Below are 55,513 nucleotides of genomic sequence, written 5' to 3'. Positions count from 1 at the left end.
CAGCCTCCAGGGATTGCGCCGCGTCAAGCAGGCTGTAGCGATTCGGCTCGCGCCCGGCACGCTGCAGGTACGCCTGACGAACGGCTTCGAAGAAGGCCTGGCCTTCCTGCTCGAAACGGTCGAGGCGACCGCGGGCGGCGGCGCGGGCAAGGCCTACTTCGACTGGCAGGTCGAACACAAGGGTCAGGTCCGGGCGCAGGTCGCCCTGGACAAATTGCTCCAGGGTAGCGATGCGCTCGACAGACAAACCACGGCCGCCACCTTGGTAGGCATAGGTGGCGTCCGTGAAGCGATCACACAACACGACGGCCCCACGGGCCAATGCCGGACGAATGACCTGCGCCAGGTGCTGGGCGCGCGCAGCGAATACCAGCAGCAGTTCGGTGTCGGCTGCCATGCGTTCATCGCTGGGTGCAAGCAGCAGTTCGCGCACCTTCTCGGCCAGCGGTGTACCACCCGGTTCGCGGGTCAATACCACATCCAGGCCCTGCTCGCGCAGGCGTGCAGCCAGGTAGTCGCGGTTGGTGCTCTTGCCCGCGCCTTCGGGGCCTTCCAAAGTAATAAACAAGCCGCTCACAGGCAGTCCTTAATGTTGTTCGTCAGGCGCCGGCCGCTCGGCCGCTTGCGCGCCGCCGGCAGGGGCGTCCTGTACAGGTGGCTCATCGGGTGCTGGCTGCGCAGTTGGCCCATCTACCGCTGGCGCCGCTTGCTCAGGCGCGTCGTCGACGCTCGGCGGCGGCTCGTCCGGCTGTGCCTCTTGCTGCGGCGCAGGGCTGGAGCGGTAGTCCGCCCGGCGCTTGAGCTGGAACTCGCGTACCGCCGTGTTGTGGTCGTCAAGGTCATCGGAAAACACATGACTGCCATCGCCACGCGCGACGAAGTACAGGCTGCTGCCATCGGACGGGTTGAGCGCCGCGTGAATCGCCTCGCGACCGACCATGGCGATCGGGGTCGGCGGCAAGCCGGTCATGGTGTAGGTGTTGTAAGGCGTAGGTTCGCGCAGGTCGGCGCGGGTAATCTTGCCGTTGTAACGCTCCCCCATGCCGTAGATCACCGTCGGGTCAGTCTGCAGCATCATGCCCAGACGCATGCGCCGCACGAACACGCCTGCAATCTGCCCGCGCTCTTGCGGTATGCCAGTTTCCTTTTCCACCAGCGAGGCCATGATCAACGCTTGGTACGGATCGCGGTACGGCAGGTCGGTGGTGCGCTCCGCCCATTCCTTGGCCAGCACTTCGTCCAGGCGCATGTAGGCCTGCTGAAGCAACTCGACATCGCTCATGCCACGCACAAAACGGTAGGTGTCCGGGAAGAAGCGCCCTTCGGGAAACACACCGGTATGGCCGAGCTTGTCCATGACTTCGGCGTCCGACAGGCCGTCCAGGGTGTGCTTGATCTTTTCATGCCTGGCCACGGCCGACCGTACCTGACGGAACGTCCAACCTTCGACCAGAGTGAGGTTGTACTGCACCACGTCGGCACGGCGCCAGGCGTCGAACAGCTGCTCGACGGTCATGCCGGGTGTGAGTCGGTACTCACCGGTGTGCAGGGCGGTACCGGCCATATTGAAGCGCCAGTACACGCGCAACCAGACGGCGTCGTCGAGCAACCCTTCGCTCTGCATGCGATAGAACATGCGGTTTGGGGTGGTGCCATTGGGCACATCGAGCAGGCGTTCCTGCGTGACATGCAAGGGCTGCTCCAGGACCGAGTTGACCTTCCAGGCCGACCAGCCAAGCGCCAGGCCGGCAAGGATCAAGCCCATTTCCAGCAGCAGCAGGAATTTACGTCTCACGAATTCAGGTTTCCAGTAACGTACGGGCAACGGCCTGCAGTTTACGGGTGAGCGGGCCCGGCGACCAGTTTAGCGCGGCTACGCCACGCACGGGCCAAATGCCGTAAACGCTATTGCAGACAAATACTTCATCTGCCTGCTCCAGCGCCTCGAACGGCAGGTCACAGACCTGCACCGGGATACCCAGCACTACGGCCTGCTCCAGCAACGCAGCGCGCATCACCCCAGCCACACCACAGCGGTTGAGGTCGGCGGTAAGCAGCACGCCATCGCGCACCAGGAACAGATTGCTGTATACCCCTTCGATTACCCTACCCTGCCCGTCACGCATCAGGCCTTCGGCGTGTTCGCTGTCCTGCCATTCGGCACGGGCCAGCACCTGCTCCAGGCGGTTGAGGTGTTTGAGCCCGGCCAGCAGCGGTTGTTCCCCAAGCCGGGTCTGGCAAGGGTACAAACGCACACCGTGCTCGGCATGTTCGACAGGATAGCTGGGTAACGGACTGCCCTGCAGGATGCGCCTTGGCGCTGCACCGGCTACCTGCGCATAGCCACGCTGGCTGTCGCCACGCGTGAGGATAAGTTTGGCTACGCCCTCACCGAGCTGGCTGGCATAGCGAAGCAGTTCGTCGCGCACCAGCGCCATGTCGGCGCTGATCGCCAGGCGCTGGCAGCCCAGCGCCAGGCGTGCGAGGTGGCCGTCCAGCAAGCTGGGGCGACCGCCGCGCACGGCAATGGTCTCGAACAGGCCATCGCCGTAGGCCAGACCACGGTTCTGCAGGTTGAGTGCAGTCGCCGGCTGGCCATCGATCCAGCTGTGCATCAACCGGCGAACCGGCGGAACACCAGAGAGCCGTTGGTGCCGCCAAAGCCGAACGAGTTGGACAACACCACATCGATCGGCATGCTGCGCGCCTGGTGCGGCACGAAGTCGAGGTCGCAGCCTTCGTCCGGCTCGTCCAGGTTGATGGTCGGTGGCGCCATCTGGCTGTTGATCGCCAGCACGCTGAAAATCGCTTCCACCGCACCGGCGGCGCCCAGCAGGTGACCGGTCATCGACTTGGTCGAGCTGACCGCCAGCTTGTAGGCATGCTCGCCGAATACGCGCTTGATCGCAGCCACTTCAGCCACATCGCCCGCCGGGGTCGACGTGCCGTGGGCGTTGATGTAGCTGACCTCTTCCGGCTGGATGCCAGCATCGCGCAGGGCGTTGGCCATGCAGCGGGCTGCGCCCTCGCCAGTGTCGGGCGGCGAAGTCATGTGGTAAGCGTCACCGCTCATGCCAAAGCCAACCAGCTCGGCATAGATGGTCGCACCACGCGCCTTGGCGTGCTCCAGCTCTTCGAGCACCAAGGCACCGGCACCGTCGGACAACACGAAGCCGTCACGGCCTTTGTCCCACGGACGACTGGCCCGGCTTGGCTCATCGTTGCGGGTGGACAGCGCGCGCGAAGCACCGAAACCGCCCATGCCCAGGCCGCAAGCGGCCATTTCGGCACCACCTGCAATCATCACATCAGCTTCACCGTAAGCGATATTGCGTGCGGCCATGCCGATGCAATGGGTGCCAGTGGTGCAAGCTGTGGCGATGGCATAGTTCGGCCCTTGCAGGCCCAGGTGGATCGACAGGAACCCGGAGATCATGTTGATGATCGAGCCCGGCACGAAGAACGGCGAAATACGGCGCGGCCCCGAATCGTGCAAGGTGCGGCTGGTTTCTTCGATGTTGGTCAGGCCGCCGATACCCGAACCCATGGCCACGCCAATGCGCTCGCGGTTGGCGTCCGTCACCTCCAGGCCAGCATTACGCACCGCCTGGAAACCGGCCGCCAGGCCGTACTGGATGAACAGATCGAGCTTACGGGCCTCTTTGGCCGACAGGTATTGCTCAACCTCGAAGCCTTTCACCGAGCCGCCAAAACGGGTGGAGTAGGCAGACAGGTCCGTGTGTTCGATCGGACCAATGCCACTGCGGCCAGCCAGAATGCCCTGCCAGGTGCTCGGTACATCGGTACCCAGTGGCGACAGCATACCCATACCGGTGACCACGACGCGTCTACGCGACACAGTACTCTCCTTTTCTAATAACAGAGTCTCTTGGCATTGCATTCATACGATGGAATGAAATGACAACAGGCTCTCGGTGCGCGGTGAACAAAGCAGGCCCGCCGGAATGCAGGGCGCTCGCAAAGAAAAAACCGCACGCCGGCGAAGGCAGTGCGGTTTTCCCCGACAAGAAGCGTCGACTAAAACGTCTTAGGCCTGGTGGTTTTTGACGTAGTCTACGGCAGCTTGAACGGTAGTGATCTTCTCGGCTTCTTCGTCAGGGATTTCGGTCTCGAATTCCTCTTCCAGAGCCATCACCAGCTCAACGGTGTCAAGCGAATCGGCACCCAGGTCATCAACGAAGGACTTCTCGAGAGTCACTTCTTCTTCCTTGACGCCCAGTTGCTCGGCGACGATTTTCTTGACGCGTTCTTCGATGTTGCTCATACCTAGGTTTACTCCTAATGGATATATGTCAGGCAGCTGGCCGGTGGCTAATTTTATAGAAAGACGTTCGCTTTTCAAGCGAAACGCGCTTTCACGCCAGTCACCCCACCCGCTGCCTGGAATCTGGTTGCAGCTTTATAACGGATTTTAGGCTCGCAGTATGACTCTTTTTTTACGAAATCCGTCACATTGAGTTGCAGTGTTACATGTACATCCCGCCGTTGACCGGCACGGTAGCACCGGTCACATAGCCAGCGCCGTCGGATGCCAGGAACGAAACCACCTTGGCGATTTCGTCGGCCTGACCCAGGCGGCCCAGCGGAATCTGGGTCTGCAGGGCTTCGCGCTGCGCTTCTGGCAGCTCGCGGGTCATGTCGGTGTCGATGAAGCCCGGGGTCACGGAGTTGACGGTGATGCCACGCGAACCCACTTCACGCGCCAGAGCGCGACTGAAGCCTTCCAGGCCGGCCTTGGCGGCCGCGTAGTTGGCCTGGCCAGCGTTACCCATGGCACCGACGACCGAGCCGATGCTGATGATACGGCCCCAGCGCGCCTTGGTCATGCCACGCAGCACGCCCTTGGACAGACGGTAGAGGCTGTTCAGGTTGGTGTCGATCACGTCGAACCACTCGTCATCCTTCATGCGCAGCATGAGGTTGTCACGGGTGATGCCGGCGTTGTTGACCAGGATGGCCGGTGCACCGAACTGTTCGCCGATGGCGGCCAGTACAGCTTCAACGGACTCGGCGCTGGTGACGTTCAGCTCCATGCCGGTGCCGGTGATGCCGTGCTCTTTCAGGGTGGCAGCGATGCGCTCGGCGCCGGATGCCGAAGTGGCGGTGCCGATCACGGTCGCGCCCTGGCGGCCCAGCTCAAGGGCGATGGCCTGGCCAATGCCACGGCTGGCGCCGGTGACCAGTGCAACTTTACCTTGCAGGCTCATGCAAGCTTCTCCAAATCAGGCCAGTGCCGCACGGGTGGCGGCGACGGCGTCAGGGGTATTGAGGTTGTAGGTGGTCACGCCATCGGCGCAACGCTTGTTCAGGCCAGCCAGGACCTTGCCTGGGCCACACTCGACCAGGTTGACCGCACCATTGGCGGCCAGGGTCTGCACGCATTCGACCCAGCGCACTGGCTGGTAGAGCTGCGCCAGCAGGTCGTGCTTGAGCGCATCGAGGTCGGCAGCAATGGCGGCAGTGACGTTCTGCACCACCGGGATCTGCGGGGCCTTCCATTCAATGGCATTGACCGAATCGGCAAAGCGCTCGGCAGCCGGCTTCATCAGGGCACAGTGCGAGGGCACGCTGACCGCCAGCGGCAGGGCGCGCTTGGCACCCTTGGCCTTGCACAGCTCCATGGCGCGGTCCACGGCAGCCTTGTTGCCGGCGATGACCACCTGACCTGGCGAGTTGAAGTTGACAGCGCTGACCACTTGGTCCTCTGCGGCTTCGGCGCAGATTTCAACGACCACCGCATCATCCAGGCCGAGGATGGCGGCCATGGCACCCTGGCCGGCTGGCACGGCTTCCTGCATCAACTGACCACGGCGTTCGACCAGGCGAACGGCGTCCGCCAGGCTGATGCTGCCAGCAGCGACCAGGGCGCTGTACTCGCCCAGGCTGTGACCGGAAACGAAGGCTGGCTGCGCGCCCCCCTCTTCCAGCCACAGGCGCCACAGCGCGATGGACGCAGTGAGGATGGCTGGCTGGGTCTTGTCGGTCTGGTTGAGTTGCTCTTCCGGGCCTTCCTGGACCAGCTTCCACAGGTCGTAACCGAGGGCAGCGGACGCTTCCTTGAAGGTTTCGACGATCACTGGCTTCTCGGCGCCGAGTTCGGCGAGCATGCCCAGCGACTGGGAACCTTGACCGGGAAAGACGAATGCGAGAGATGCAGACATAGAACAAGCCCTTATGATCTTGTCGTCGGATAGGGTGCGCCAGGCCCTGGGCCTGGCGCGGAATCTGAAAACTTGGATGGATACACAGACCAAGCGGTCACATTTAAGCACTTCATGGGCAAAATGCCTAAGGCAACAGGTCTTCGAGGCGCCCATGCAGGCGCTGCGGCAGGTTTTCCTGAATCTCGATCAACGCCCGCTGGATGGCACTCTGGAAGCCCTGCACCCCCGCCGAGCCATGGCTCTTGATGACGATGCCCTGCAACCCCAGGAAGCTGGCGCCATTGTGCCGCGCCGGCGCCAGGTCGGCCTGCAGGCGCTTGAGCAGCGGCATGGCCACCGCCCCGGCTGCCCGCGACAATACGCCACCCTTGAACAACTGCTCGATGCGCCCAGCGATCATCGTCGCCAGCCCTTCGCTGGACTTGAGCAGGATATTGCCGACAAACCCGTCACACACCACCACATCAGCTTCGCCACGGTACAACCCGTCACCTTCAACGAAGCCCACATAGTTGAGCCCTCGGGCGCCCTGCAACAAACTGGCGGCCAGCTTGACCTGCTGATTACCCTTGATGTCCTCGGTGCCGATGTTCAACAGCGCCACACGCGGCCGGTGCACGCCCAGGGCCTGGGCGGCCACCGAGCCCATCACGGCGAACTGGTAGAGGTTCTCGGCACTGCAATCGACATTGGCACCCAGGTCGAGCAACTGGCAGTACCCGGCCTGTGTGGGGATCGCTGCCACCATGGCTGGCCGATCGATACCCGGCAGGGTCTTGAGCACAAAACGCGATAGCGCCATCAGCGCCCCGGTATTACCCGCACTGACACAGGCCTGGGCCTTGCCGTCACGCACCAGTTCGAGGGCGATGCGCATCGACGAATCCGGCTTGCCGCGCAACGCCTGGGAGGGCCGCTCGTCCATGCCGACCACCTCACTGGCGGCGACAATCTGCAGGCGCGCGCGATCCGCAGCCGCTAGGCCACTGACAAGATCTTCCAGGAGGGAGGGTTGACCGACGAGGGTCAGGTGCAGCGAGGGGGTAGCAGAAAGGCAGGCAATGCTAGCCTGGACAATGCTGCGGGGACCGAAGTCCCCGCCCATTGCGTCGATCGCGATGATCTGAGCGGACAAGGATTACTCGTCAGCGCCCTTGTCGACCACTTTGCGACCACGGTATACGCCTTCTGGCGAAACATGGTGGCGCAGGTGAACTTCACCGGTGGTTTTCTCTACCGACAGCGCGTTTTCCGACAGGGCGTCGTGCGAACGGCGCATGTCACGGGCAGAGCGGGATTTTTTGTTCTGCTGAACAGCCATAATTGATTAACTCCTAAACGTTTGGGTCACGCTTTAACTGCGCCAAAACACTGAACGGGTTGGACCGCGATACCTCGTCCTTGCTCGAATCGGGCTCGTCTGCGCCCGCCGGCTGCTGGCATTCTTCCGGATGATGAGCAGGCACGATTGGCAAGGCAAGCAGAAGCTCCTCCTCGACCAATGCCTGCAGATCCAAAGGATCTTCGCCCAGTTCCAGCACGTCATAGCCTTTCGGCAACGACTGGGTATTCGCACCCTCCTTCACCACAGCGTATGTACATTCGCTCTGGATCGGCAGGGTGACCAGCTCAAGACAACGCTGGCAAACCATCTTGACTTCGACGCTCAGCTCGGTGTGGACAACCACCACATGCTGTTCATCTCGTTCAAAATCGAACTTCGCCTGCACCGTACCGACATTGTCGGAAAGCGGGTCGCAGAGTCTTTCCAAATCAGCGAGTTGCAGCGAACCGTTAAGGGTTACGCCACGATCGGCTAATTTGCGCGGGTCAACGTGAGGTGGAATCGGGTCATTCAACATAGGCGCAGCATTCTAGGGATGCCCCCCGCCCCTGTCAAAGGAAATTAGGCGGCATCGTGCGTGATAGAATTTGTTCAACTGATTCAGGAGTCTACCATGCTTCCTCTGTTACTGGCTTCCAGCTCTGCCTATCGCCGCGAACTGCTCGCACGCCTGCGCCTGCCCTTCACCTGGGCAAGCCCCGATATAGACGAACAGCGACAGGATGGCGAGCCCGCCGTCGAACTGGTGCGCCGACTGGCCAGGCAAAAGGCTGAAGCCTTGGCGGACAGCCACCCCGGCCACCTGATCATCGGCTCGGATCAGGTGGCAGTGCTAGGCGAACAGGTGTTGGGCAAGCCGCACACGTTCGAACGCGCCTGCGAGCAGTTGCTCGAATGCAGTGGCCAGCAGGTGAGCTTCCTGACCGGCCTGGCCCTGCTGAACAGCACCACCGGGCAATGTCAGGTGGATTGCGTGCCGTTTACCGTGACCATGCGCGAACTGAGCCGGGAGCGAGTAGAGCGCTATGTAGCGGCGGAACAGCCACTGGATTGCGCAGGGAGCTTCAAGGCAGAGGGGTTGGGGGTGAGCTTGTTTCAGAGCACGCACGGGTGCGATGCGACCAGCCTGATCGGGCTGCCGTTGATTCGACTGGTGGACATGCTGACCAAGGAGGGGATTGTCATCCCTTGATACCTGGGGGCCGCGTTGCGACCCCAGCGCTTTCAGCGCAACTGCGGCCCCTGGAACCCCATCCACATCGCCAGGTGCTCAGCCACGCTGGCACCTACACGCTTGGAGAAGCGGTCGAACGGCGATTCCTGAACGGTGAAGTCCACCAGTTCCTTTTCGCCAACGATCTCGCGCGCCACATAGCTGGCACTGCCCAACCCATCTACCAGGCCCAACGCCTTGGCCTGCTCACCCGACCAGACCAGGCCGCTGAACAGCTCCGGGTGCTCCTTGTCTTTCAGGCGCTCGCCCCGCCCCTGCTTGACCATGGCGATGAACTGCTGGTGCGTGGTATCCAGCACACCCTGCCAGAACCGGGTTTCTTCGGGCTTTTCAGGCGAGAACGGATCGAGGAAGGCCTTGTGCTCACCTGAGGTGTAGGAGCGCCGCTCAACGCCCAGCTTCTCCATGGTGCCGACAAAGCCATAACCGGCCGCCGTCACACCAATGGAACCCACCAGGCTGGCTTTATCGGCGTAGATCTCATCCGCCGCACTGGCAATGTAATAGGCACCGGAAGCGCCAAGATCCGCAATGACCGCATACAGCTTGATCGCCGGGTATTCAGCACGCAGGCGGCGGATTTCGTCGTACACATAACCCGCCTGCACCGGACTGCCGCCCGGACTGTTAATGCGCATCACCACGGCCTTGGTCTTGCTGTCCTTGAATGCATCACGCAGACTCTTGACGATGTTGTCGGCGCTGGCGGCCTCCTGGTCGGCAATCACCCCGCGCACCTCGACCAGCGCGGTATGGCTGGCACTGCGCGACGCGGCCTTGTCCATGTCCATCAGCGGCGTGAACAGCGCCAGAAAGCCGAACAGGTAGATGAAAGTCAGCAGCTTGAAGAAGATTCCCCAACGCCGCGACCGACGCTGCTCCTGCACGCTGGCTAGCAAGGTCTTTTCCAGCAGCTTCCAGCTCTTGCGCTCTTCGCGCTCATCGGGTTCGGCCTCGGGGGCTTTCCATTCGTCTGCCATGCTTACCTACCTTGGAAGTGGAATTGCGGAACCAGCCAGCCACTCGCGCAGCTGGGAAAAGTGATCGATACACACCTGCGGGCCAAATTCGGCCAGCGCCTTCAGCGACATGGCACCATAGCCCACCGCCACCGAATGCATGCCGGCATTGCTAGCCATCTGCAGGTCGAATGCCGAATCTCCGACCATCAGTGCACGCCCCGGTTCGACACCGCAATGACCGAGGATTTCCTCGAGCATCAGCGGGTGCGGTTTGCCACGCGTTTCGTCGGCAGCGCGGGTAATGTCGAAGTACTGCTCCCAGCCATTGGCTTTGAGCACCCGGTCCAGCCCGCGACGCGCCTTGCCGGTGGCCACCGCCAGGCGGTAACCCTCGGCACGGAAGGCATCCAGCGACTCGATCACGCCGTCGAACAGCGGCGAAGGCTGCTGATCCAGCGCCATGTAGATATCGGCATAGTGCTGACGGAAGCTTTCGACCTCAGCAGGCACCAGGTGCGGGTACAGGGTATGGATCGCCTCACCCAGGGCCAGACCGATGATGCCCTTGACCGCGTCATCGCTGCATTGTGCCTCGCCGGCACGCTCGGCGGCGGCATTCATGGCCTCGACAATGCGCCCGATGGAATCGGCCAGGGTACCGTCCCAGTCGAAGATCAGTAGCTCATAGCCTTTCTTCATAGGTCAGGACGCACTCAGACGTTCAATGGTTTTCGCCCAGACTTCATCCACCGGCGCTTCGAGCTTCAGCTCACCACCGTCCGGCAGCGGCACGGTCAGCGCGTAAGCATGCAGGAACAGGCGCTTGCCCCCCAGCTCACGAATTTCGCGAGTGAAGTCTTCGTCACCGTACTTGCTGTCACCGGCAATCATGTGCCCGGCATGCAGGGTGTGCACGCGAATCTGGTGGGTACGCCCGGTGATCGGACGGGCCTCGACAATGGTGGCGAACTCGCCAAAGCGGCGCAGCACGCGGAACAGGGTCAACGCCTCCTTGCCCTCCTCGTTCACTTCGACCATGCGCTCACCGGAGCGCAGGTTGCTCTTGAGCAACGGGGCGTTCACCTGTTTCTTCGCAGTCGGCCAGTGACCACGCACCAGCGCCATGTAGCGCTTGTCGACGCCGTCGCCGCGCAGCGCAGCATGCAGGTGGCGCAGCATGCTGCGCTTCTTGGCGATCATCAGCAGGCCGGAGGTGTCGCGGTCCAGACGATGCACCAGCTCCAGCTCCTTCGCGTCCGGGCGCAGTTGGCGCAGCGCTTCGATCACGCCAAAGCTCAGGCCACTACCACCGTGCACGGCGATGCCCGCCGGTTTGTTCATCACGATCAGCGCTTTGTCTTCGTAGACAATGGCGGCTTCCAGGCGCTGCAGCAGGCCCTGGGCCACCGGCGCCGGCGCGTCACGCTCCGGCAGGCGCACGGGCGGCACCCGCACGATGTCGCCGGCCTGGATTTTATACTCCGGCTTTACCCGCCCCTTGTTCACCCGCACTTCACCCTTGCGCAGGATGCGGTAGACCAAGGTTTTAGGCACGCCCTTGAGGGCCGTGATGAGGAAGTTGTCGATGCGTTGGCCGGCAAGCTCCGGCGCGACTTCGATCAGCTGAACGCCGGAAGTCGGAGGGGTATTGGTCGTCATTGGCGGGATCATAACAATTTTTTATGGAATTGAAGCACTTAATCATTGCTGCTATAGTCGCGAACGCCGCCAAAAGCGGCAGGCCAGCGGCATCAGGCTCCAAGCCGACCCCTGACCAACGTAATTCTCCAGGACGCGAGGCCGTCCTACGGGGTTTTCGCCAGTTTACCGAATTGCCTGGAATCGCCACCAGCGCTGTGTAGAGAAGACCGAAAAAAAACGACAAGTGCGGTGTTTCACCTGCTTACCCGATTCTTTTCGCTGCACCTCTGCCCGCCCCGTCGCTTCCACGCAACGCCCGGCGAATGCTTCGGAAATACCTGCCTTGGACATGAATGGCGCCAGTGCAGTACCTGCACTGGCGAAAAATGCAACCCGTTGCGGATTCAGCGCGCGGCAGCACCCGAATTATCAGGGATACGTGCAGGGTGGAGATGCACAGCCCTCGGACCGTGTAGCACCGCGTCCGGCCACCAGCCCACTGACGGCTGGCGAGCGGATAAGGTCCTGATACAGATGCCCCCGGGCGTCCACGGCTGACGGTTGATTCCTCCTCCTGACTGAGTGCACAAGGCCCGCTTGGTTGATTCGGATACCTATTCGAAGCCACCGGGGCCTTGTTGGCACCGCAGCAAACAGGACGCGTCGTCGCGACAACGGCAGGCTGGGCAACCGGCTGGTGCCGAACGTTGCTCGACACGGGGGTGGCCCCGCCACCCTTTGCGCACCTTGGCACCGACCATGAGACGTCGTGTGTGCCGAACGCCGTTTCCGGCAGCCCGGAAACCGACGGTACAACATGAAAAGAATGCTGATTAACGCAACTCAACCCGAAGAGTTGCGTGTAGCCCTGGTGGACGGCCAACGTCTCTACGACCTGGACATCGAGTCTGGCGCGCGTGAGCAGAAAAAGGCCAACATCTACAAAGGCAAGATCACCCGCATCGAACCCAGCCTCGAAGCCGCCTTCGTCGACTTCGGCTCCGAACGTCACGGCTTCCTGCCGCTGAAAGAAATCTCCCGCGAATACTTCAAGAAAGCCCCTGAAGGCCGGGTCAACATCAAGGAAGTGCTCAGCGAAGGCCAGGAAGTCATCGTCCAGGTCGAGAAGGAAGAGCGCGGCAACAAAGGCGCCGCCCTCACCACCTTCATCAGCCTGGCTGGCCGCTACCTGGTGCTGATGCCCAACAACCCGCGTGCAGGTGGCATTTCCCGCCGCATCGAAGGCGAAGAGCGCAACGAACTGCGTGAAGCCCTGAACGGCCTGACCGTACCGGGCGACATGGGCCTGATCGTCCGTACTGCCGGCCTTGGCCGCAGCAGCGAAGAAATGCAGTGGGACCTCGACTACCTGCTGCAACTGTGGACCGCCATCAAGGAAGCGTCCCTGGACCGCGCCGCGCCGTTCCTGATCTACCAGGAAAGCAACGTCATCATCCGCGCCATCCGCGACTACCTGCGCCAGGACATCGGTGAAGTGCTGATCGACAGCATCGATGCCCAGGAAGAAGCCCTGACCTTCATCCGCCAGGTGATGCCGCAGTACGCCAGCAAGGTGAAGCTGTACGAAGACAGCGTGCCGCTGTTCAACCGCTTCCAGATCGAAAGCCAGATCGAAACCGCCTTCCAGCGCGTGGTCGACCTGCCGTCCGGTGGCTCGATCGTGATCGATCCGACCGAAGCACTGGTGTCCATCGACATCAACTCGGCGCGCGCCACCAAAGGCAGCGACATCGAAGAAACCGCCCTGCAGACCAACCTGGAAGCAGCCGAGGAAATCGCCCGCCAGCTGCGCCTGCGTGATATCGGCGGCCTGATCGTCATCGACTTCATCGACATGACCCCGGCGAAGAACCAGCGCGCCGTGGAAGAACGCGTGCGCGAATGCCTGGAAGCCGACCGCGCCCGCGTGCAGGTTGGTCGCATTTCGCGCTTCGGTCTGCTGGAAATGTCGCGTCAGCGCCTGCGCCCATCGCTGGGCGAAAGCAGCGGTATCGTCTGCCCACGCTGCTCCGGCACCGGCATCATCCGTGACGTCGAGTCGCTGTCGCTGGCCATCCTGCGCCTGATCGAAGAAGAAGCCCTGAAGGACCGCACCGCCGAAGTCCGTGCACAAGTACCGATCCCGGTGGCCGCATTCCTGCTCAACGAGAAACGCAACTCGATCACCAAGATCGAACTGCGCACCCGTGCGCGCATCATCATCCTGCCGAACGATCACCTGGAAACGCCGCACTTCGAAGTCCAGCGCCTGCGCGACGACAACCCGGAAGTGCTGAACAACCAGTCCAGCTACGAAATCGCCGCCTCCGAAACCGAAGAAGCGCCGCAACCGACTGCCACCCGCACTCTGGTACGCCAGGAAGCTGCGGTGAAGACCGCCCCTGCCCGCGCCAATGCGCCAGTACCGACCGCCGACGAAGCGCCGCAACCTGCCACGCCAGTCGCCCCTGCCCCGAGCGCCCCGGAGCCAAGCCTGTTCAAGGGCCTGGTGAAGTCGCTGGTCAGCCTGTTCGCCGGCAAGGACGAGCCCGCCGCCGCACCGGTTGTTACCGCCGCCGAAAAACCGGCAGCCGAGCGCAGCCCACGCAACGAAGAACGCCGTAACGGTCGCCAGCAGAGCCGCAACCGCAACGGCCGCCGCGACGAAGAGCGCAAGCCGCGTGAAGAACGTGCCGAGCGCGCGCCACGCGAAGAGCGCCAGCCACGCGAGGAACGCGCACCGCGTGAAGAGCGTGCGCCACGTGAAGAACGCGCCCCACGCGAAGAGCGTGCACCGCGTGAAGAACGTGCACCACGCCAGCCACGCGAAGATCGCCGCAGCAACCGTGGCGAAGAGCGCGTGCGCGAACTGCGTGAGCCGCTGGACGCCACCCCGCCAGCCGAACGCGAAGAGCGCCAGCCACGTGAAGAGCGTGTAGCGCGTGAAGAACGCGCTCCACGCGAAGAGCGTGCACCACGTGAAGAACGCGCACCTCGCGAAGAACGTGCGCCACGTGAAGAACGTGCCCCTCGCGAAGAACGCACCCCGCGTGAAGAGCGTGCACCACGCGAAGAACGCACCCCGCGTGAAGAACGTGCCCCGCGCCCACCACGCGAAGAGCGTCAGCCACGCGTAGCCGAAGAAGCGGCCGAGCAGGCTGCCGAACTGGCCGAAGAGCAACTGCCTAACGAAGAGCTGCTGCAAGACGAGCAGGAAGGCTCCGATGGCGAGCGCCCGCGCCGCCGCTCGCGTGGCCAGCGTCGTCGCAGCAACCGTCGTGAGCGTCAGCGCAACGCCAATGGTGAGCTGATCGACGGCGAAGAAGAAGGCAGCGAAGAGCAGCCACAACAGCACCAGGCCACCGAGCTGGGCGCCGAACTGGCCGCGGGCCTGACCGTGACTGCCGCTGTTGCCACCCGCAACATCAGCACTGACGCCGAAGCCCAGGCCAACCAGCAGGCCGAACTGGCCACCGCCGAAGTCGCTGCGGTAGCAGAGGCCGACAACAGCGAAGCCGCCCTGCCGGTCGAGCAGGCTGAAAAGGTCGAGCAGGTCGAAGCTGTCGCCAAAGCTGAAGAAGTTGCAGTGGCCCCAGTGGTCGAGCAGCCTGTCAGCGAGCCGGTTGTCGTGGCCGAGGTAACTGCCCAGCCAGTGGTCGAAGTCGCTCCACAGCCAGTGGCTGAAGAAGCGCCTGCTGCCGAACCGGTGATCGTTGCCGAAGCACCTGTTGAAGCGCCTGCCGTCGAAGCGGGTGAAATCGAACAGGCTCCGGCCGTGATTGAAACCGCTCCGGTTGCCGAGCAGCCTGCACCGGTTGTCGAAGCCCAGCCAGAAGTAGTGGCCGAGCCTGCACCTGCGGTCGTCGAACCTGCCCCGGTCGAAGCCCCGGTCGAGGTAGAAGCGGCTACTGTCATGCTGGCCAACGGCCGTGCGCCGAACGACCCGCGTGAAGTGCGCCGCCGCAAGCGTGAGGCCGAGGCCGCCGCCAAAGCCGCGCAGGAAGCTGCTGCAGCCTCCGAGGAGCCAGCCCTGGAAGCCGCCGATGAGCACAAGCCTCACCACGGTTGATCGACAAGGCTGAATGAAAAAGCCCCGCCAGTGCGAACTGGCGGGGCTTTTTCTTGGGCTAGCGCTTTAGGTCAGTGCTGGCTGGCGCGCCTACAAAGAGCAGCATCGGCATCGCATCAGTAAAGGTTAGGCTCCATCTCCAGCTCCACCCCGAACCGCTCCAGGATATCTGCCTGGATCCGCCGCGCCAGCGTATGCATCTGCGCCCCGCTCGCCTGGCCATAGTTGACCAGTACCAGCGACTGCAAGCGATGCACCCCCGCATCACCGTCGCGATGGCCCTTCCAGCCCGCCTGCTCGATCAACCAGCCCGCTGCCAGCTTCACCTGGCCATCGGCCTGAGGATAAGCCACCACGCCTGGGTACTGCGCACGAATGCGTTCGACCTGCAGGGCTGTCACCACAGGGTTCTTGAAGAAGCTCCCGGCATTGCCGAGCTGCGCCGGGTCTGGCAGCTTTTCGCGGCGAATGCTGCAAATTGCATCGCTGATAGCCTGCGCGGTCGGTTCGGTCACGCCCTGCTCCGCCAGGCGCTGACGCACCGGACCATAGTCCAGGTGGGCCTGCAGGGTACGGTTCAAGGCAAAACGCACGCGCAGGATCAACCAGCGCCCGGGGTTGCGCTTGAACAGGCTGTCGCGATAACCGAAGGCACATTCCGCCAAGCCGAAGTCACGCAGTTCGCCCGTCTCGCGGTCCAAGGCCGTCAGGCCAGCAAACACGTCCTTGATCTCCACCCCATAAGCGCCCACGTTTTGCATCGGCGCGGCACCCACGGTGCCGGGAATCAGGCTGAGGTTTTCCAACCCGCAATAGCCCTGCGCCAACGTCCACTGCACAAACGGGTGCCACGGCTCACCGGCCTCGGCCTCGACCACGATGCGTTCGCCATCGTCACTGAGCACGCGACGACCACGGCTGGCCATGTGCAGCACCAGCGCATCGATATCACGCGTAAGCAGCAGGTTGCTGCCGCCGCCAATCACCAGCACCGGCAAGCGCTGCTGATGCGCCTGACTCAGCGCCTGACGTACCTGCTGGTCATCCTGCGCCTGGCTGAAGTAGCGCGCCTTCACGTCGATGCCGAAGGTGTTGTACGGCTTGAGCGATACCTGCTCCTGCCACTGCACTGTCATAGCCGCCCCTTGATTTCCAGCACCAGCGCCTGGCACGCCGCCTCGACCAGGTCGAGCACCTGCTCGAAGCCGTCGGCACCGCCGTAGTATGGATCCGGCACTTCATCCAGCGCCGAACCATAGCGGCGCAGGAACAAGTCGAGTTCACCTGCCGCCGCGTGCGGGCGCAGGGCGCGCAGGTCACGCAGATTGCTTTCGTCCATGGCCAGAATCAGATCGTACTCGGCAAAATGCGCCGCCTTGACCTGCTGGGCACGCTGCTGCGACAAGTCGTAACCGCGCGCCAGCGCCGCCTTGCAGGTACGGCTGTCAGGCGCCTTGCCGACATGCCAGTCGCCGGTGCCGGCAGACGCCACCTGCACCTGGTCTGCCAGCCCGGCAGCCTGTAATTGATGGCGCAGCACGCCTTCGGCGGTGGGCGAGCGACAGATGTTGCCCAGGCACACGAACAGGACGCGCATCAGGCCTCCAGCAAGCGCCTTACGCGCTCCAGGTCTTCAGGGGTGTCTACGCCCACGGCGGGCGCCTCGATGGCGTCCTCGACGTGAATGCGCACGCCATGCCACAGGGCACGCAGTTGCTCCAGCGCTTCGGTCTGTTCGAGCCAGCACGGCCCCCAGCCTACGAAGTCTTGCAGGAAGCCAACGCGGTAGGCGTACATGCCGATATGACGGCGATACGGCACGCCCTGCGCCAGCACATTGCGGTCCTTGGCAAAGGCATCACGGGCCCAGGGCAGCGGCGCACGGCTGAAGGTCAGGGCCAAGCCATGCTTGTCACTGACCACCTTGACCGCGTTAGGGTTGAACACGGTTTCCGGCTCATGGATCGGCTCGGCCAGGGTGGCGATGCCAGCCTCTGGATGCGCAGCCAGGTTGGCCGCCACCTGGTCGATGATGACCGGCGGAATCAGCGGCTCGTCGCCCTGCACGTTGACCACGATGGCGTCAGCTGGCAGGCCCAGGTGCGCGGCCACTTCGGCCAGGCGGTCGGTGCCCGACTCATGGTCGGCGCGGGTCATCAGCACTTGCGCGCCGAAGGCCTGGCAGGCTTCAAAGATGCTGGCGTCGTCGGTGGCGATAACCACACGGCTGGCAGCGCTTTTACGCGCCTGCTCCCACACATGCTGCACCATCGGCTTGCCAGCAATCGCCAGCAGGGGCTTGCCCGGCAGGCGCGTGGAGCGCAACCGGGCGGGAATCACGACCGTGAAGTCCAGGCTCATTTGTCCAGGCGCTCGTCATCAGTCAGGGTGCGCGCCTCGCTTTCCAGCATGACCGGGATGCCGTCGCGGATCGGGTAGGCCAAGCCGGCGCCCTTGCTGATCAGCTCGGTCTTGTCAGCGCTGAGCTTGAGCGGACCTTTGGTGATCGGGCAGGCCAGGATATCGAGCAGTTTGGTGTCCATTGAAAGCGTCCTTTAGGCCGGGTGGCCGGAAATTGAAAACGGGCTCAGGGCTTGCGCAACAGGTGCTGCAACTGGCTGTCGAACCAGGCGCTGAACGCCGGCGTGGGCTGCGCCTCGACGGCCAGGTACCACCAGTCGTCAGCGGCGAAGGCCCGGCACTTCACCGCATCCTTCTCGGTCATGACCAACGGCAGCGGCGGGTTGAACGCCAGGCGCTGGGCGGTGAACTGCGCATGGTCGGCGAAGGGGTGCGGCACCGGCTGCCAGTTTAGCCCCAGCAGGGTATTGAAGAAACGTTGCGGGTTACCGATACCGGCGACCGCGTGCAGGCGCTGGCCTGCGGGGAAGTGGTCAAGCGCGCGGCGTTCGCCACTGCGCAGGTTGACCAGCGCGGACGGCTGCAGGCAGAAACCAAACCCATCGACGCGGTCTGCACTGGCGCCATTGAACAGCACCGCATCGACGTCCTGCAGGCGTTCGGCGGGCTCTCGCAGAGGCCCTGCGGGCAGGCAACGGCCATTGCCCAGGCCGCGAGCGGCATCGATCAGTACCAGTTCCAGGTCGCGAGCCAAGCGGTAGTGCTGCATGCCGTCGTCGCACAAGATCAGGTCGAGCGGTTCGCTGGCCAGCAGCGCCTGCACGGCACGGGAGCGGTCGGGGTCGATCATCAGCGGCACGCCCGTGCGCTGCACGATAAGCAGCGGCTCATCACCCGCCTGCTCGGCAGCTTGGTCAGCCTGCACACGCCAGGGCAACTGCGGCGGCTTGGCGCCATAACCACGGCTGACCACGCCCACCTTCAGCCCTTGTTGACGGCAGTGCTCGATCAACCAAAGGATCATCGGCGTCTTGCCGGTGCCACCGACGGTGATATTACCCACCACGATAACCGGCACGGGCGCCTGGTAGCGGGTACTTTCGCCACTCAGGAAACGCGCCCGCTTGCGGGTAACCACGCGGCGGTACAGCGCCTCCAGCGGGCGCAGCAACGCCAGGGCCGGATGCCCCGCGTACCAGGCAGCAAGCAAACGGTCGGCGAAGGCCATCAAGGCGTGCCCTGGGCCGCCTCGACGGTGGTCATGCGCAACTGGCTGAAACCGAGCTTGCCGGCGGCATCCATCGCAGTGACCACCGCCTGGTGCGGGGTCTTGCCGTCGGCGCTGATGGCCAGCGGCAGCTTGTTGTCACCGCCCGACTCTCGCTCAATGGCTTCACTCAGGGTGGCCAGGTCGCTCTTGGGCAACAGGTGGTTGTTCACCGAGTACACGCCTTCGGCACTGATGGTGACTTCCACCAGCTTGCCCTGGTCGGCCGGCGCCTGCTCGGCGCTGGCGGCCTCGGGTAGCTCGACACGCAGTTGGGTCTCGCGGGTGAAGGTGGTGGTGACCACGAAGAACAGCAGCAGGACGAACACCACGTCGATCAGCGACGCCAGGTTGATGTCGACGCTCTCCCGCTGGCGATTGCGCCGGAACTTCACGCCTTGCCTCCGGCCACTTCCACTTCGCGGTCGCCCTGGATCACTTCCACCAGCTTGATCGCCTCTTGTTCCATACCTACCACCAGCTCATCGATGCGGCGCAGCAGGAAACGGTGGAAGAACACCGCCGGGATACCGACCATCAGGCCGGCCGCAGTGGTGACCAGGGCCTTGGAGATACCACCGGCCAGCACGGACGCATTGGCGGTCATCTGCGAGCCCATGAAGGCACTGAAGATGTCGATCATGCCCAACACGGTGCCCAGCAGGCCCAGCAGCGGGGCCATGGCGGCGATAGTGCCGAGGGTGCTGATGTAGCGCTCCAGCTCGTGAATGACGCGCGAGGCGGCTTCTTCGATGCACTCTTTCATGATTTCGCGGCCATGGCGCGAATTGGCCAGGCCCGCGGCGAGGATTTCGCCCAGCGGCGAATCGGCGCGCAGGGCCTTGAGCTTGTCACTGGTCAGTTGCTTGTCCTTGATCCACATCCACACCTGGCCCAGCAGGTGCGGCGGGGTAACGCGACTGGCGCGCAGGGTCCACAGGCGCTCGACAACGATAGCCATGGCAGCGATGGAACTCAGAATGATCGGCAGCATCATCCAACCACCGGACTTGACCAATTCCCACACAGTAAACGCCCCTTCGGAAAAAGGCCGCCACTCTACCATAGGCGCGCCGAGGGCTCATCTGCCGGAGGTCAGGGAATTCGTCACATGTGCCTGCGCAGAGTGTTGTCGGCGCGGCCAAAGGCCTACTCAGCCTCGGCCCGCCAGAATCGCCGCTGGCTGCGCACACCCTCAGCCTCCCCCTGCTGCCCCAGCACCAACCGCAACGCCCCCTGCACCGCAGTGTCATGCATCACCACCCCATGCCGCCGATACCGCTCCACCACCTGCGCATGCGGGTGCCCGAAGCTGTTGTTGCGCCCCCGCGATATCAACACCCCGCGCGGTGCCGTGGCCTGAATGAACGCCTCGCTGGACGAGCTGCGGCTGCCATGGTGCGGCGCCTGCAGCCAATCCATTCGCGGGATTTCAGTGGCCGCCAGCCAGGCCCGTTCAGCACCGGCCTCCATATCGCCCGCCAGCAGCAACCGCTCGCCCTGCGCCTCGACCAGCAGCACGCAAGAGCGGTCATTGCTGCTCTGTCCGTCGGCCCAGCGCCATAGCGAAAACCGCACGCCATCCCAGTCCCATTGCTCGCCGCTGACACAAGGTTGCAACGGAACATCGTCCAGCGCTTCCCCACCGATCATCCGCCGGACCGGCAGACCTCGCTGGATGGCCGCAGCACCGCCCGCATGGTCGGCATGGGCGTGACTGACCAGCATCAAGTCAAGGCCCGCCACCCCCAGCTTGCGCAAGGTCGGCAACACCACCCGCTCGCCCAGATCGGTTTCACCCTTGGCCGGCCCGGCGTCATACAACAGGCTGTGATGACGGGTACGCAACAGCACCGCCAGCCCTTGGCCAACGTCCAGCTGCCAGACCTCGACCTGCCCGAACGGCACCGGCTCTCTGGGCACCCACAAGGCCAGCAGCATCACGCCACCCAACCCGCGTAGCGGCACGCCACGCGGCAACAAAACCAACAGAGCCCCAAGACATACCAACAGCCAAGCCCACAACGGCAAGGCCGAAGGCACCCATGCAGGCTGTTGTTGCGCAACCCGCCCCAGTAGCCGGAACAGCACATCCAGCAGCCCGCCCGCCAGCCATAACAACGCCTCCCCTACCCCGGCCAACGGCAGCAGCACGGTACCCAGCAGCGCCAACGGCAACACTGCCAGGCTGATCCACGGCACCGCCACCAGATTGGCCAACGGCGCACTCAAGCTCACCGGCAGGCCAGTCGCCAACAATACGGGCAGCAAACCAATGGCGATGACCCATTGTGCGCGTGTCCAGGCTTGCCAGGGCCGCCAGCCCCCTAGCCGGGCACTGAAGCAGTAGATAAGGGTGGCCACTGCGGTAAACGACAGCCAGAACCCCGGCAACAGTGCCGCCAGCGGTTCGACCAGCAACACCACGATCAGCGCCAGCAACAGCGGCAACATTGCACCGAGGTGGCGAAAACGCAGGCGCCAGAGCAACACCACGGCCAGCATCAGGCAGGCACGCTGCACCGGCACGCCCGCACCGGCCAGCCAACCGTAGGCCAGCGCAGCGGCCATGGCCAGGCCACACGCCCAAGGCAGCCACGGCAGCCGTGCAGGCCAAAGCCCCCAACGCGCCAGCCCGGCGACCAGGCCATACAGCAAACCGGCCACCAGGCCGATGTGCTGGCCAGAAATCACCAGCAGGTGCACCGTGCCAGTGGCCTGCAACGTCTGCCAGTCCTCCCGGGCCAGACCCGCCCCATCGCCCAGCACCAGTGCCACCAACGCCGCCGCTCGGCCGTTGGCCTCGACCGCAAGCAAGCGCTGACGCAGCGCATCGCGCCAACCACCGGTTACTGGCGCCAGCAACTGCCCCGCCTTGACCGTACCCGTGGCGCCCACCCGCCGCGCCAGCAGTTGCGCCTCACGGTCCGGCCCATGCGGGTTCAACAGCCCGGCCGGACGCTGCAAGGTCACGGCCAGCCGCCACTGCTCGCCCGCCCGCAGTGGCGGCCCGCCGAACCAGCTCAGTTGCAGGCGCTGCGGCAGCTCGGCCCGCCGCGAGCGTGCCGCGTCCAGCTCGAAGCGCACGCCTTGTGCCGTTCGGGCCGGCAAACCGACCACCCGCCCCTCCAGCCACAAGGTGCGGCCATCCAGGCGGGTAGCCAGTCGATCATCAAGGGCCTGCTGGGCAGACCAGCAAGCCCAACACAGGCCCAGCAGAAAACAGCCCAACGGCCACACGCGGGTGTACAGGCTGGCGACAGCGCAGGCAGCCAGCGTTATCAACCATCCGACCGATGGCAATGCGGGGAAAAAGCCCAGGCACAACAGCCCGAGCGCGAGCGCAAACATCCCTGTGCGCATGAAGTAGAGCTCCAGAAGCCAAATCACCTTCTGAGGCATAGCCCAATTGCCGGCAACCCTTGCTCAACAATTGTCACAAACTCTAAACGAGGCTGAACAGGATTAAGGGCATACTGCCCGGATCAACGCTCCGGGAGCCTACATGCCGCGCCGACTTTTCAAACGCTACATGCCGGACCCGACCAGCATTCGGGAACACAAGTCCTTACGCTTTTTCGGCAAGTTGCTGCATGACCCGAACCTCTGGCACCTGAACCGCCATTCGGTGGCACGGGCCATGGGGGTGGGCCTGTTCGCAGCGTTGATCCCGATGCCAGCGCAAATGCTGCTGGCCGTCGCGCTGGCCATTCCGGTGCGCGGCAACCTGCCAATCGCTGTGAGCCTGGTATGGCTGACCAACCCGCTGACCATGCCGCCGGTGTTCTTCGTCACCTACATGACCGGCGCCTGGCTGATGCAGGTGCCGCCGCGGACCCTGCCCGACGAGCTGACGTTCCAATGGATCACCGACCAACTGTCCACGCTATGGCAGCCCTTCCTGCTTGGCTCGGTGGTGTGCGGCGTGGTGCTGGGCATCGCCGGCTACTTCGCCACCATGCTGTATTGGCGCTGGTGGGTGGGCCGGCAGTGGCGCCGCCGCCAATGCCGGTGCAAGGCCTCAGGCCCGCATGCCGCGGCCGCTGACCAGCAAGCGAACACACACACCATAGAGCACTGCGGTGGCGACCAGCATGAAGGTGATCGCCGTGCCAATGCTGATGTCCGACACCCCTAGGATGCCGTAGCGGAACGAGTTGACCATGTGCAGCACCGGGTTGGCCAGCGACACGGTCTGCCAGAACGGCGGCAGCAGATTGATCGAGTAGAACACCCCGCCCAGGTAGGTCAGCGGCGTCAGCACGAAGGTGGGGATGATCGAAATATCGTCGAAGTTGCGTGCAAATACCGCGTTGACGAAGCCCAGTAGCGAGAAGATGGTGGCAGTCAGCAGCACCACGACCACCGTCACACCCAGGTGATGCACCTGCAGGTCGGTGAAGAACATCGACAGGATGGTCACGATCACCCCAACCGCCAACCCGCGCAACACACCGCCCAGCACATAGCCGACCAGGATGGTGTGTGGCGATACCGGCGACACCATCAATTCTTCGATCGAGCGCTGGAACTTGCTGCCGAAGAAGCTCGACACCACGTTGCCGTAGGAGTTGGTGATCACCGACATCATGATCAGCCCCGGCACGATGTACTGCATGTAGGTGAAGCCACCCATGTCGCCGATCTGCCGGCCGATCAGGTTACCGAAGATAACGAAGTACAACACCATGGTGATGGCCGGCGGCAGCAAGGTTTGCGGCCAGATACGCAAGAAGCGCCGTACTTCGCGGTAGACGATCGTGTTCAGGGCGACCCAGTTGGTGCGCAGTTCCACACTCATACAGCCACCTTCGACAGGTTTTTTTCCACCAGGGACACGAACAGCTCCTCGAGTCGGTTGGTCTTGTTGCGCAGGCTCTGCACCTCGATGTTCTGCAACGCCAGCTGGCCGAACAGCGCGGTGATGCCGATGTCCTTGTCCACCTGCACCTCAAGGGTGTGCGGGGTCAGCAGCCGGCACGGGTAGCCTTGCAGCACCGGCGCGCTGGCCAGCTCCTGCTTGATGTCGAGCACGAAGGTTTCGACATGCAGCTTGCCCAGCAACTGGCGCATGCTGGTGTTCTCGACGATGGTGCCGTGGTCGATGATGCCGATGTTACGGCACAGCTGCTCAGCCTCTTCCAGGTAGTGGGTGGTGAGGATGATGGTGATGCCTTTCTGGTTCAGATCGGTGAGAAAGCTCCACATCGAACGGCGCAGCTCAATGTCCACGCCTGCGGTGGGTTCGTCGAGAATCAGCAGGCGTGGCTCGTGGATCAGTGCGCGGGCAATCATCAAACGGCGCTTCATGCCGCCCGACAACGAACGCGACTGCACATCACGCTTGTCCCACAGGCCCAGCTGGGTCAGGTACTGCTCGGCGCGTTCCTTGGCCAGCTTGGGCGGAATACCGTAGTAACCCGCCTGGGTCACGACGATGTCGAAGGTTTTCTCGAATTGATTGAAGTTGAATTCCTGCGGCACCACGCCCAGGCAACGCTTGAGCGCCGAAGGCTCGCGGTCCAGGTCATGGCCGAACACGTTCACCGTGCCGCTGGTCTTGTTCACCAGGGTGGAGAGGATGCCGATGGTGGTGGACTTGCCGGCGCCGTTGGGGCCGAGCAAGGCGAAGAAGTCGCCTTCGGCGACATCGAGGTCGATGCCTTTAAGGGCCTGAAAGCCATTGCCGTAGGTCTTGGTGAGCTGTCGGATGGACAGGGCGGAACTCATAGCGGGTCACTTACCAAGGAAAAAGGTGCAGGACACGCCAGGTAAAGTCACTGGCGCAGTGAGTGCGGCCAATGGTGCAAGGCCGGGCCGCACAAGTACAGTCACATCTATTGATAATGACTATCGAAGCAGGGTCAGGTGAGCGCGGTCATCACCGCAGCCTGATAGGCTGGGCGCTGTTTGAGGCGCTCGTACCAGGCTTCCAGGTGGTACATGGCGGGGCGCTCGATGGGCATTTCGAACCAGGCATAGATGAAGCTACCCAGTGGGATGTCGCCCATGCCGATCTGGTCACCGGACAGGTATGGCTGTTTGGCCAGGGTTTCATCGGCAATGGCCAGAAGCTGGGCGCACTGCTTGTGTGCGGCGTTGATCGCCACCCAATCGCGCTGGTCTTCCGGCGTGCGCAGAAGGCCCCAGAACAGCGGGCGGAACGGTGCGGCAAAGGAGGAAGTGGTCCAGTCCATCCACTTATCGGCCAGAGCGCGCTGACGCGGGTCTTCCAGGTACCAGCCCTGCTCGGTGCCGTACTCGGCGCACAGGTAGCGGACGATGGTGTTGGACTCCCACAGGGTCAGGTCGCCGTCTTCGAGCATGGGCACCAGGCCGTTGGGGTTGCGGGCGCGGTAGTGCGGCTCGTTGACCACACCGAAGGCGCCGCCGGCGTCGATGGATTCGAAGTCCAGGCCCAGCTCGTGGGCGATCCACAACGCCTTGCGCACATTGCTCGAGTTCTTGCGGCCCCAGATCTTCAGCATGGCAACGTCCTTAATGAATGCAGAGGTGGTGCAGTCTACTCCAGAGTTTCGCCGCCTGTACCGGCCTCTTCGCGGGTTCACCCGCGAAGAGGCCGGTACAGGCAAACACAGAACTGAAACTCCGGCAGCCACACCCTGTCACTGTTCTGAACCTGCCGTTCACAGCGTTGCGTCTAAGCTGTCTGGGACGGCTAAAGCCCCCTGGTTCCAAGGAGGACCGATTATGTTGCTGTTGTGGTTGGTGGTGCTGGTGATCGGCGCGGCATACCTCACGCACCGGCGCCTGGCGCCCTTGCAGATTCTGGGCATCCTGGCGGCCTATGTGCTGCTGCTGAGTATTTTCAGTCGCGCGCCTGGCTGGCTATTGACAGTGATCTGGGTGGTACTGGCATTGAAGACCGCCCTGGTGGCGCTGCCGGACTGGCGCCGCAAGGTGTTCACCGGCCCGGTATTCAGCTGGTTCCAGCGTACCCTGCCGCCCATGTCACAAACTGAACGCGAAGCGATCGATGCTGGCACGGTGTGGTGGGACGGTGAACTGTTCAGCGGCCGCCCCGACTGGCGTACCTTGCTGGCCTACCCGGCACCGAAACTGACTGAAGAAGAGCAAGCCTTCATTGACGGCCCGACAGAAGCACTGTGCGCCATGGTCAGCGACTGGCAGATCGGCCAGGACCTGGACCTGCCGCCCGAAGCCTGGGACCACATCAAGCAGCATGGCTTCTTCGCGCTAATCATCCCCAAGGAATACGGCGGCAAAGGCTTTTCCGCCTACGCCCACTCACAGGTGGCGATGAAGCTGGCTACCCGCAGCGGCGACCTGGCCTCCACGGTGATGGTGCCCAACTCCCTTGGCCCGGCTGAACTGCTGCTGCATTACGGTACCGACGAACAGCGCAACCACTACTTGCCACGGCTGGCGCGCGGCGACGAAATACCCTGCTTTGCCCTCACCGGCCCGCTGGCTGGCTCCGACGCAGGTGCCATGCCCGACACCGGCATCATCTGCAAAGGCCAGTGGAACGGCGAAGAAGTGCTGGGCCTGCGCCTGAACTGGGAAAAGCGCTACATCACCCTCGGGCCTGTCGCCACCCTGCTGGGCCTGGCGTTCAAGGCCTACGACCCCGACCACCTGCTGGGCGATGAAGAGCAGTTGGGCATCAGCCTGGCGCTGATCCCTACCGACACCCCCGGCGTTGACATTGGCAAGCGCCACCTACCGCTGGGCGCCGCGTTCATGAACGGCCCCAACAGCGGCAAGGACGTGTTCGTACCACTGAGCTTCCTGATCGGCGGCCAGGCCATGCTCGGCAAAGGCTGGATGATGCTGATGAACTGCCTGTCGGTGGGCCGTTCGATTTCCCTGCCAGCAGTCGGCACCGGCGCCGCCAAGTACACCAGCCTGGTGACCGGCCAGTACGCGAACATTCGCGAGCAGTTCAACGTGCCGCTTGCCGCCTTCGAAGGCATCCAGGAATCGCTGGCACGCATCGGCGGCAATGCCTGGCTGATGGACAGCGCCCGCCTGCTGACCGCCAAGGCAGTGGACCTTGGCGAAAAGCCTTCTGTGCTGTCCGCAATCCTCAAGTACCACCTGACCGAACGCGGTCGCGAGTGCATCCAGCACGCCATGGATGTGCACGGTGGCAAGGGCATCATCATGGGGCCGAACAACTACCTGGGCCGCAATTGGCAAGGGGCGCCGATTTTCATCACGGTCGAAGGTGCCAACATCCTTTCGCGCAACCTGATGATCTTCGGCCAGGGCGCCATCCGTTGCCACCCGTTCGTACTCAAGGAAATGGCCCTGGCCGGCCGTGAGGACCGCGACCAGGCACTGAGAGAATTCGACGACCTGCTGATGAAACACGTCATGTTCGCCGCCGGCAACGCGGCCAGCACGCTAGTGTTCAACCTGGGGCTTGGGCGGTTCGAACCCGTACCCGGTGATGCCTTGAGCCAAGGTTACTTCCGCGCCCTCAATCGCCAGGCCGCTGCCTTCGCCTTGCTGGCCGACCTGTCGATGATGCTGCTGGGCGGTGCGCTCAAGCGCCGCGAACGCCTGAGCGCACGCCTGGGCGATGTGCTCAGCTACCTTTACCTGTCCAGTGCCGCGCTCAAGCGCTATCACGACCTAGGCTCCCCCGAGCACATGCAGCCACTGCTGCGCTGGGCCATGGAAGAAAGCCTGGGCCAGGCGGAAAAGGCGCTGGACAAGCTGCTCGACAACTTCCCCAACCGCTTCGTCGGCTGTGCATTGCGAGTGCTTGTGTTCCCCTTCGGCCGCCGTCATACCGGGCCGAGCGATGAACTGGATGCCGAAGTGGCGGCGCTGATCGGTCGCAGCAAGGGCGACCCGGCACTTGAGGAGTTGCTTGCCGGCTGCTTCCGCCCACAGGCCGAGGGCGACCCGGTGGCGGCACTGCAACGGGCCTGCGACCTGCTTGACGAAGCTGCACCACTGCACAAAGTACTGCATCAGGCGATCAAGGAGGGCAAGGTACAGCCAGCACCCGGGCAGTCAGCCATTGATGCAGCCATCGAGAGCGGAGCACTGCAAGCTGGCGATGGGCAACGTTTGCATGCGGCGGAACAGGCATGCCGGGCCGTGATCGATGTGGATGCGTTCGACAAGGCGCAGTTGCTGCCTGAACACGGCAAGGTGCGCTGAAGACAGGGGCCGTTTTGCGGCCCCTTCCCTACCGGCGTATACTCCGCCCCCGTTTCAATCAGCCCGAGGACTGCCCCATGGCCACCCCCCACCTGGAATACCACCTGCACCTGCTGAACCACCTGCGCACCATCCTGGTGGCACTGGGTGAGGCCGAGCAGGTACCGGAGGAAAGCCACACCCTGTTCCTCGAACGCTTCGACGAGTTGCTGACCCTGCTGCCGCAAGACCCGCTGCAAAGCCAGTACCTGGGTCAGGACCTGATTTGCCAGGTGATCCAGCGCTACCCGCAAATTGCCCACCTGGTACCGCGCGACCTGTTGTGGTTCTTTGGCGGCGATTGCCTGCATTTCATGCCTGACGACGAGCTGGACCTTTACCAACAGCTGGAAGAACGCCGTTACGAGGCCGAACAGAATGGCGACGCCTTTGACTGGAACCAGCAGAAGCAGTTGCTGGGCCAAGCTGGCGGTAACACGCAGCACTGAGCCAGTACCTCGAGCTCATTCGACCGAACGGCGTGGTTCGCTGCGCCGCCCCGATTCTTGTCCATTGTTCCCGCGCGCGCCGTGGAATTGCCCTACAGCTCCGGAACCTCCCCCTGAATATCCTGCCTGCCGAACATTCACATGCATGTTCGGACGCCTCCCAACACCAGGATATAAAAAATGAAACGCACCCTTATCGCCCTCGCCATGGGCATGGCGAGCACCGCTGCATTTGCAAACACCGGCAATATCAACTTCCACGGCACCATCACGCCAGGTGGTACCTGCCCTATCGAAGTGGTCGAACCGGGCACTGGCGGTGGCATCCTGCCTCGCGTTGTGGTCGGTAGCTATCACCCAAGTTACTTCGACACCGTAGGCAAGCAGACACGCCATATTCCGTTCGCCCTGCGTATTACCCCTGGTGGTACTTGCACCATCCAACCCGGTGAAGAGGGCTATGTCACCTTCTCGGCGATCTACGGCCCCGAAGGCACCGACCTCTACACACTGCGCCCAGGCGGCGCCCGTGGGCTGGCACTGGCCATCCAGGACAAGAGCCTGACCAACCTGGCCCCAGAGCAGGAATCGGCCGCCTATGCGCTCGACGCTATCAAACCCACCGACATGCTGTTCTACGCCATGTATCAGTCCACCGCAGCTGCCGTAACTGAAGGTGACGCGGCATCGGAAGTGACCTTCCTTGTAGACATCAAGTAACTCGTTGCGCTCCAGGCGCTTCTCCTCAAGCACCTGGAGCCAAAGCCTTTCTGCCAGCCGCCGCCAAGAGACGCGCCCATGCACCGCTCGACTTCACTCACTACCCGGCTTGCCATGGCTTTGGCCGCCTGCCTGTCCCTGCTCGCTCCCATCACGGCCCACGCCGCCCTGACCATCAGCTCCACCCGCGTTGTCCAGCCCAGCGACCGGCAAAGTACCAGCATCGTGGTCGCCAACCCCACCCAACGCCCCTATGCGGCCCAGGCCTGGATCAATACCGAGGCTGACGACAACACCACCGCGGTGCCCCTGATCGCCTCACCTGCGCTGTTTCGCATCGACCCAACCGGTGAACAGACCGTGCAGTTCAACCGCCTGCCCAACAACCTGCCCCAAGACCGTGAGTCGGTGTTCTACTTCAACCTGCAGGAAATTCCGCAGGCCGACGACAAACCGAGCAATAGCCTGACCATCGCCCTGCGCACCCGCATCAAGGTCTTCTACCGCCCCACCCAGCTCAAGGGCCGCCCACAAGACCACCTGCAGAGCCTGGCCTGGTCAGTGCAAACCCTCGACGGCAAGCCGCATCTGGTGGTGGACAATCCCTCCCCTTACTACTTCACTTTCAACCAGTTGACCCTGCGCAGCACCAAGGGCAGCGAAAAAATCGATGCCAGGAAGATGGCCATTCCCATGGGCAGGCAAACCTATCCGCTTAAAACATCAACCGTACAGGACGGCCTGAAGGTCGAGTTCACAACCATCAACGACTACGGCGGCCTCACGCCGGAATTGTCCCGCCCGGCGGGGCGCTCGTGAATGCACTCAAGGGATGAGCTTGGGGCTGTAGAGCGGGAAGTCGACCCATGTGGTACCGTCGTCAAAGCTGACCTCGACGTGGAAGGTGAACGTCTCGCCTCTGCGCAGCGTTTCGAGATAGGCCCTGGGCAGGGTCACCTCCTTGTTCGCGCCAATGCCCTGCCTGACTTGCGCCGCCGTGACCGCGTGGGTGGTCAACACATTGTAGGGAGAGGCATCCGACCCGCTCTGAAGCACCCCGGTCACCGTGATGTTGACCCGCTGCCCGACAGCAATTCCCCTCCATGTACCCAGGCTGACAGGCACCCGCTCCGGTGCTGAGCCTAGGCTGAAACCATTGGAATTGGCCCCCTCGAGCGCAACTCTGGGCAATCCTCCCGTATCAAATGCGATCAATTTCAGGCTGCATGGCACACTTGGGAACTCTTGCTTTCCATCGCTCACCACATAGCTGATTTGCAGCGTGTGTTTGCTGTATGCCAGCACATTAGGCTCTGGAATCAAAAACCGGTCATCCGTTCCCGGCTGAGGCTCGGACGTGGCGTAGTAACCATAATCACCCGGCGCCCCCCACTGCACGGTGACCACCTCGTCCGGGTAGATCACGGCATCTGCTGGCACGATGACCACCAAGGGGTCAGCATAATCATCCAGCTTCAACGAAAGGTCGCCACCGGCGCCATCGGCCTGGGGCACTTGAAGCCACGGCAGGACCCTGGGGATGGGCGTGGCATCCACCTCCAGCACTGCCGGCCTGGAGCGCGCACCGAGGTTACCCGCGCGGTCGCGAATCTGGTAATGAACATAGCGCTGGCCATCACCGCCTGCCCTGACATCATCCCCGAGGATCGACAGATAAATTGTCTGCTCAAGATCCTGCTTGGTGACAGTAATTTCACCTAGCCAATCATTGGCAAACGGCTGATCGTCCCAATAGTAAGTAATGACATCACCCACGGCGGGCGCTTCGTAAGGTGGCAATTCAGCGAGTAGAACATCCTCGTGCTGTTCCAGATAGCGCGCCGTTACACCGTCGCGCAGGACCTCATCGTCGAAAAGCAAAAGGCCCTCAGCACCGCCAAGTACGGGTGGCACCTTGTCAATCGTCACAATCAGCACTTGAGAAGATGTAACGACACCGTTGTAACCCCGTACCTTGTACGACACCTCTACCCGACCATGCTGCAGTACGGAAACCGGGGCCTCCACGAACAACTCGTCTTCAGTAATCGGCGCCTCCCATCGTTTCTCATCAACCTGCGTACCATTCCAGTACAGCCAGAGCACTTCCGGGGTGTCCGGTGTCGGGTGGGAGATTGGCCACATGGGCACGGTAATCTTCACGGGCTGACCCAGGACTGAAAGCGGCAGCAGTTTTGGCTCGCCGTCAGGAATATCTTCCAACGCATCTGGCGCGCCTGGCGGATCAAGCAAATTCGCCTGGAAAAAGCCAGGCCACCGTGCACTCAGCCAACCCAGCGCCCTCTTTAGAATCATGCGCATGACACCACCCTCTTTTTATGCCAGCCACAAAAAAGGAAGGCCTAGGCCTTCCTTTGTCTTGTTACTTACCAGCTGTAATGGAACCCCACATTCGCCCCCCACGGCTGCTCGATCTTCTCCCCGTTGGAATAGTCGAAGTCGGCATGCAACTGCATGCGCTCATTCAGGTTGATGGCGACGCCCATGCCCAGTTCGGCCCGTGACCCTGACAAGTCGTTGTCGAACCGATGGTCATTCACCTTCACTTCATTGTTGCGAATGAACTCATGTGCGTAGGCAAGCCGTACATAAGGTTGTACCTGCTGGCCATTGCCAAGCTGCAACGTACGCCCGAAGGTTGCCCCCGCCTTGCCCAGCACCGACCGCGTATCATCACCACGCGCTTGCAGGCCATTGTCCAGGTGATAGTCCTCGCCCTGGATCGAAACCACCGACCACTGGGTGTAGGGCTCCACGAAATAGCCTTGGCCGAGGTCGATGTTGCGACCGAATTCAGCAGAAGCACCCACGCCCATGCCACTGCAATCAGATGAGTTTGTCAAGCCAGTGAGCATTGGCATCACCCAGCTGGACTTTCAAGCGCGCTACTATCAGACCGCTCCGGTGGTAACCCCAGGCTTGGCCGAGGGGGGGCTGACCTTTACCGTAAGCTACAAATAACGCGCAAAAAAAGGCCGCCGGGTGAATACCCTGCGGCCTGTGTAACGCTAAAAACAAATGATCAGAAACGAAAAAAGACGCCGAAGCGTCTTTTTTCGAAGATTCACAAAGCTTGATTCAACCCTGTAAACCTGTATTTGGAGCGGGAAACGAGACTCGAACTCGCGACCCCGACCTTGGCAAGGTCGTGCTCTACCAACTGAGCTATTCCCGCATTGTGAAGCTTTTACCGCTATCGGCGTGAAGCGCCATGAAGACCTTCACCACCACTGCACCGCATAGACGCCACAGTATTTAAACTGGAGCGGGAAACGAGACTCGAACTCGCGACCCCGACCTTGGCAAGGTCGTGCTCTACCAACTGAGCTATTCCCGCAAATGGCGTCCCCTAGGGGACTCGAACCCCTGTTACCGCCGTGAAAGGGCGGTGTCCTAGGCCACTAGACGAAGGGGACACACAACACTTTTCAGTGCACCAGACTTGAACCTCACGATTCACCCTGGATTTTCTTTTCCTGCACCGCCGTCAAGCGTTGCCGGAGAAACTGGAGCGGGAAACGAGACTCGAACTCGCGACCCCGACCTTGGCAAGGTCGTGCTCTACCAACTGAGCTATTCCCGCAAATGGCGTCCCCTAGGGGACTCGAACCCCTGTTACCGCCGTGAAAGGGCGGTGTCCTAGGCCACTAGACGAAGGGGACACGCTGCTGGCATTACTGCCTGCTTTCACTCCCTGCCGCGTTTCGCTGTGTGCTTTACGCTGCAAGTGGCGCGCATTCTATGGATGGTTCGAAGGTGCGTCAACCCCTTTGTAGAAATTTATTTAAATCAATGACTTCCGGGTGGGTGGAGGTGCAGATGCGGGGCGGGTGGTCGATAGAGAGAGAGGCCAGTGCCGGCATATAGCCGCTGTTCGTCCTCCGGCGAACTCACTACACTCAAAGCTGTAATTCTTCTTCAATGAGGCATTAACGGTGACACCACTTCTGATCACCCTGCTCATCGTGGCGGGCATCGCGTTGCTGATCGTGATCGGCTACCTCAACAATGTGGTCGAGAACGGCAAGATCGAACGCGTCCGGACGAGGGTCGAGTTGGCCGACCGCCTGCGCCGCTGTGGCGAAATCACCGAGACCTTCCCCGGCCAGTTCATGACCCCGGCCCTCAAACTGCTGCTGACCCGCCTGGAGCTGAACCTCAACCAGCGCCAGCTGGCGGTGGACAAGCACAATGCCGAGCTGAAAGCGCGCATCGCCGAGCTGGAGGGGTTGATTGCCCTGGGCGACAAGATACCAGTGAACAACCCGCCCAACCCGATCCACACCGAGGTCAAGGCCAAGGACGTGCGCTTCTTGCTGGAGGCCATGCACAACCAGGTAACCCGCGCCGCCCAGGAAGGCTTCTTGCCAGCACCCGAGGCCAAGCACTGGGTCAAGGAAATCCGCCATATCCTGGTGCTATTGCATATCGAGTTCTTCAACAACCTTGGCCAGCAGGCCCTGCAAAAGAACCAGCCGGGCCAGGCGCGCCTGGCGTTCGAGCGTGGCGTGCAGTACCTGCGCAAGCAGCCGGAGCCGAAGGTGTATGAAGAGCAGTTGACCTATCTGGAGAAGCTGCTGGCCCGGGCCAACGCCCAGGTGCTGGACCGCATGGCACCGGCGGAGGATGAGCACAACGCACTGACAGACGGGCTCAAGACCGATGAGGAAGAGACCTGGAAGAAGAAGGTGATGTACGACTGATGCGTTAACCTGTGCCGGCCTCTTCGCGGGCAAGCCCGCGAAGAGGCCGGCACAGACAGCACAATAGTCAGCAGTCTGTCAGCTCCAGAAAGATCACCGCCAACCGCTCCAGCCCCGCCTGATCCGCTTCACTGAACCGCCCAACCTTCGGACTGTCCAGGTCCAGCACCCCGATCAACCTGCCTTCCTTCACCAACGGGATCACCAGCTCGCTGTTGGACGCGCTGTCACAGGCAATGTGCCCGGGGAACGCATGCACATCCTCCACCCGCTGGGTCTGCCGGGTGGCTGCCGCCGCCCCGCACACGCCCTTGCTGAACGGAATGCGCACACACGCCACCTGGCCCTGGAACGGGCCCAGCACCAGCTCTTCGTTGCGGTTGAGGTAGAACCCCGCCCAGTTCAGGTCGTCCACCTGGTTAAACAGAAACGCCGAAAACTGCGCGGCATTGGCGATGAAGTCACGCTCGTCGGCAAACAGCGCCTGCACTTGCGCCGCCAGCAGGTTGTAGCCGTCGAGGCCGGCGCCACTGGCATTGAGGTCGATCATTTACTTTTGCTCCAGCAATTGCAGCCCGACCCAGTAGCGGGCGAACTGATAGGCACATCGGCCATTACGGTTACCGCGGCCAGTGGCCCAGCGCACGGCGAGGATGTCGAGTTCTTCGGTACGCTGCCAGGCAAGGCCCGCAGGGCGCGCCAGCTGACCGATCCAGTGTTCGACCACATTCAGGAAGTGGTCTTGGGTAAAGGGGTAGAACGACAGCCACAGGCCAAAGCGGTCAGACAAGGCGATCTTGTCTTCCACGGCTTCGCTGGGGTGCAGCTCGCCGTCCACGCGCTTCCAGTTCTCGTTGTCGCTCTCTTTCTCCGGCACCAGGTGGCGGCGGTTGGAAGTGGCGTACAGCAGCACGTTGTCCGGGGCCTGTTCCAGCGAGCCGTCAAGCACGCTTTTAAGCACCCGGTAGTCGCCCTCCCCCGCTTCGAACGACAGGTCGTCGCAGAACAGGACGAAGCGTTGCGGCAGCTTCTGCAGCTGCTCGACCACGCGTGGCAGGTCGGCCAGGTGGTCGCGTTCGATTTCGATCAGGCGCAGGCCGGCGTCGGCATGTTCGGCCAGCAAGGCACGCACCAGCGACGACTTGCCGGTACCACGCGAGCCCCACAGCAATGCGTGGTTGGCCGGCAAGCCATTGATGAACTGGTGGGTGTTGCGGCCCAGCTGGTCGCGCTGTTTGTCGACACCGATCAGGTCGGTCAGGCGGATGTCCAGGCTGACGTCCAGCGGCAGCAGGTAGCCGCTGCGGCCATCGCGCTGCCAGCGGGCGGCCAGGGTGACGCCCCAGTCAATGTCCGGGCGTTGTGCCGGCAGTAAGGGTTCGAGGCGCGCCAGTACCGATTCGGCGCGGTCCAGGAAAGCAATCAAGCGAGCGTCCATGACGACTCCTAACAAGACAGGTGAGATTTCCAGCTGAATATGTGACAGGCCCGCCAGCTGCCGGGGCTATTCGGCTATGCTTGCGCAGCGCAAGGGACGTGAAACCGGCTCGGGACTCATGGATATCAAGTTCACCAATCGCCTGTCATACAAGCAAGCCCGGTTGACAGTCCTGGTCGGCTTCATCCTGGGAACATTGCTCAGTCTCATCCAGATCGGCATCGATTATGCCAGCGAAGACGCGTCCATCAACCGCGAAGTGCGCGCCTTGCTGCAAATCAGCCACAACCCGGCCTCGCGCATCGCCTACAACATCGACGCAGAACTGGCGCTGGAGCTGACGCGTGGCCTGCTGCAATCGCCCGCCATCCTCCGCGCGCGGCTGATCGACAACAACGAAACGGTACTGGCCGACGTCGAGCGGCCCAGGCAGGAGGACCGCTACCGGCCACTGAGCGACTTTCTGTTCGGCGAACAGCGCCAGTTCAAGGAACGCCTTTACCTCACCCACATGCCCGAGGAATACCTCGGCACCCTGTACCTGGACGTCGACACCTACGCCTTCGGCAGCCGCTTCCTCGACCGTGCCGGCATCACCCTGCTCAACGGCTTCGCCCGCAGCCTGGTACTGACCGGCATCCTGCTGGCGTTGTTCTACATGATGCTGACCAAGCCACTGGTGACAGTGATCGGCGCGCTCAGCGGCAGCGACCCGCGCAAACCCCGGCAAACCCGCCTTGAATGCCCACACGGGCACGAACACGACGAGATCGGTGTACTGGTGAAGGTCGCCAACCAGCAGTTCGTCAGCATGGCCACCGAGATCGAACAACGGCGCACCGCGGAAAACCGCCTGACCCAGTACCTCAACGAGCTGGAAGACATCGTCTCGGCACGCACCAACGAGCTGAAAGCCAGCAACAGCAGCCTGAGCCTGTCCAACCAGGAGCTGGAGCAAGCCCGCAGCCGCGCGCTGGACATGGCCCAGGCGCGCGCCGCCTTCCTGGCCAACATGAGCCACGAAATCCGCACCCCGCTCAACGGCCTGCTCGGCATGATCGCCCTGGCGCTGGACAACCCGTTGCCCAGCGAGCAACGCCAGCAGCTGGCAATTGCCCACGACTCGGGCAAGGTGCTGGTGGAGCTGCTGAACGATATCCTCGACCTGTCCAAGTTCGATGCAGGCCAGCTGGAGCTGGAGCGCATCGCGTTCGACATGGGCTCGATGGTGGAAGACACCGCCAACCTGCTGTCGCAGAACACCGCGCAAAGCGTAGAGCTGACCTGCCTGATCGCCCGCGACTTCCCCAGCAGCGTGCTCGGCGACCCCACGCGGGTACGGCAGATTGTCAGCAACCTGCTGTCCAACGCGCTCAAGTTCACCCGCTTCGGCCGTGTCGATATACGCCTGGTGACGATCGTCGGCGGTGTGCGCCTGGAGGTACGTGATACCGGCATTGGCATCCCCGAAGAAGCCCAGGCGCGAATCTTCCAGCCATTCACCCAGGCCGGTGCCGGCATCACCCGCCAGTACGGCGGCACTGGCCTGGGCCTGGCGCTGACCCGCAACCTGTGCAAGGCCATGCAAGGCCACCTGCACATTCGCTCCGAGCCGGGCTTTGGCAGTTGCTTCACGGCCGAACTGCCACTGACCGTGCACACCGAAGCCATCCCGCCGACAGCACTGCATGGCCGTGTGGCCGCGCTGACTGCAGCCGGTAGCGGGCTCAATGAACTGTTGCAGAACCTGCTGCCCGCCTGGGGGCTGGCCTACCAGCGCCATGACAGCAGCGCCACGCTGGACACCACAGCGATCGACCTGTTGATCACCGACGACGTGGACCACCTGTTCGAACTGCGCCCGGCACTGAAAACGCCGATTCTGCTGGTAACCGCCTACGGCAACTTCCTGCCCAACGAGCAGTCGCTGGCCTTGGCACCCTTGCATCAACTGGCCCGGCCATTGGCACGTAACGCCCTGTACCAGACGCTGCGCCGCACCTTGCAAGGCCATGAGCCCGAACACCCACTGGCCACCCCGGCCATAACCCTGGAGCAAGGGCGTGCGCGGATTTTGCTGGTAGAGGACAACCCGGTGAATCAGCTCGTGGCCAAAGGCATGCTGGCCAAGCTCGGCTGCCAGGTGCAGCTGGCCACCCAGGGCGCCGAGGCCCTGGAGTTGCTGGAGCAAGATGAATTCGACCTGGTGCTGATGGACTGCAACATGCCGGTCATGGACGGCTACGAAGCCAGCCGGCGCATTCGCCAGAGCGGCCGCTGGCCACACCTGCCCATCGTTGCACTCACCGCCAACGCCATGCCCGAAGAGCGCGAACGCTGCCGGGCGGCGGGCATGAACGACTACCTGGCCAAGCCGTTCCGCCGCGAAGAGCTATTGGCCCTGGTCGACCACTGGGTGCCTTTCAACGGCTGAGTAAACGCTCGATGTCCGCTTCCAGGGCCTGCGGCTTGGTCGTGGGCGCATAACGCGTCACCTGGCCGCTGGCCGGGTCGACCAGGAACTTGGTGAAGTTCCACTTGATCTTCTGGCTGCCCAAAATGCCCGGTGCGCGCTGCTTGAGCTCGACGAACAGCGGGTGGGCGCCTGGGCCGTTGACCTCAATCTTGCGAAACAACGGGAAGCTCACGCCGAAGTTGCGCTCGCAGAACTGCGCAATGTCCCGTGCGTCGCCCGGTTCCTGTTTGCCGAACTGGTTGCAGGGAAAGCCCAGCACCACCAGGCCACGCTCATGGTAGGCCTGCCACAGCTGCTCCAGGCCCTTGTACTGCGGGGTAAAGCCGCACTGGCTGGCGGTATTGACCACCAGCAACGCCTTGCCCGGGAAATCGCCGAGCTTCTTGTGCTCGCCGCCCAGCGTCACGCAGGGGATGTCCAGCATCGATCCAGCCATGTTCGGGCTCCGGTCAGTCGCGCGGGCGCAAGTCGATGCACACCGAGTTTATACAGTAGCGCAAGCCGGTCGGTGGTGGGCCATCGGGGAACACATGGCCCAGGTGCGCATCGCAGCGGGCGCAGGTGACCTCGGTGCGGATCATGCCGTGGGAGGTGTCACGGATCTCGATCATCGCGCTGTCCTCGATCGGCGCGTAGAAGCTCGGCCAGCCGCAGCCGGCGTCGAACTTGGTCTGCGCATCGAACAGTTTCGAGCTGCAGCAGATGCAGTGGTAGATACCATCGCGGCGCTCGCTGTTGTACTTGCCGCTGAACGGCCGCTCGGTGCCTTTGAGGCGGCATACCTGGTACTGCTCGGGGTCAAGCATCGACCGCCATTGTTCCAGGGTTTTTTCGATCTTTTGCATGTGGAAACCTCGGCAGGCTGAATTTCACCCCGCACCGCTTTTCCGGGGCGCGGGTGGCACGTATATTAGTTGGCTTCGTGTGCCAGGCGTTCAGTCTGGCACCCGCTTCCTGCCGTTTCAAACCTTTCGGCGGGGCGTAGCGCGTTTTCTCATATCGGGATCCCATCATGCAGTTCAGCAAATCGAACAAGCTCGCCAATGTCTGCTACGACATTCGCGGCCCAGTGCTCAAGCACGCCAAGCGCCTGGAAGAGGAAGGCCACCGCATCCTCAAGCTGAACATCGGCAACCCGGCGCCGTTTGGCTTCGAGGCGCCCGATGAAATCCTCCAGGATGTGATCCGCAACCTGCCCACCGCACAGGGCTACAGCGACTCCAAGGGCCTGTTCAGCGCGCGCAAGGCAGTGATGCAGTACTGCCAGCAAAAAGAAATCGAAGGCGTCACCATCGAGGACATCTACCTCGGCAACGGCGTGTCCGAGCTGATCGTCATGTCGATGCAGGCGCTGCTGAACAACGGCGACGAAGTGCTGATCCCGGCCCCCGACTACCCGCTGTGGACCGCCGCCGTGAGCCTGGCCGGCGGCAAGCCGGTGCACTACCTGTGCGACGAGCAGGCCGACTGGTTCCCCGACCTTGAAGACATCAAGGCCAAGATCACCCCGAACACCAAGGCCCTGGTGATCATCAACCCGAACAACCCGACCGGCGCGGTGTACTCCAAAGCGCTGCTGCTGGGCATGCTGGAGCTGGCCCGCCAGCACAACCTGGTGGTGTTCTCCGACGAGATCTACGACAAGATCCTCTACGACGAAGCCGTGCACATCAGCACCGCATCGCTGGCACCCGACCTGCTGTGCCTGACCTTCAACGGCCTGTCCAAGTCGTACCGTGTGGCGGGCTTCCGTTCCGGCTGGCTGATCATCTCCGGGCCCAAGCACCACGCGCTAAGCTACATCGAAGGCATCGACATGCTGGCCAACATGCGCCTGTGCGCCAACGTACCGGCCCAGCATGCCATCCAGACCGCACTGGGCGGCTACCAGAGCATCAACGACCTGGTGCTGCCGCCAGGCCGCCTGCTGGAGCAGCGCAACCGCACCTACGAGCTGCTCAACGACATCCCCGGCGTGAGCTGCGTGAAGCCGATGGGTGCGCTGTATGCGTTCCCGCGTATCGACCCTAAGGTGTGCCCGATTCTCAACGACGAGAAGTTCGCGCTTGACCTGCTGCTGTCGGAAAAGCTGCTGATCGTGCAAGGTACAGCGTTCAACTGGCCTTGGCCGGACCACTTCCGCGTGGTGACCTTGCCGCGTGTGGATGACCTCGAAGCGGCGATTGGCCGGATCGGTAATTTCCTGCGGACTTATTCGCAGTAAGTACTGACCTCATCGCCGGCAAGCCAGCTCCCACAGGCTCATCACAGGCCTGAACATTGTGGGGTCCCTGTGGGAGCTGGCTTGCCGGCGATGGGCTGCACAGCAGCCCCTTGCAATCTCACAGGATGTTTCTTACATCCTGCAACGCTCTATCCCACAGCCCCCGCGCCATCCTCTGCCATACTCCGCCGTACACAGTTTGAAATAGTCGCCCGATTGAATCGGCGCGGCAGGCCCCTTATATACCCCGCAGTAAGCGACAATTCATCCGTCAGGAGAACGTAACAACCATGATGCGCATTCTGTTGTTTGTGGCCACCAACCTCGCGGTGGTGCTGGTTGCAAGCATTACCCTGAGCCTGTTCGGTTTCAACGGGTTTATGGCCGCCAACGGGGTCGACCTGAACCTCAGCAGCCTGCTGGTGTTCTGCGCCGTGTTCGGCTTTGCCGGCTCCCTGGTTTCGCTGTTCATCTCCAAATGGATGGCGAAGATGACCACTGGCACCCAGATCATCAGCCAACCTCGCACCCGCCACGAGCAGTGGTTGTTGCAAACGGTCGAAGAGCTGTCGCGTGAAGCGGGCATCAAAATGCCCGAGGTGGGTATCTTCCCAGCGTACGAGGCCAACGCCTTCGCCACCGGCTGGAACCGTAACGACGCGCTGGTAGCCGTGTCGCAGGGCCTGCTGGAGCGTTTCTCGCCCGATGAAGTGCGCGCGGTGCTGGCCCACGAGATCGGCCATGTGGCCAACGGTGACATGGTCACCCTGGCGCTGGTGCAGGGTGTGGTGAACACCTTCGTGATGTTCTTCGCACGCATCATCGGCAACTTCGTCGACAAGGTCATCTTCAAAAACGAAGAAGGCCAGGGCATTGCCTACTATGTGGCGACCATCGTTGCCGAGCTGATCCTGGGCATCCTGGCCAGCATGATCGTGATGTGGTTCTCGCGCCGCCGCGAATACCGCGCCGACGAAGCCGGCGCGCAGCTGGCCGGTACCTCGGCCATGATCGGCGCCCTGCAGCGCCTGCGTGTGGAGCAAGGCTTGCCGGTGCACATGCCTGATACGATGAAGGCCTTCGGCATCAATGGCGGCCTGAAGCACGGCCTGGCCGGGCTGCTGATGAGCCACCCGCCGCTGGAAGACCGTATCGAGGCCCTGCGCCGTCGCGGTTGATCCACCAGCAATGCAAAAAGGGCGACTTCGGTCGCCCTTTTTTATGCTGTCACCGGCTAACCCGGTACACCCGCTCCAACAGACTGGTAACCCCGGCCTGCGAAAACTTCGGACTTTCCTGAATAAGCTCCGCAACCTCCAGCTCATCCAACTGCCACTTGGCAAACCCCTGCCGCACCTCTTCATCCCCCACCGAAAACGGCGGCCCAGCCAGCAGCGCCTGGTCATAATCCAGCGTCACCAGCACCCCCCGACAGCTCACCGGCAACAATGCCGACAATGCCTGCATGTATTGCCGGCGCATCTGCGGCGGCAACGCAATCAGTGCCGCCCGATCATAGAACCCCTCACAGTCACCAATATCACCCGCCCGCAACGCAAAGAAATCGCCACACCACAGCTCCACATCACCATGACGCCACACCTGGAAGGCGCCGTGCTCACGCACCTCGGGCTCAAGCCCATGCTCACGAAAGAAATCCTCCACCGCCCGCCGCGACAGCTCCACACCTAACACGCGATACCCCTGACCCGCCAACCAGGCCAGGTCAAGGCTTTTGCCGCACAAAGGCACCAAAACGCGACCGCCAGACGCAAGGCCCAATGCTGGCCAGTGCGCCTGCAGGTAAGGATTGACCTGCCCCTGGTGAAAGCCGATCTGGTTGTCGGCCCACCGTTTGTACCAGAACGCTGGCTCCATGGTTGCTCCTTGTTTATCGAGAAAACCGATAGAAAACGCGAAAAACTTGCGATGGATATCGATCAGTTTCTGATCGAAGATGAGTGCATCTTAACCTTCAGGACCTTGCCATGCTGCCCAGCCTGTTCATCTCCCATGGTTCCCCCATGCTCGCTCTGCACCCCGGCGCCAGCGGGCCGGCGTTGACCGGGCTGGCCAACAGCCTGCCACGGCCCAAGGCCATCGTGGTGGTGTCGGCACACTGGGAGAGCCGTGAACTGCTGGTGACCAGCAGCGTACAACCCGAAACCTGGCACGACTTCTACGGTTTCCCACCAGCCTTGTACGCAGTGCAGTACCCGGCGCCGGGCGAACCTACGCTGGCTGCCAAGGTAGGCGAACGGCTGATGGCTGCCGGCCTGCCGGCCCGCCTGGACGCGCAACGGCCGTTCGACCACGGGGCCTGGGTGCCGCTTTCGCTGATGTACCCGGATGCGAGCATTCCGGTGGTGCAGGTTTCGCTGCCCAGCCATATGGGGCCAGCGCTGCAGGTGAAGGTGGGCCAGGCGCTGGCCGGGCTGCGCGACGAGGGTGTTCTGCTGATAGGGTCGGGCAGCATTACCCATAACCTGGGCGAGCTGGACTGGCATGCCGGGCCGGATGTGATCGAGCCTTGGGCACTGGCGTTCAGGGATTGGGTAGTGGAGCGGCTACAGGCGGATGATCAGGCGGCGCTGCTGGATTACCGGAAGCAGGCGCCTTATGCAGTGCGTAATCATCCCAGTGATGAGCATTTGCTGCCGCTGTACTTTGCAATGGGGGCTGGAGGCAAGTACGGCGTGGTGCACCAAGGGTTCACCTTGGGTGCCTTGGGGATGGACATTTATCGGTTCGACTGACGGGCCCTATCGCCGGCAAAAAAAATCCCCAGCCAAGGCCGGGGATTTTTTCATTGCGCCAGGATCAATCCTCGCGGTAGCGACGCAGCTTCAGCTGCTTGCCTGCCACGCGGGTGTCCTTGAGCTTGGACAGCAGCTTCTCCAGGCCTTCTTCCGGCAGCTCGACCAGGCTGAAGCTGTCGCGCACCTGGATACGGCCGATGGCGTCACGGGCCAGGCCGCCTTCGTTGAGGATCGCACCCAGCAGGTTCTTGGCAGCGATACCGTCACGGGCACCCAGGGCGGTACGGCAACGCACGCGGCCTTCGGCCAGCGGCATTGGCGCACGGCGCTCGCGGTCACCACGATCAGGACGCTCGCTGCGCTCACCACGCTCGGTACGCTCGCCACGCGGGGCGCCAACGCCCGGCACCAGCGGCTGCTCACGCTCTACCGCCGCCAGGTCCAGTGCCTGGCCATTGGTGGCCTTGCGCAGCAGGGCCGAGGCCAGGGCACGCGCGCTGCAACCCAGGTCGGTGGTCAGGCGGTCGAACAGGTCGCCGTGGGTGGCTTCGGCTTCGGCTACCAGCGGCGCCAGGCTCGAAGTCAGCTTCTTGATGCGAGCATCCAGCACAGCCTGGGCATTCGGCAGGCGAGCTTCGGCTACCTTTTGACCCGTAACACGCTCGATCACCTGCAGCATGCGGCGCTCACGCGGGGTAACCAGCAGCAGCGCACGGCCATCGCGACCGGCACGGCCGGTACGGCCGATACGGTGTACGTAGGACTCCGGGTCGTACGGCATGTCAACGTTGAACACGTGAGTGATGCGCGGTACGTCCAGGCCACGCGCGGCGACGTCGGTGGCGACGACGATGTCCAGGCGACCATCCTTGAGCGAGTCGATCACGCGCTCACGCTGGTTCTGGGCAATGTCGCCGTTCAGCGCGGCAGCCTTGTAGCCTTTGGCTTCCAGCGCGGCAGCCAGGTCCAGGGTGGCTTGCTTGGTACGCACGAAGGCGATCAGTGCGTCGAACTCTTCCACTTCCAGCAGACGCAGCACAGCTGGGATCTTCTGGTCAGCGTGGACCATCAGGTGGGCCTGCTCGATCGCGGTGACGGTCTGGGTCTTGCTCTGGATCTTGACGTGCTTGGGCTCACGCAGGTGGCGCTCGGCGATCGAACGGATCGACGAAGGCAAGGTGGCGGAGAACAGCACGGTCTGACGGGTAGCCGGGATTGCGTCGAAGATCACTTCGAGGTCATCCATGAAGCCCAGCTTCAGCATCTCGTCGGCTTCGTCCAGTACCAGGTACTGCACGGTCGACAGGACTTTCTCGTCACGACGCAGGTGGTCGCACAGGCGGCCCGGGGTGGCCACGACGATTTGCGCGCCGTTGCGGATTGCACGCAGTTGTGGGCCCATCGGGGCACCGCCATACACGGCAACCACATTCACGCCTGGCATCTGCTTGGCGTAGGTTTCGAAAGCGGTAGCAACTTGCAGCGCCAACTCACGGGTTGGCGCCAGGATCAGGGCTTGCGGTTCGCGCTTGCTCACATCGATCTTGTTGAGGATCGGCAGGGCGAAGGCAGCGGTCTTGCCGGTGCCCGTCTGCGCCTGGCCGATCATGTCGTGACCGGCGAGGATGATCGGGATCGATTGTTGCTGAATGGCGGACGGCTCTTCGTAGCCGGTCGCCAGAACGGCAGCAACAATATTCGGATTAAGATCGAGAGCGGCGAAGCCGCCGGTTTCCTGGGTCATGGGTCTGCCTCTAGGTGCATCCGCAAAGACCCATGCTCCAAAGCTGCACATGCCTTGAAAGACCGTCAGGTCACCCAGGCAGCTTTGGCGGCGGGGATTTGCGAAAACGATTGAAAAAGAAAACGTGGGAAGGTCCGCCTAGCGGACGTGCAGCCGAAGCTGGACTCGGAGGATTTGCACCACCTGATTTTGAGGTCCGCTAAAAGACCGGCGCGTACTATACCCGAAATCGTGCAGGGACGTGAGGAATATTTTCAGGGTGCAAGGCCAGTATCGGGCCATCATCAAACAGACGCTGAAACGATTCCCGCCTGTGATTCCGCGAAGAAAGCAACGCCGTCTTCAGGTAGCCGGCCGAATCTCACGGATCAACCCTTCAAGGCTGTACCCCAACTGCGGTGCCAGCGCCTCGGCCCTGGCTCGCAACCCTTCCAGGTCCAGCGTTTGCTCAAGGTCCGCCGGCACCAGCAAGATCACATTGCCCTCCTTCACCGGCAACTCCCAGTAATGCCGGTGGTATAACCCACGCAGCAACGCCGCACCCAGCGGTTTGCCATCATCTGTGGCCCACTGGTTGATGACCAACCAGCCATCCGGGTTCAGCTGCTGCTGACAGTTCGCCAGGAAGTTCCAGGCCAAGTGCCCCACGCCCGGCCCGTGGTCGGTGTACAGGTCGACGAACAACAAGTCAGCCTTCTCGGCCGTGGGCAGCAACTCAATGGCATCACCAATGCGCACATACAGGCGCGGGTCGTCATCCAGGCCCAGGTACTCCATGGCCAGCCGCGGCACGTCCGCGCGCAGCTCGATGGCTTCGATGTCTTCCAGCGGCAGGAACTTCATGCAGGCCTGGGTCAGCGTGCCTGCACCCAGGCCAAGAAACAGCGCGCTCTCAGGCTGCTCGTGGCACAGCGCCCCCACCAGCATGGCGCGGGTGTAGTCGTACTCCAGCCAACTGGGGTCGGCCGTGAACACACAGCTTTGCTCGATGGCATCGCCGAATTCCAGAAAGCGGTAGTCGTCCACTTCGTACACGCTGATGACGCCAAACGCGTCCTCTACCCGTGCCAGTAGCCGCTCTTCCCGTTCCGCCGTCATGCTTACCACCCGCCCGCGCAAAAACGCGCATTGTCCGTCAACACCCTTGATGCAACAAGCGCAGCGCCAACTGTTACCATGGCCCATAGCCTACAACCTACAAGACCGAGCCCAAGATGAACCAACCGTGGAGCCCTGACAGCTGGCGCGCCCTGCCGATCCAGCAGCAACCGACCTACCCCGATGCCGCGCACCTGCTGAAGGTTGAACAGACCCTGGCCAGCTACCCGCCACTGGTGTTCGCGGGCGAGGCACGCGAGCTGCGCCGGCAGTTTGCCGAGGTTACCGAAGGCCGTGCCTTCCTGCTGCAAGGGGGCGACTGCGCCGAAAGCTTTGCCGAGTTCTCGGCGGCGAAAATCCGCGACACCTTCAAGGTGCTGCTGCAAATGGCAATCGTGATGACCTTTGCCGCCGGCTGCCCGGTGGTCAAGGTGGGGCGCATGGCCGGCCAGTTCGCCAAACCGCGCTCCTCGGGCGATGAAACCATCGGCGACATCACCCTGCCCGCTTACCGCGGCGACATCGTCAACGGCATCGGTTTCGACGCCAAAAGCCGCATCCCCGACCCGGAGCGTCTGCTGCAGGCTTACCACCAGGCCACCGCCAGCCTCAACCTGTTGCGTGCCTTTGCCCAGGGCGGGTTTGCCGACCTGCACCAGGTGCACAAGTGGAACCTGGACTTCATCGCCAATTCGGCGCTGGCCGACAAGTACCACCAGTTGGCCAACCGCATCGACGAAACCCTGGCCTTCATGCGCGCCTGTGGCCTGGACAGCGCGCCGCAACTGCGCGAAACCAGTTTCTTCACCGCACACGAGGCGCTGCTGCTGAACTATGAAGAAGCCTTCGTGCGCCAGGACAGCCTGACCGGCGATTACTACGACTGCTCGGCGCACATGCTGTGGATCGGCGACCGCACCCGCCAGCTGGACGGCGCCCATGTGGAGTTCCTGCGTGGCGTGCACAACCCGATCGGGGTCAAGGTCGGTCCCAGCATGAACCCCGAAGAGCTGATCCGCCTGATCGACACGTTGAACCCGGCCAACGACCCCGGGCGCCTGAACCTGATCGTGCGCATGGGGGCGAGCAAGGTGGGCGACCACCTGCCGGGGCTGATCCGCACCGTCGAGCGCGAGGGGCGCAAGGTGCTGTGGAGTTCCGACCCGATGCACGGCAACACCATCAAGGCCAGCAGTGGCTACAAGACCCGCGATTTTGCGCAGATTCTGGATGAGGTGAAGCAGTTCTTCCAGGTGCACCAGGCCGAAGGCAGCCATGCTGGCGGTATTCACATCGAGATGACCGGGCAGAACGTCACCGAATGCATTGGCGGTGCCCGGCCAATCACCGAGGATGCGTTGTCTGACCGCTATCACACCCATTGTGACCCACGGATGAATGCCGATCAGTCGCTGGAGCTGGCGTTTTTGATTGCCGAGACGTTGAAGCAAGTACGACGCTAAGCGCCTTTTGCTGTTGCTGTTGCTGTTGCTGTTGCTGTTGATCTTGACCTTCGCGACTTCAGGAGCCCTGCGCCCGGCCTCCTGAAGTCGCAATCTGCGGCGCTGAGGCGAGCCAGTTCCTGCCGCTGCCAGCCCAGCCAGCGCGCCAAGACCGACTGTGCCGCGCCTGGAACTGCAAGGGTGGAGTAAGCCGCGGAGCTTCGCCCACCTACAACCTCAAAGCTCAAACCCGAGCATCACCGCACACACCACCAAAAACACACAGAACATTGCCCGCAGCACCTTTTCGGGCAATGCATGGGCCAACTTCACCCCCCAGCTGATGCTGAGCAAGCCACCCACCGCCAGCGGGATGCCCACACTCCAATCAACGCTATGGTGCACGCCATAGGTAACCAACGTCACCAAGGTGCTCGGCGCCGCCAACGCCAGCGATAACCCCTGCGCCACCACCTGGGTGGTGCCAAACACGCTGGTCAGGATTGGCGTGGCCACCACCGCCCCTCCCACCCCGAACAAGCCGCCCATGGTGCCGGCAAAACTGCCCAGCACACCCAACCACGGCCAGGCATAACGCAGCTCGGCGCTGGGCGGCGACACCTTCATGAACATCCGCGCCACGTTCCACACCGCCAGGGCCACCAGAAAACCGACAAAGCCCAAACGCATGGAATGCGCATCCAGCCCCACCGCCCAGATCGACCCCAACCAGGCGAACAGGAAGCTGCACGCCGACAGCGGCACGGCATGGCGCAGCTCGATGCGGTTACGCTGGTGATAACGCCACAGCGCCAGCAGCACGTTCGGCACCACCATCACCAACGCCGTACCCTGCGCCAGTTGCTGGTCCAGGCCGAACAACACGCCCAACGCCGGAATCGCAATCAGGCCGCCGCCAATGCCGAACAAGCCCCCCATGGTGCCCAGGGCTGCGCCCAGCACGATATACAACAACCACTCGATCATCAGGGCCTCATCCGCCTGTTTGCATAATGCGAGCATGCTAACGATTGCAGGCTGGCAGGGAAACGCACAGCAGCGCACAATGGCTGTGCGCTTTTCGCAAAAGCAAGGCAGCCATGAGCCCCGATACCCTGACCGACCAGTTGAGCCTGTTTCTCGATGTGCTGGAGACCGGCAGCTTTTCTGCCGCCGCCCGTCGCCACCCACTGACCCCGTCCGCCGTGGCCCGGCGCATCGACAACCTGGAAAGTGCCGTCGGCAGCCGCCTGTTCACCCGCAGCACCCACGCCGTACGCGCCACGCCTGCGGGCAATGCGTTTGCCGAACGGGCCAGGCGCATCATCGAGGAGCTGCGGCTGGCCCGGGCCGAGGCGGTATCACTGAGCAACGCCCCGGAAGGGCTGATCCGCATCGATGCCCCCGCCGCGTTCGGCCGCCGCCACCTGGCCCCGGCCATTGCCGACTTTCTGGTGGCCTACCCGGGCCTGGACGTGCAACTGCGCCTGATCGACAGCTTTGTCGACCTGCACGGCAGCCACCTGGGCGAGGTCGACCTGGTGCTGCGCGCCGGCCCCCTGGCCGACACCCGCCTGGTCGCCACGCCGCTGGCCTACATGGTGCGCATCGCCTGCGCCAGCCCCGCTTACCTGGCCAGCCGAGGCGTACCCACCTGCCCCAGCGAACTGCCCGGGCACGACGGCCTGGACTGGGACGGCCTGGCACCGCCGTTCGCCTGGCGCTTCAGCGTGGCCGGGCAAACCCGCCTGTATCGCCCTGCGCGCATGCGCATGGCCGCCAATAATGCCGAAACGCTGCTGTTCGGCGCCCTGGCCGGCTTAGGCGTTGCCCATCTGCCTACCTGGCTGATCAGTGAATACCTGCTGCGTGGCGAACTGGTCCCGTTGTTTTGCGACGGCGGCCTGCCCGCAGCCGAGACCAGCGGCATCTACGCGCTACGCCTGGAACATGAAACGAACTCTCGCAGCCGTTTACTGCTCGAATTCCTCAAGAACCGCTTCAGCCCGATTCCACCCTGGGACCTGGCCTTGCGCAATGAACTGCGCGAGTGATGCACGCACTAATGATCAGCGAGCCAGAATTTCCCATTGATACCTTCAAGGACCTGCATGAACGCCAACACCCAAGCCTCCTGTGACGAGCTGCTGCTGGACAACCAGGTCTGCTTTGCCCTGCACTCCACCTCGTTGCTGATGACCAAGGTCTACAAACCACTGCTGCAGGCACTAGGCCTGACTTACCCGCAGTACCTGGCCATGCTCGTGCTGTGGGAGCGCGACGGCCTGACCGTGGGCGAAATCAGCCAGCACCTGCTCACCGACCCAGGCTCACTGACCCCATTGCTCAAACGCCTGGAAAGCGAAGGCCTACTGCAGCGCAACCGAAGCCGTGAGGACGAACGGGTGGTGATGGTGCAACTGACCGACAAAGGTCGCGCCCTGCAACAACAGGCCAAAGAGGTGCCGCAGTGCATCCTCAAGGCCAGCGGGCGTAGCCTGGAGCAGCTGCAGCAACTGCAGGCCGACCTGCTGAACCTGCGCGAGAGCCTGCAGAAAAACCTCTGATAGCTATGCTGTGCAATGGCCGTTCGGATGAACGGTGACGATTTATCTTGCGCGCTAACTAATTGCGCGCTAATTTAAATCCCACACCCATCCGCGCCCTCCAGCAAACGGGAGCGCACAGCACATTAGCGAGGCTCAAGATGCAAAAGGTCACTCCGCTGTACATCGCAGAAGCTACCTCCACCGGTGGGCGCGACGGCAAATCCCGCTCCAGCGACGGCAAGCTGGTCGTCAGCCTGAGCACCCCCAAAGAACTGGGCGGCGCTGGCGGTGACGGCACCAACCCCGAGCAGATGTTCGCCGCCGGTTACTCGGCCTGCTTCATCGGCGCCCTCAAATTTGTAGCCGGGCAAGAGAAGAAAGCCCTGCCAGCAGATGCCTCGATCACCGCCAAGGTGGGGATTGGCCAGATCCCGGGCGGTTTCGGCCTGGACATCGACCTGCACATCAACCTGCCGGGCCTGGCCCAGACCGACGCCGAAGGGCTGGTGGAAAAAGCGCACAAGGTGTGCCCCTACTCCAACGCCACTCGTGGCAATGTGGATGTGCGCCTGCATGTGACCGTGTAAGTCGCAGCCATAAAAAAACCCGGCCGAAGCCGGGTTTTTCGTGCTCATTGCAAGAAGGATTACTTCTTGGAACGGCCCTTGTAGACGCCACCTTCGCGAGTGTCGATGTCGATCCACTCGTCGATGTTGATGAAGTCGGCAACCTGGAGTTCGGTACCGTTCTTCAGTTTGGCAGGCTTCATGACCTTACCCGAGGTGTCGCCGCGAGCAGCGTTCTCGGTGTAGACAACCTGACGGCTGATGGTGGTCGGCAGTTCAACCGATACCAGACGGCCTTCGAAGAACACCGCTTCGCAGACGTCTTCCATGCCTTCTTCGATGAACGGCAGAACGGCTTCGATGTCTTCGGCGTTCAGCTCGTACATGGTGTAGTCGGTGGTGTCCATGAAGGTGTACGAGTCACCGCTGATGAACGACAGGGTCGCTTCTTTGCGATCCAGGATCACGTCGTCCAGCTTGTCGTCCGCACCGTATACGGTTTCGGTCTTGTAGCCGGTCAGCAGGTTCTTCAGCTTGGTCTTCATGATCGCGCTGTTACGGCCCGACTTGGTGAACTCAGCTTTTTGAACCAGCCACGGATCGTTGTCGATGCGCAGGACGGTACCGGGTTTCAGTTCTTTACCAGTTTTCATTACGAAGTATCCGAATCTGGATGGATTTATAAAAATCGAGGCCGCGTATCATAGCGAATTTCGGTAAAAGTGTACTAGCGCTGTGGCAAGGTCCGGCTGAGCGGCCTGTTGCGCAGCCCAAAGCCGGGCATGCTGCTGCAGTTCTGGCCAGTGCTGGCGGGCCGCCCGCCAGGCCTGGGCCATGTCGTGGTCCATGTTCCAGGCACGCCACAGGCCCAGCAGGGCAGCGCAGGCTTCGTCTGACAACCCGCGTCGATAATGCGCGAGAAACGCTTCGAGTTTTTCCCAGTGGGCGTTCTCGTCCTGCACATAGATGTGCCACAGCATCGGCTGCCCGGCCCACTGCGCGCGCACAAACGAGTCTTCGCCGCGCACGGCATTGAAATCGCAACACCACAGCAACCGGTCGTAATCGTCCTGACTGACGAAGGGTAGGACCTGCACGGTCAGCGCCCCTTGCTTGCGCACGCAGCCCACTTGCAGGGCTGGCTCGCCAAGCCATTGGCTCAGCCCTGCGACGATGCGCCCTTGTGGCACCAGCAGGTGGCAGGGTTGGTCTGCCGCAGCCAAGGCATCAAGCCAGTTGCCCAACTGCGGGTTTTCGTACGCGAACAACGAAATCAGCAACGCCCCCGCCCCGGGGTTAACGCCAAGCCCCTGCAAGAAAGCCTGCCGCACTTCTGACGATTGCTGGACCGCGTCACGCCGCGCCAGCAGCGAGCCCTCACGCAGCAGGCCACCGGTGCTTTCGGTAAAACCAGGGAAGAAAAACACCTTGCGCAGGCCGTTGGGCTGCGGCGAAGGCAAGCCATGGCAGCCCTCCACCCAGTCCTCGGCACTGAGGTATTCCAGGTTAAGCCACAGCGGCGGCGTAGCGCAGGCGCGCATGGCTTCTATGTAAGGCGTCGGCAGCTGGCAGGCGAAAGCACCAATCACTACATCGGCTGGCGCCACCGGCAACCAGGCCGCCGGCCACTGGCGCACCTCCACGCCCTGCTGCCACTGCTGTGCAGCGGTGGCATCGGCCCCGGGGCACATGGGCGTGAACGCGTTCAGATCATCTACCCACAGGCGCACCGCCAGGCCATGCTCGGCCACCAGTTGCCGGGCCAGGCGCCAGGTCACACCGATATCACCGTAGTTGTCGACGACGCTGCAGAAGATGTCCCAAGTGGCTTTCATGCGCCCCTCCCGTGCGGGTGCAAAAACCGCGAATTCTGCGCATAAATTGTCGCCGACAAAAGCACCTGCGGGGAAAAATGCCCAGACGCATGCGACAATGCACCCTGACCGACCCTGCCAGGAGGCTACCATGCCCCGCCACCGTGAACTGAAAATCACCCTCAAGCCGTTGCCGTTGATTCTGTGCGTCGCCTTTGGCCTGTGGCTGGGCGCAGCGGCCATTGTGGCGAGCGCCTGGCTGGCGCTGTTGGTGTGGCCGCAGCAGGTGCAGCCGTTGGCCCAGGCCCTGCCCCCGAGCGTCCATCAGCCTGCACCGACAGCAACCACGGCAGGGGATGCCCAGGCCGAGATGTTCGACCGCTACAAGGACATCCTGCACAAGCAGGAACAGCAACAGGCCGCCGAAGCCGCCCAAGGCAACCCGCGCAACCTCAACAGCCCCAAGTGCCAGTTCTGGTTGCAGCAGAACCGCACCGCCCCCACCGACAAAAGCCAGGCCAATGTGCTGGAGTTCTGTTACTGACCATGAACAAGCCCCGCCTGCTGGCACAAATCGTTGCCACCCTCACGCATGACCTGGACGTGCTGACCCGTGCGGCACAAACCGCCTACGAGGCGGCCACCGCCGAAGAGAACATTGCCGAGAACAAATACGACACCCTGGGGTTGGAAGCCTCGTACCTGGCCACCGGGCAGGCGCGCCGCAGTGCAGAAATTCGCCAGGCACTGCTGATCTACCAGCAGTTGCTGTTGCGCGACTATGACCCGGCGCGTGGTGTGCAAATCACCAACCTGGTAACGCTGGAGGATGAGGACGGCGGGCAGCGCCGTTTGTTCCTCGGGCCTGAGGCGGCGGGGTTGAAGATTGGCGAGGGAGATGGGCTGGTGACCGTGATTACCCCACGTTCGCCGCTGGGGCAGCAACTGATGGGCAAAAAGTTTGATGATGAGGTGAGCCTGGGGACGCAGGCACTGTTCATTGTTGATGTTGCCTGAACGGGCCGTTACAAAACCTGCAAGGCATCAAACCGCCCCGCCAACCCCTGCTCGGCAAACTGCTCCACCACAAAGTCGATAAACGCCCGGGTCTTCCCTGGCAACAACTTGTGCTCGGCGAAGTACAGGCTGATGTGCCCGTCGTCCACATACCAGTCTGGCAACACCCGCCGCAGCCGCCCGCCCTGCAGGTAGGGCACGGCAAACGGCAGGCTCACCAGCGCAATCCCCAATCCCTGCTCCGCTACCGCACAGGCCGCATCCGAATCGCTCATGGTCATTGCCTGGCGCAATTGCAGCGGCTGCTGCGCCTGCCAGCGGCTGGTCAATGGCCACGAACGCACCCGCCCGGTCTGCGGTGAGCGAATCAGAATGCCGTCGTGCCGTTGCAATAACTGTGGGTCTTCGATTGGCGCAAATCGATCCAGATAGGCCGGCGCCCCCACCAGCACCCGGTGTGCCGGGGTCAGCTTGCGCGCCACCACCCCCGGCGGCAGTTCGAAACCACCGCCAATCGCCGCGTCGAACCCCTGGCCAATCAGATCAACCTGGCGGTTGTCGAAATGCCAGTCCGGGGTAATGGCTGGGTAGCGGCGCAAAAACTCACTTAGCAACGGCAACACATACAAGCGCCCGAACACCGTGCCCATGCTTACCCGCAGCAGCCCGGCCGGTTGGCCTTCAGCGCTGGCCAGGTTGGCCACGGCGTACTGGATAGTGCGAAAGCTGTCACTGACTTCCTCAAGAAAACGCTGCCCTGCTTCGGTCAATGTCAGCTTGCGGGTACTACGCTGGAACAACCGCACCCCCAGGCGCGCTTCCAGCTGGGCCACATGCTTGCCCACGGCGGCCGGGGTAATGCTCAGGCGCCTGGCGGCCTCGGCAAAGCTGCCGACCTCGGCACTGCGGATGAAGCATTCCAACGCGTTGAACGATTCCATAGCCATGATTGGCAACCAAAGGTTTACTCTGCCGATAGTGATTGCCATCTTATCAGCAGGTAATCAAGCGCCGATACTGCGCCCATCCAAGGCATATCGGCCTGGCTTCCAGCAGGAGATCAGCATGTCCAAGCAACGTTCACTCGAAGGCAAAGTGGCTCTGGTTCAGGGCGGTTCGCGTGGCATTGGTGCAGCCATCGTGCGGCGCCTGGCCCGCGAAGGCGCACAAGTGGCCTTCACCTATGTCAGCTCTGCCGGCCCGGCAGAAGAACTGGCCCGGGAAATTATCGAAAACGGCGGCAAGGCCCTGGCCCTGCGCGCCGACAGTGCCGACGCAGCGGCCGTGCAACTGGCCGTGGATGACGCAGTAAAAGCCTTCGGCAGGCTGGACATCCTGGTCAACAACGCCGGGGTGTTGGCGGTGGCCCCGGTCACCGAATTCGACCTGGCCGACTTCGACCGCATGCTGGCGGTGAACGTGCGCAGCGTGTTCGTCGCCAGCCAGGCCGCCGCGCGCTACATGGGCCAGGGTGGGCGCATCATCAACATCGGTAGCACCAACGCCGAGCGCATGCCGTTTGCCGGTGGCGCCCCCTATGCCATGAGCAAATCGGCCCTGGTCGGCCTGACCCGCGGCATGGCGCGTGACCTGGGGCCGCAGGGCATTACCGTGAACAATGTGCAGCCAGGGCCGGTGGACACCGACATGAACCCGGCCAGCGGCGAGTTTGCCGAAAGCCTGATCCCGCTGATGGCGATCGGGCGGTATGGCGAGGTGGATGAAATTGCCAGCTTCGTGGCCTATCTGGCAGGGCCTGAAGCCGGGTACATCACCGGGGCCAGTCTGACTGTGGATGGCGGGTTTGCAGCCTGACTGAAAGGCTGAGCCTGTGCCGAGCGCTTCGCGGGTCTACCCGCGAAAGGGGCGACACGGGTTCAACCCTGCCCAGCCCCCAGACTTTGCTCCATCACCTCCAGAAAGGCCCGGGCAGCAGGCGTTGGGCTGGGCGACCACACCGCATACAGGTGCCGCACCGGCGCATCCACCAGCCGCGCCACCGCCACACCGGCAATGCCCTGGGCCACCCGTTCCGGCACCAACCCCACCGCCATGCCCCGCTGCACGAACTTCTCCACCAAGCGTACATGTCCGATCTCGAACTGCACCCGACGCTGCAACCCCACTGCCTGAAACGCTTCGTCGGTCTGCCGTCGTGCGCCGGTGCCTTCGGGGAAGTCCACCAGCACTTCGCCCGCCAGGTCAGCCAGCGCCAGTTGCGCCCTACTCGC

The 55,513-nt window shown here is 62.7% G+C and carries 55 protein-coding genes, 5 tRNA genes and 3 pseudogenes (2 of these 63 cut by a window edge); 20 read left to right on the top strand and 43 right to left on the bottom strand.

Annotated elements, in window-relative coordinates; all coding sequences use genetic code 11:
* The 10 genes from tmk to QQL85_RS04185 all read right to left on the bottom strand — a co-directional run.
* A protein-coding gene (tmk, locus tag QQL85_RS04230; RefSeq protein WP_284355304.1) for a dTMP kinase crosses the window boundary here: on the bottom strand, positions 1–577 show its 5' portion. 56 nt of this gene lie to the left of the window's left edge; 577 of the gene's 633 nt are visible here — the first part of the coding sequence; its start codon is at positions 575–577; its stop codon lies beyond the left edge, outside the window.
* Positions 578–586: 9 nt separating this feature from the next.
* Entirely contained in the window at positions 587–1,795 is a 1,209-nt protein-coding gene (mltG, locus tag QQL85_RS04225; RefSeq protein ID WP_284355303.1) for an endolytic transglycosylase MltG, read from the bottom strand.
* Positions 1,796–1,799: 4 nt separating this feature from the next.
* Positions 1,800–2,615, bottom strand: coding sequence for an aminodeoxychorismate lyase (gene pabC / locus QQL85_RS04220; RefSeq protein WP_284355302.1), 816 nt, complete (start codon positions 2,613–2,615; stop codon positions 1,800–1,802).
* Positions 2,615–3,859: a beta-ketoacyl-ACP synthase II gene (fabF, locus tag QQL85_RS04215; protein ID WP_012271164.1), complete on the bottom strand. Its 1,245-nt coding sequence runs from the start codon at positions 3,857–3,859 to the stop codon at positions 2,615–2,617. The genes pabC and fabF overlap by 1 nt, the downstream gene beginning before the upstream one ends.
* A gap of 189 nt (positions 3,860–4,048) precedes the next feature.
* On the bottom strand, positions 4,049–4,285 hold the full coding sequence (gene acpP / locus QQL85_RS04210) for an acyl carrier protein (RefSeq protein ID WP_284355301.1): 237 nt from the start codon (positions 4,283–4,285) through the stop codon (positions 4,049–4,051).
* Positions 4,286–4,487: 202 nt separating this feature from the next.
* A complete protein-coding gene (gene fabG, locus QQL85_RS04205) occupies positions 4,488–5,228 on the bottom strand; it encodes a 3-oxoacyl-ACP reductase FabG (RefSeq protein WP_016715140.1) in 741 nt (246 codons plus the stop codon).
* Between the two features lie 15 nt (positions 5,229–5,243).
* Positions 5,244–6,182 (bottom strand): ACP S-malonyltransferase, encoded by a 939-nt coding sequence (fabD, locus tag QQL85_RS04200; RefSeq protein WP_284355300.1) that lies wholly within the window; start codon positions 6,180–6,182, stop codon positions 5,244–5,246.
* Positions 6,183–6,309: 127 nt separating this feature from the next.
* Positions 6,310–7,320 carry a phosphate acyltransferase PlsX gene (plsX, locus tag QQL85_RS04195; RefSeq protein ID WP_284355299.1) on the bottom strand — a complete coding sequence of 337 codons (1,011 nt, stop codon included), beginning with the start codon at positions 7,318–7,320 and terminating at the stop codon, positions 6,310–6,312.
* A 3-nt stretch (positions 7,321–7,323) separates the two neighbouring features.
* Complete coding sequence (gene rpmF, locus QQL85_RS04190) at positions 7,324–7,506, bottom strand: 50S ribosomal protein L32 (protein ID WP_003247154.1); 183 nt, start codon at positions 7,504–7,506, stop codon at positions 7,324–7,326.
* 13 nt (positions 7,507–7,519) lie between these two features.
* Complete coding sequence (locus tag QQL85_RS04185) at positions 7,520–8,047, bottom strand: YceD family protein (RefSeq protein ID WP_284355298.1); 528 nt, start codon at positions 8,045–8,047, stop codon at positions 7,520–7,522.
* A gap of 96 nt (positions 8,048–8,143) precedes the next feature.
* Between QQL85_RS04185 and QQL85_RS04180 the strand changes: the two genes are divergently transcribed.
* Positions 8,144–8,722, top strand: coding sequence for a Maf family protein (locus QQL85_RS04180; RefSeq protein WP_284355297.1), 579 nt, complete (start codon positions 8,144–8,146; stop codon positions 8,720–8,722).
* Between the two features lie 32 nt (positions 8,723–8,754).
* Here QQL85_RS04180 and QQL85_RS04175 read toward each other — a convergent pair whose 3' ends face one another.
* Genes QQL85_RS04175 through rluC form a run of 3 tightly spaced genes read right to left on the bottom strand, consistent with a single transcriptional unit; the run spans position 8,755 to position 11,385 of the window.
* Complete coding sequence (locus tag QQL85_RS04175) at positions 8,755–9,744, bottom strand: S49 family peptidase (RefSeq protein WP_284355296.1); 990 nt, start codon at positions 9,742–9,744, stop codon at positions 8,755–8,757.
* 6 nt (positions 9,745–9,750) lie between these two features.
* On the bottom strand, positions 9,751–10,425 hold the full coding sequence (locus QQL85_RS04170; RefSeq protein ID WP_284355295.1) for an HAD family hydrolase: 675 nt from the start codon (positions 10,423–10,425) through the stop codon (positions 9,751–9,753).
* 3 nt (positions 10,426–10,428) lie between these two features.
* Positions 10,429–11,385: a 23S rRNA pseudouridine(955/2504/2580) synthase RluC gene (gene rluC / locus QQL85_RS04165; RefSeq protein WP_284355294.1), complete on the bottom strand. Its 957-nt coding sequence runs from the start codon at positions 11,383–11,385 to the stop codon at positions 10,429–10,431.
* 799 nt (positions 11,386–12,184) lie between these two features.
* On the opposite strand from rluC, the gene rne reads away from it, so the two are divergent.
* Entirely contained in the window at positions 12,185–15,436 is a 3,252-nt protein-coding gene (gene rne, locus QQL85_RS04160; protein WP_284355293.1) for a ribonuclease E, read from the top strand.
* A 116-nt stretch (positions 15,437–15,552) separates the two neighbouring features.
* On the opposite strand, the gene murB is transcribed toward rne, so the two are convergent.
* From murB to QQL85_RS04120, 8 genes are all read right to left on the bottom strand, one after another.
* Entirely contained in the window at positions 15,553–16,572 is a 1,020-nt protein-coding gene (gene murB, locus QQL85_RS04155; RefSeq protein ID WP_284355292.1) for a UDP-N-acetylmuramate dehydrogenase, read from the bottom strand.
* Complete coding sequence (locus tag QQL85_RS04150; RefSeq protein WP_284355291.1) at positions 16,569–17,033, bottom strand: low molecular weight protein-tyrosine-phosphatase; 465 nt, start codon at positions 17,031–17,033, stop codon at positions 16,569–16,571. Before QQL85_RS04150 ends, murB begins: the two co-directional genes overlap by 4 nt.
* Complete coding sequence (kdsB, locus tag QQL85_RS04145; RefSeq protein ID WP_284355290.1) at positions 17,033–17,797, bottom strand: 3-deoxy-manno-octulosonate cytidylyltransferase; 765 nt, start codon at positions 17,795–17,797, stop codon at positions 17,033–17,035. Before kdsB ends, QQL85_RS04150 begins: the two co-directional genes overlap by 1 nt.
* The gene (locus tag QQL85_RS04140) at positions 17,794–17,979 is read right to left on the bottom strand and encodes a Trm112 family protein (protein ID WP_003247142.1); all 186 of its coding nucleotides are present in this window, start codon (positions 17,977–17,979) and stop codon (positions 17,794–17,796) included. The genes kdsB and QQL85_RS04140 overlap by 4 nt, the downstream gene beginning before the upstream one ends.
* Positions 17,980–18,023: 44 nt before the next feature.
* Positions 18,024–19,025, bottom strand: a complete 1,002-nt coding sequence (lpxK, locus tag QQL85_RS04135; RefSeq protein ID WP_284355289.1) for a tetraacyldisaccharide 4'-kinase — start codon at positions 19,023–19,025, stop codon at positions 18,024–18,026.
* Positions 19,025–19,459, bottom strand: a complete 435-nt coding sequence (locus tag QQL85_RS04130; protein ID WP_284355288.1) for an ExbD/TolR family protein — start codon at positions 19,457–19,459, stop codon at positions 19,025–19,027. The genes lpxK and QQL85_RS04130 overlap by 1 nt, the downstream gene beginning before the upstream one ends.
* The gene (locus QQL85_RS04125) at positions 19,456–20,091 is read right to left on the bottom strand and encodes a MotA/TolQ/ExbB proton channel family protein (RefSeq protein ID WP_028614013.1); all 636 of its coding nucleotides are present in this window, start codon (positions 20,089–20,091) and stop codon (positions 19,456–19,458) included. The genes QQL85_RS04130 and QQL85_RS04125 overlap by 4 nt, the downstream gene beginning before the upstream one ends.
* Positions 20,092–20,213: 122 nt before the next feature.
* Positions 20,214–22,427 carry a DNA internalization-related competence protein ComEC/Rec2 gene (locus QQL85_RS04120; RefSeq protein WP_284355287.1) on the bottom strand — a complete coding sequence of 738 codons (2,214 nt, stop codon included), beginning with the start codon at positions 22,425–22,427 and terminating at the stop codon, positions 20,214–20,216.
* Between the two features lie 142 nt (positions 22,428–22,569).
* Between QQL85_RS04120 and QQL85_RS04115 the strand changes: the two are divergent.
* Positions 22,570–23,076 (top strand): annotated as a pseudogene (locus tag QQL85_RS04115) (DUF2062 domain-containing protein); the annotation flags it as partial.
* Positions 23,077–23,085: 9 nt separating this feature from the next.
* Here QQL85_RS04115 and QQL85_RS04110 read toward each other — a convergent pair.
* The 3 genes from QQL85_RS04110 to QQL85_RS04100 form a co-directional block, all read right to left on the bottom strand.
* Entirely contained in the window at positions 23,086–23,865 is a 780-nt protein-coding gene (locus QQL85_RS04110) for an ABC transporter permease (protein WP_019098550.1), read from the bottom strand.
* A complete protein-coding gene (locus tag QQL85_RS04105; protein ID WP_284355286.1) occupies positions 23,862–24,794 on the bottom strand; it encodes an ABC transporter ATP-binding protein in 933 nt (310 codons plus the stop codon). Before QQL85_RS04105 ends, QQL85_RS04110 begins: the two co-directional genes overlap by 4 nt.
* Before the next feature lie 134 nt (positions 24,795–24,928).
* Entirely contained in the window at positions 24,929–25,552 is a 624-nt protein-coding gene (locus QQL85_RS04100) for a glutathione S-transferase (RefSeq protein WP_284355285.1), read from the bottom strand.
* A gap of 223 nt (positions 25,553–25,775) precedes the next feature.
* On the opposite strand from QQL85_RS04100, the gene QQL85_RS04095 reads away from it, so the two are divergent.
* The 4 genes from QQL85_RS04095 to QQL85_RS04080 all read left to right on the top strand — a co-directional run bounded on the left by QQL85_RS04095 (position 25,776) and on the right by QQL85_RS04080 (position 30,250).
* Positions 25,776–28,223 (top strand): acyl-CoA dehydrogenase, encoded by a 2,448-nt coding sequence (locus QQL85_RS04095; RefSeq protein ID WP_284355284.1) that lies wholly within the window; start codon positions 25,776–25,778, stop codon positions 28,221–28,223.
* A gap of 77 nt (positions 28,224–28,300) precedes the next feature.
* Entirely contained in the window at positions 28,301–28,711 is a 411-nt protein-coding gene (locus QQL85_RS04090) for a PA2817 family protein (protein WP_198750286.1), read from the top strand.
* 180 nt (positions 28,712–28,891) lie between these two features.
* Positions 28,892–29,431 (top strand): fimbrial protein, encoded by a 540-nt coding sequence (locus QQL85_RS04085; protein ID WP_284355283.1) that lies wholly within the window; start codon positions 28,892–28,894, stop codon positions 29,429–29,431.
* A gap of 78 nt (positions 29,432–29,509) precedes the next feature.
* Complete coding sequence (locus tag QQL85_RS04080; protein WP_284355282.1) at positions 29,510–30,250, top strand: fimbrial biogenesis chaperone; 741 nt, start codon at positions 29,510–29,512, stop codon at positions 30,248–30,250.
* A gap of 6 nt (positions 30,251–30,256) precedes the next feature.
* Here QQL85_RS04080 and QQL85_RS04075 read toward each other — a convergent pair whose 3' ends face one another.
* Positions 30,257–31,753, bottom strand: a complete 1,497-nt coding sequence (locus tag QQL85_RS04075; RefSeq protein WP_284355281.1) for a hypothetical protein — start codon at positions 31,751–31,753, stop codon at positions 30,257–30,259.
* A 65-nt stretch (positions 31,754–31,818) separates the two neighbouring features.
* Positions 31,819–32,268: pseudogene (locus QQL85_RS04070) on the bottom strand (autotransporter outer membrane beta-barrel domain-containing protein); the annotation flags it as partial.
* Here QQL85_RS04070 and QQL85_RS04065 point away from each other — a divergent pair.
* Entirely contained in the window at positions 32,267–32,413 is a 147-nt protein-coding gene (locus tag QQL85_RS04065) for a hypothetical protein (protein ID WP_284355280.1), read from the top strand. The pseudogene QQL85_RS04070 and the gene QQL85_RS04065 overlap by 2 nt on opposite strands.
* Positions 32,414–32,551: 138 nt before the next feature.
* On the opposite strand, the gene QQL85_RS04060 is transcribed toward QQL85_RS04065, so the two are convergent.
* The 5 genes from QQL85_RS04060 to QQL85_RS04040 all read right to left on the bottom strand — a co-directional run bounded on the left by QQL85_RS04060 (position 32,552) and on the right by QQL85_RS04040 (position 33,114).
* Positions 32,552–32,627 (bottom strand) — tRNA-Gly (locus QQL85_RS04060).
* An 86-nt stretch (positions 32,628–32,713) separates the two neighbouring features.
* Positions 32,714–32,789, bottom strand: a tRNA-Gly gene (locus tag QQL85_RS04055).
* Positions 32,790–32,792: 3 nt separating this feature from the next.
* Positions 32,793–32,868, bottom strand: a tRNA-Glu gene (locus QQL85_RS04050).
* A gap of 91 nt (positions 32,869–32,959) precedes the next feature.
* A tRNA-Gly gene (locus tag QQL85_RS04045) sits at positions 32,960–33,035 on the bottom strand.
* A 3-nt stretch (positions 33,036–33,038) separates the two neighbouring features.
* Positions 33,039–33,114 (bottom strand) — tRNA-Glu (locus QQL85_RS04040).
* A gap of 273 nt (positions 33,115–33,387) precedes the next feature.
* Between QQL85_RS04040 and QQL85_RS04035 the strand changes: the two genes are divergently transcribed.
* The gene (locus QQL85_RS04035) at positions 33,388–34,155 is read left to right on the top strand and encodes a hypothetical protein (protein WP_284355279.1); all 768 of its coding nucleotides are present in this window, start codon (positions 33,388–33,390) and stop codon (positions 34,153–34,155) included.
* Positions 34,156–34,222: 67 nt separating this feature from the next.
* On the opposite strand, the gene QQL85_RS04030 is transcribed toward QQL85_RS04035, so the two are convergent.
* Together QQL85_RS04030 and QQL85_RS04025 are read right to left on the bottom strand one after the other, a co-directional pair.
* Entirely contained in the window at positions 34,223–34,705 is a 483-nt protein-coding gene (locus QQL85_RS04030) for a GAF domain-containing protein (RefSeq protein ID WP_284355278.1), read from the bottom strand.
* Entirely contained in the window at positions 34,706–35,593 is an 888-nt protein-coding gene (locus QQL85_RS04025) for an ATP-binding protein (protein WP_284355277.1), read from the bottom strand.
* A gap of 76 nt (positions 35,594–35,669) precedes the next feature.
* Between QQL85_RS04025 and QQL85_RS04020 the strand changes: the two genes are divergently transcribed.
* The gene (locus QQL85_RS04020; protein WP_284355276.1) at positions 35,670–38,027 is read left to right on the top strand and encodes a hybrid sensor histidine kinase/response regulator; all 2,358 of its coding nucleotides are present in this window, start codon (positions 35,670–35,672) and stop codon (positions 38,025–38,027) included.
* Here the strand turns inward: QQL85_RS04020 and QQL85_RS04015 are convergent.
* Both QQL85_RS04015 and msrB read right to left on the bottom strand, forming a co-directional pair.
* Positions 38,017–38,505, bottom strand: a complete 489-nt coding sequence (locus QQL85_RS04015; RefSeq protein ID WP_284355275.1) for a glutathione peroxidase — start codon at positions 38,503–38,505, stop codon at positions 38,017–38,019. The two genes, QQL85_RS04020 and QQL85_RS04015, sit on opposite strands and share 11 nt — an antisense overlap.
* Before the next feature lie 13 nt (positions 38,506–38,518).
* A complete protein-coding gene (msrB, locus tag QQL85_RS04010) occupies positions 38,519–38,914 on the bottom strand; it encodes a peptide-methionine (R)-S-oxide reductase MsrB (RefSeq protein WP_284355274.1) in 396 nt (131 codons plus the stop codon).
* Between the two features lie 167 nt (positions 38,915–39,081).
* Here msrB and QQL85_RS04005 point away from each other — a divergent pair, with 167 nt between their 5' ends.
* Together QQL85_RS04005 and htpX are read left to right on the top strand one after the other, a co-directional pair.
* On the top strand, positions 39,082–40,293 hold the full coding sequence (locus QQL85_RS04005) for a pyridoxal phosphate-dependent aminotransferase (RefSeq protein WP_284355273.1): 1,212 nt from the start codon (positions 39,082–39,084) through the stop codon (positions 40,291–40,293).
* 290 nt (positions 40,294–40,583) lie between these two features.
* Positions 40,584–41,471, top strand: a complete 888-nt coding sequence (htpX, locus tag QQL85_RS04000) for a protease HtpX (RefSeq protein ID WP_016500929.1) — start codon at positions 40,584–40,586, stop codon at positions 41,469–41,471.
* Between the two features lie 49 nt (positions 41,472–41,520).
* Here the strand turns inward: htpX and QQL85_RS03995 are convergent, their stop codons facing one another.
* A complete protein-coding gene (locus tag QQL85_RS03995; RefSeq protein WP_284355272.1) occupies positions 41,521–42,171 on the bottom strand; it encodes a thiopurine S-methyltransferase in 651 nt (216 codons plus the stop codon).
* Between the two features lie 110 nt (positions 42,172–42,281).
* Here QQL85_RS03995 and QQL85_RS03990 point away from each other — a divergent pair, with 110 nt between their 5' ends.
* Complete coding sequence (locus QQL85_RS03990) at positions 42,282–43,049, top strand: DODA-type extradiol aromatic ring-opening family dioxygenase (RefSeq protein WP_284355271.1); 768 nt, start codon at positions 42,282–42,284, stop codon at positions 43,047–43,049.
* A gap of 64 nt (positions 43,050–43,113) precedes the next feature.
* Here the strand turns inward: QQL85_RS03990 and QQL85_RS03985 are convergent.
* Both QQL85_RS03985 and QQL85_RS03980 read right to left on the bottom strand, forming a co-directional pair.
* Positions 43,114–44,830, bottom strand: a pseudogene (locus tag QQL85_RS03985) (DEAD/DEAH box helicase).
* 308 nt (positions 44,831–45,138) lie between these two features.
* Entirely contained in the window at positions 45,139–45,894 is a 756-nt protein-coding gene (locus QQL85_RS03980) for a spermidine synthase (protein ID WP_284355270.1), read from the bottom strand.
* A gap of 116 nt (positions 45,895–46,010) precedes the next feature.
* Here QQL85_RS03980 and QQL85_RS03975 point away from each other — a divergent pair, with 116 nt between their 5' ends.
* Positions 46,011–47,357: a class II 3-deoxy-7-phosphoheptulonate synthase gene (locus QQL85_RS03975; RefSeq protein ID WP_004575935.1), complete on the top strand. Its 1,347-nt coding sequence runs from the start codon at positions 46,011–46,013 to the stop codon at positions 47,355–47,357.
* A 216-nt stretch (positions 47,358–47,573) separates the two neighbouring features.
* Here the strand turns inward: QQL85_RS03975 and QQL85_RS03970 are convergent, their stop codons facing one another.
* Complete coding sequence (locus QQL85_RS03970) at positions 47,574–48,323, bottom strand: sulfite exporter TauE/SafE family protein (RefSeq protein WP_284355319.1); 750 nt, start codon at positions 48,321–48,323, stop codon at positions 47,574–47,576.
* Between the two features lie 113 nt (positions 48,324–48,436).
* On the opposite strand from QQL85_RS03970, the gene QQL85_RS03965 reads away from it, so the two are divergent.
* The 3 genes from QQL85_RS03965 (at position 48,437) to QQL85_RS03955 (ending at position 50,472) form a co-directional block, all read left to right on the top strand.
* A complete protein-coding gene (locus QQL85_RS03965) occupies positions 48,437–49,390 on the top strand; it encodes a LysR family transcriptional regulator (RefSeq protein WP_284355269.1) in 954 nt (317 codons plus the stop codon).
* Positions 49,391–49,447: 57 nt separating this feature from the next.
* Positions 49,448–49,903 carry a MarR family winged helix-turn-helix transcriptional regulator gene (locus QQL85_RS03960; protein ID WP_284355268.1) on the top strand — a complete coding sequence of 152 codons (456 nt, stop codon included), beginning with the start codon at positions 49,448–49,450 and terminating at the stop codon, positions 49,901–49,903.
* A gap of 140 nt (positions 49,904–50,043) precedes the next feature.
* Entirely contained in the window at positions 50,044–50,472 is a 429-nt protein-coding gene (locus QQL85_RS03955; protein ID WP_284355267.1) for an organic hydroperoxide resistance protein, read from the top strand.
* Positions 50,473–50,531: 59 nt separating this feature from the next.
* Here the strand turns inward: QQL85_RS03955 and QQL85_RS03950 are convergent, their stop codons facing one another.
* Both QQL85_RS03950 and earP read right to left on the bottom strand, forming a co-directional pair.
* Positions 50,532–51,104, bottom strand: a complete 573-nt coding sequence (locus QQL85_RS03950; RefSeq protein ID WP_028634770.1) for an elongation factor P — start codon at positions 51,102–51,104, stop codon at positions 50,532–50,534.
* A gap of 48 nt (positions 51,105–51,152) precedes the next feature.
* Positions 51,153–52,286 (bottom strand): elongation factor P maturation arginine rhamnosyltransferase EarP, encoded by a 1,134-nt coding sequence (earP, locus tag QQL85_RS03945; protein ID WP_284355266.1) that lies wholly within the window; start codon positions 52,284–52,286, stop codon positions 51,153–51,155.
* Between the two features lie 130 nt (positions 52,287–52,416).
* Here earP and QQL85_RS03940 point away from each other — a divergent pair, with 130 nt between their 5' ends.
* Entirely contained in the window at positions 52,417–52,809 is a 393-nt protein-coding gene (locus QQL85_RS03940) for a hypothetical protein (protein ID WP_284355265.1), read from the top strand.
* 2 nt (positions 52,810–52,811) lie between these two features.
* Complete coding sequence (locus QQL85_RS03935; RefSeq protein WP_284355264.1) at positions 52,812–53,282, top strand: GreA/GreB family elongation factor; 471 nt, start codon at positions 52,812–52,814, stop codon at positions 53,280–53,282.
* 8 nt (positions 53,283–53,290) lie between these two features.
* Here QQL85_RS03935 and QQL85_RS03930 read toward each other — a convergent pair whose 3' ends face one another.
* On the bottom strand, positions 53,291–54,229 hold the full coding sequence (locus QQL85_RS03930; RefSeq protein ID WP_284355263.1) for a LysR family transcriptional regulator: 939 nt from the start codon (positions 54,227–54,229) through the stop codon (positions 53,291–53,293).
* A gap of 118 nt (positions 54,230–54,347) precedes the next feature.
* On the opposite strand from QQL85_RS03930, the gene QQL85_RS03925 reads away from it, so the two are divergent.
* The gene (locus QQL85_RS03925; RefSeq protein ID WP_284355262.1) at positions 54,348–55,097 is read left to right on the top strand and encodes a 3-oxoacyl-ACP reductase family protein; all 750 of its coding nucleotides are present in this window, start codon (positions 54,348–54,350) and stop codon (positions 55,095–55,097) included.
* Between the two features lie 62 nt (positions 55,098–55,159).
* On the opposite strand, the gene QQL85_RS03920 is transcribed toward QQL85_RS03925, so the two are convergent.
* Positions 55,160–55,513 carry the 3' portion of a LysR family transcriptional regulator gene (locus QQL85_RS03920; protein WP_284355261.1) on the bottom strand. It continues 531 nt past the right edge of the window, so only the last 354 of its 885 coding nucleotides appear in the window; the start codon falls outside the window, past its right edge; it ends in the stop codon at positions 55,160–55,162.

The sequence above is a fragment of the Pseudomonas putida genome, assembly GCF_030159595.1.
Taxonomy (GTDB): domain Bacteria; phylum Pseudomonadota; class Gammaproteobacteria; order Pseudomonadales; family Pseudomonadaceae; genus Aquipseudomonas; species Aquipseudomonas putida_AC.
Note: the sequence above shows the minus strand (reverse complement) of the source record. Positions and strands in the feature narration are given on the sequence as shown.

Bases quoted from the DNA above. Each gene is read 5' to 3' on its own strand.
- pabC (WP_284355302.1), bottom strand. From the start codon at position 2,615: ATGCACAGCTGGATCGATGGCCAGCCGGCGACTGCACTCAACCTGCAG.
- acpP (WP_284355301.1), bottom strand. From the start codon at position 4,285: ATGAGCAACATCGAAGAACGCGTCAAGAAAATCGTCGCCGAGCAACTG.
- fabG (WP_016715140.1), bottom strand. From the start codon at position 5,228: ATGAGCCTGCAAGGTAAAGTTGCACTGGTCACCGGCGCCAGCCGTGGC.
- fabD (WP_284355300.1), bottom strand. From the start codon at position 6,182: ATGTCTGCATCTCTCGCATTCGTCTTTCCCGGTCAAGGTTCCCAGTCG.
- rpmF (WP_003247154.1), bottom strand. From the start codon at position 7,506: ATGGCTGTTCAGCAGAACAAAAAATCCCGCTCTGCCCGTGACATGCGC.
- QQL85_RS04185 (WP_284355298.1), bottom strand. From the start codon at position 8,047: ATGTTGAATGACCCGATTCCACCTCACGTTGACCCGCGCAAATTAGCC.
- QQL85_RS04180 (WP_284355297.1), top strand. From the start codon at position 8,144: ATGCTTCCTCTGTTACTGGCTTCCAGCTCTGCCTATCGCCGCGAACTG.
- QQL85_RS04175 (WP_284355296.1), bottom strand. From the start codon at position 9,744: ATGGCAGACGAATGGAAAGCCCCCGAGGCCGAACCCGATGAGCGCGAA.
- QQL85_RS04170 (WP_284355295.1), bottom strand. From the start codon at position 10,425: ATGAAGAAAGGCTATGAGCTACTGATCTTCGACTGGGACGGTACCCTG.
- rluC (WP_284355294.1), bottom strand. From the start codon at position 11,385: ATGACGACCAATACCCCTCCGACTTCCGGCGTTCAGCTGATCGAAGTC.
- rne (WP_284355293.1), top strand. From the start codon at position 12,185: ATGAAAAGAATGCTGATTAACGCAACTCAACCCGAAGAGTTGCGTGTA.
- murB (WP_284355292.1), bottom strand. From the start codon at position 16,572: ATGACAGTGCAGTGGCAGGAGCAGGTATCGCTCAAGCCGTACAACACC.
- QQL85_RS04150 (WP_284355291.1), bottom strand. From the start codon at position 17,033: ATGCGCGTCCTGTTCGTGTGCCTGGGCAACATCTGTCGCTCGCCCACC.
- kdsB (WP_284355290.1), bottom strand. From the start codon at position 17,797: ATGAGCCTGGACTTCACGGTCGTGATTCCCGCCCGGTTGCGCTCCACG.
- QQL85_RS04140 (WP_003247142.1), bottom strand. From the start codon at position 17,979: ATGGACACCAAACTGCTCGATATCCTGGCCTGCCCGATCACCAAAGGT.
- lpxK (WP_284355289.1), bottom strand. From the start codon at position 19,025: ATGGCCTTCGCCGACCGTTTGCTTGCTGCCTGGTACGCGGGGCATCCG.
- QQL85_RS04120 (WP_284355287.1), bottom strand. From the start codon at position 22,427: ATGCGCACAGGGATGTTTGCGCTCGCGCTCGGGCTGTTGTGCCTGGGC.
- QQL85_RS04110 (WP_019098550.1), bottom strand. From the start codon at position 23,865: ATGAGTGTGGAACTGCGCACCAACTGGGTCGCCCTGAACACGATCGTC.
- QQL85_RS04105 (WP_284355286.1), bottom strand. From the start codon at position 24,794: ATGAGTTCCGCCCTGTCCATCCGACAGCTCACCAAGACCTACGGCAAT.
- QQL85_RS04100 (WP_284355285.1), bottom strand. From the start codon at position 25,552: ATGCTGAAGATCTGGGGCCGCAAGAACTCGAGCAATGTGCGCAAGGCG.
- QQL85_RS04095 (WP_284355284.1), top strand. From the start codon at position 25,776: ATGTTGCTGTTGTGGTTGGTGGTGCTGGTGATCGGCGCGGCATACCTC.
- QQL85_RS04090 (WP_198750286.1), top strand. From the start codon at position 28,301: ATGGCCACCCCCCACCTGGAATACCACCTGCACCTGCTGAACCACCTG.
- QQL85_RS04085 (WP_284355283.1), top strand. From the start codon at position 28,892: ATGAAACGCACCCTTATCGCCCTCGCCATGGGCATGGCGAGCACCGCT.
- QQL85_RS04080 (WP_284355282.1), top strand. From the start codon at position 29,510: ATGCACCGCTCGACTTCACTCACTACCCGGCTTGCCATGGCTTTGGCC.
- QQL85_RS04075 (WP_284355281.1), bottom strand. From the start codon at position 31,753: ATGCGCATGATTCTAAAGAGGGCGCTGGGTTGGCTGAGTGCACGGTGG.
- QQL85_RS04065 (WP_284355280.1), top strand. From the start codon at position 32,267: ATGCCACTGCAATCAGATGAGTTTGTCAAGCCAGTGAGCATTGGCATC.
- QQL85_RS04030 (WP_284355278.1), bottom strand. From the start codon at position 34,705: ATGATCGACCTCAATGCCAGTGGCGCCGGCCTCGACGGCTACAACCTG.
- QQL85_RS04025 (WP_284355277.1), bottom strand. From the start codon at position 35,593: ATGGACGCTCGCTTGATTGCTTTCCTGGACCGCGCCGAATCGGTACTG.
- QQL85_RS04020 (WP_284355276.1), top strand. From the start codon at position 35,670: ATGCTTGCGCAGCGCAAGGGACGTGAAACCGGCTCGGGACTCATGGAT.
- QQL85_RS04015 (WP_284355275.1), bottom strand. From the start codon at position 38,505: ATGGCTGGATCGATGCTGGACATCCCCTGCGTGACGCTGGGCGGCGAG.
- msrB (WP_284355274.1), bottom strand. From the start codon at position 38,914: ATGCAAAAGATCGAAAAAACCCTGGAACAATGGCGGTCGATGCTTGAC.
- QQL85_RS04005 (WP_284355273.1), top strand. From the start codon at position 39,082: ATGCAGTTCAGCAAATCGAACAAGCTCGCCAATGTCTGCTACGACATT.
- htpX (WP_016500929.1), top strand. From the start codon at position 40,584: ATGATGCGCATTCTGTTGTTTGTGGCCACCAACCTCGCGGTGGTGCTG.
- QQL85_RS03995 (WP_284355272.1), bottom strand. From the start codon at position 42,171: ATGGAGCCAGCGTTCTGGTACAAACGGTGGGCCGACAACCAGATCGGC.
- QQL85_RS03990 (WP_284355271.1), top strand. From the start codon at position 42,282: ATGCTGCCCAGCCTGTTCATCTCCCATGGTTCCCCCATGCTCGCTCTG.
- QQL85_RS03980 (WP_284355270.1), bottom strand. From the start codon at position 45,894: ATGACGGCGGAACGGGAAGAGCGGCTACTGGCACGGGTAGAGGACGCG.
- QQL85_RS03975 (WP_004575935.1), top strand. From the start codon at position 46,011: ATGAACCAACCGTGGAGCCCTGACAGCTGGCGCGCCCTGCCGATCCAG.
- QQL85_RS03970 (WP_284355319.1), bottom strand. From the start codon at position 48,323: ATGATCGAGTGGTTGTTGTATATCGTGCTGGGCGCAGCCCTGGGCACC.
- QQL85_RS03965 (WP_284355269.1), top strand. From the start codon at position 48,437: ATGAGCCCCGATACCCTGACCGACCAGTTGAGCCTGTTTCTCGATGTG.
- QQL85_RS03960 (WP_284355268.1), top strand. From the start codon at position 49,448: ATGAACGCCAACACCCAAGCCTCCTGTGACGAGCTGCTGCTGGACAAC.
- QQL85_RS03955 (WP_284355267.1), top strand. From the start codon at position 50,044: ATGCAAAAGGTCACTCCGCTGTACATCGCAGAAGCTACCTCCACCGGT.
- QQL85_RS03950 (WP_028634770.1), bottom strand. From the start codon at position 51,104: ATGAAAACTGGTAAAGAACTGAAACCCGGTACCGTCCTGCGCATCGAC.
- earP (WP_284355266.1), bottom strand. From the start codon at position 52,286: ATGAAAGCCACTTGGGACATCTTCTGCAGCGTCGTCGACAACTACGGT.
- QQL85_RS03940 (WP_284355265.1), top strand. From the start codon at position 52,417: ATGCCCCGCCACCGTGAACTGAAAATCACCCTCAAGCCGTTGCCGTTG.
- QQL85_RS03935 (WP_284355264.1), top strand. From the start codon at position 52,812: ATGAACAAGCCCCGCCTGCTGGCACAAATCGTTGCCACCCTCACGCAT.
- QQL85_RS03930 (WP_284355263.1), bottom strand. From the start codon at position 54,229: ATGGCTATGGAATCGTTCAACGCGTTGGAATGCTTCATCCGCAGTGCC.
- QQL85_RS03925 (WP_284355262.1), top strand. From the start codon at position 54,348: ATGTCCAAGCAACGTTCACTCGAAGGCAAAGTGGCTCTGGTTCAGGGC.